This window comes from Mangrovibacter plantisponsor (genome assembly GCF_003182475.1).
GTDB lineage: Bacteria > Pseudomonadota > Gammaproteobacteria > Enterobacterales > Enterobacteriaceae > Mangrovibacter > Mangrovibacter plantisponsor.
Genome location: NZ_QGTS01000002.1, coordinates 57,672 through 115,342, shown reverse-complemented (window position 1 = coordinate 115,342; position 57,671 = coordinate 57,672). Strand labels below are relative to the sequence as shown.

General features: G+C 49.3%; 41 protein-coding genes, 1 pseudogene and 1 riboswitch (1 of these 43 only partly in view). Of the genes and pseudogenes, 27 read left to right on the top strand and 15 right to left on the bottom strand.

What is annotated here, in order from left to right:
- From DES37_RS03210 to yegS, 8 genes are all read left to right on the top strand, one after another.
- A protein-coding gene (locus tag DES37_RS03210) for an MdtB/MuxB family multidrug efflux RND transporter permease subunit (protein ID WP_110024815.1) crosses the window boundary here: on the top strand, positions 1 to 2,678 show its 3' portion. The gene continues 442 nt to the left of window position 1, outside the view; only the last 2,678 of its 3,120 coding nucleotides appear in the window; its start codon lies off the left edge, out of view; its stop codon occupies positions 2,676 to 2,678.
- Positions 2,679 to 5,759: a multidrug efflux RND transporter permease subunit MdtC gene (gene mdtC, locus DES37_RS03205; RefSeq protein ID WP_110024814.1), complete on the top strand. Its 3,081-nt coding sequence runs from the start codon at positions 2,679 to 2,681 to the stop codon at positions 5,757 to 5,759.
- 65 nt (positions 5,760 to 5,824) lie between these two features.
- Positions 5,825 to 7,414, top strand: coding sequence for an envelope stress sensor histidine kinase BaeS (gene baeS / locus DES37_RS03200; RefSeq protein WP_110024813.1), 1,590 nt, complete (start codon positions 5,825 to 5,827; stop codon positions 7,412 to 7,414).
- The gene (baeR, locus tag DES37_RS03195; protein WP_036114984.1) at positions 7,411 to 8,133 is read left to right on the top strand and encodes an envelope stress response regulator BaeR; all 723 of its coding nucleotides are present in this window, start codon (positions 7,411 to 7,413) and stop codon (positions 8,131 to 8,133) included. The genes baeS and baeR overlap by 4 nt, the downstream gene beginning before the upstream one ends.
- Before the next feature lie 143 nt (positions 8,134 to 8,276).
- Positions 8,277 to 9,638, top strand: coding sequence for a prephenate-dependent tRNA uridine(34) hydroxylase TrhP (gene trhP, locus DES37_RS03190; protein ID WP_110024812.1), 1,362 nt, complete (start codon positions 8,277 to 8,279; stop codon positions 9,636 to 9,638).
- A gap of 640 nt (positions 9,639 to 10,278) precedes the next feature.
- Positions 10,279 to 10,968, top strand: a complete 690-nt coding sequence (locus tag DES37_RS03185; RefSeq protein ID WP_110024811.1) for a VIT1/CCC1 transporter family protein — start codon at positions 10,279 to 10,281, stop codon at positions 10,966 to 10,968.
- Positions 10,969 to 11,578: 610 nt separating this feature from the next.
- Positions 11,579 to 12,688: an SDR family oxidoreductase gene (locus DES37_RS03180; RefSeq protein WP_110024810.1), complete on the top strand. Its 1,110-nt coding sequence runs from the start codon at positions 11,579 to 11,581 to the stop codon at positions 12,686 to 12,688.
- 289 nt (positions 12,689 to 12,977) lie between these two features.
- The gene (gene yegS / locus DES37_RS03175; RefSeq protein WP_036114972.1) at positions 12,978 to 13,877 is read left to right on the top strand and encodes a lipid kinase YegS; all 900 of its coding nucleotides are present in this window, start codon (positions 12,978 to 12,980) and stop codon (positions 13,875 to 13,877) included.
- 69 nt (positions 13,878 to 13,946) lie between these two features.
- Here the strand turns inward: yegS and fbaB are convergent, their stop codons facing one another.
- Positions 13,947 to 14,999 (bottom strand): class I fructose-bisphosphate aldolase, encoded by a 1,053-nt coding sequence (gene fbaB, locus DES37_RS03170; RefSeq protein WP_036114969.1) that lies wholly within the window; start codon positions 14,997 to 14,999, stop codon positions 13,947 to 13,949.
- A 427-nt stretch (positions 15,000 to 15,426) separates the two neighbouring features.
- Here fbaB and DES37_RS03165 point away from each other — a divergent pair, with 427 nt between their 5' ends.
- The 3 genes from DES37_RS03165 to DES37_RS03155 are packed head-to-tail and all read left to right on the top strand — an operon-like array spanning position 15,427 to position 18,658.
- Positions 15,427 to 16,704: a nucleoside permease gene (locus DES37_RS03165; protein ID WP_110024809.1), complete on the top strand. Its 1,278-nt coding sequence runs from the start codon at positions 15,427 to 15,429 to the stop codon at positions 16,702 to 16,704.
- Complete coding sequence (locus DES37_RS03160; protein WP_110024808.1) at positions 16,701 to 17,705, top strand: ADP-ribosylglycohydrolase family protein; 1,005 nt, start codon at positions 16,701 to 16,703, stop codon at positions 17,703 to 17,705. Before DES37_RS03165 ends, DES37_RS03160 begins: the two co-directional genes overlap by 4 nt.
- Positions 17,702 to 18,658: a PfkB family carbohydrate kinase gene (locus tag DES37_RS03155; RefSeq protein WP_110024807.1), complete on the top strand. Its 957-nt coding sequence runs from the start codon at positions 17,702 to 17,704 to the stop codon at positions 18,656 to 18,658. Before DES37_RS03160 ends, DES37_RS03155 begins: the two co-directional genes overlap by 4 nt.
- Here DES37_RS03155 and DES37_RS03150 read toward each other — a convergent pair.
- The 3 genes from DES37_RS03150 to thiM all read right to left on the bottom strand — a co-directional run bounded on the left by DES37_RS03150 (position 18,632) and on the right by thiM (position 21,128).
- Complete coding sequence (locus tag DES37_RS03150) at positions 18,632 to 19,378, bottom strand: GntR family transcriptional regulator (protein ID WP_036114956.1); 747 nt, start codon at positions 19,376 to 19,378, stop codon at positions 18,632 to 18,634. The genes DES37_RS03155 and DES37_RS03150 overlap by 27 nt on opposite strands.
- Before the next feature lie 164 nt (positions 19,379 to 19,542).
- On the bottom strand, positions 19,543 to 20,343 hold the full coding sequence (gene thiD / locus DES37_RS03140) for a bifunctional hydroxymethylpyrimidine kinase/phosphomethylpyrimidine kinase (RefSeq protein ID WP_036114953.1): 801 nt from the start codon (positions 20,341 to 20,343) through the stop codon (positions 19,543 to 19,545).
- The gene (gene thiM, locus DES37_RS03135; RefSeq protein ID WP_110024806.1) at positions 20,340 to 21,128 is read right to left on the bottom strand and encodes a hydroxyethylthiazole kinase; all 789 of its coding nucleotides are present in this window, start codon (positions 21,126 to 21,128) and stop codon (positions 20,340 to 20,342) included. The genes thiD and thiM overlap by 4 nt, the downstream gene beginning before the upstream one ends.
- Positions 21,129 to 21,161: 33 nt before the next feature.
- Positions 21,162 to 21,258: riboswitch (TPP riboswitch) on the bottom strand.
- Between the two features lie 270 nt (positions 21,259 to 21,528).
- Between thiM and DES37_RS03130 the strand changes: the two genes are divergently transcribed.
- The 15 genes from DES37_RS03130 to DES37_RS03065 all read left to right on the top strand — a co-directional run bounded on the left by DES37_RS03130 (position 21,529) and on the right by DES37_RS03065 (position 43,537).
- A complete protein-coding gene (locus tag DES37_RS03130; RefSeq protein WP_211320535.1) occupies positions 21,529 to 22,071 on the top strand; it encodes a Pvc16 family protein in 543 nt (180 codons plus the stop codon).
- Positions 22,072 to 22,878 carry a hypothetical protein gene (locus DES37_RS03125; protein WP_110024804.1) on the top strand — a complete coding sequence of 269 codons (807 nt, stop codon included), beginning with the start codon at positions 22,072 to 22,074 and terminating at the stop codon, positions 22,876 to 22,878.
- A gap of 674 nt (positions 22,879 to 23,552) precedes the next feature.
- Positions 23,553 to 24,950 (top strand): phage tail sheath family protein, encoded by a 1,398-nt coding sequence (locus DES37_RS03120; RefSeq protein WP_245929967.1) that lies wholly within the window; start codon positions 23,553 to 23,555, stop codon positions 24,948 to 24,950.
- A gap of 77 nt (positions 24,951 to 25,027) precedes the next feature.
- A complete protein-coding gene (locus tag DES37_RS03115) occupies positions 25,028 to 25,498 on the top strand; it encodes a phage tail protein (protein WP_036114928.1) in 471 nt (156 codons plus the stop codon).
- 87 nt (positions 25,499 to 25,585) lie between these two features.
- The gene (locus tag DES37_RS03110) at positions 25,586 to 26,044 is read left to right on the top strand and encodes a phage tail protein (protein WP_036114925.1); all 459 of its coding nucleotides are present in this window, start codon (positions 25,586 to 25,588) and stop codon (positions 26,042 to 26,044) included.
- A 2-nt stretch (positions 26,045 to 26,046) separates the two neighbouring features.
- Positions 26,047 to 26,217: a hypothetical protein gene (locus DES37_RS25565; RefSeq protein WP_170123719.1), complete on the top strand. Its 171-nt coding sequence runs from the start codon at positions 26,047 to 26,049 to the stop codon at positions 26,215 to 26,217.
- 25 nt (positions 26,218 to 26,242) lie between these two features.
- The gene (locus DES37_RS03105) at positions 26,243 to 26,896 is read left to right on the top strand and encodes a CIS tube protein (RefSeq protein ID WP_110024803.1); all 654 of its coding nucleotides are present in this window, start codon (positions 26,243 to 26,245) and stop codon (positions 26,894 to 26,896) included.
- 14 nt (positions 26,897 to 26,910) lie between these two features.
- The gene (gene vgrG / locus DES37_RS03100) at positions 26,911 to 28,701 is read left to right on the top strand and encodes a type VI secretion system tip protein VgrG (RefSeq protein WP_110024802.1); all 1,791 of its coding nucleotides are present in this window, start codon (positions 26,911 to 26,913) and stop codon (positions 28,699 to 28,701) included.
- A gap of 23 nt (positions 28,702 to 28,724) precedes the next feature.
- Positions 28,725 to 29,024, top strand: coding sequence for a PAAR domain-containing protein (locus DES37_RS03095; RefSeq protein WP_036114916.1), 300 nt, complete (start codon positions 28,725 to 28,727; stop codon positions 29,022 to 29,024).
- 25 nt (positions 29,025 to 29,049) lie between these two features.
- Positions 29,050 to 29,499, top strand: a complete 450-nt coding sequence (locus DES37_RS03090) for a GPW/gp25 family protein (RefSeq protein ID WP_036114914.1) — start codon at positions 29,050 to 29,052, stop codon at positions 29,497 to 29,499.
- Positions 29,499 to 33,464: a baseplate J/gp47 family protein gene (locus DES37_RS03085; RefSeq protein WP_110024801.1), complete on the top strand. Its 3,966-nt coding sequence runs from the start codon at positions 29,499 to 29,501 to the stop codon at positions 33,462 to 33,464. Before DES37_RS03090 ends, DES37_RS03085 begins: the two co-directional genes overlap by 1 nt.
- On the top strand, positions 33,464 to 34,294 hold the full coding sequence (locus DES37_RS03080) for a hypothetical protein (RefSeq protein ID WP_110024800.1): 831 nt from the start codon (positions 33,464 to 33,466) through the stop codon (positions 34,292 to 34,294). Before DES37_RS03085 ends, DES37_RS03080 begins: the two co-directional genes overlap by 1 nt.
- Positions 34,295 to 34,302: 8 nt before the next feature.
- Complete coding sequence (locus DES37_RS03075; RefSeq protein WP_110024799.1) at positions 34,303 to 36,681, top strand: hypothetical protein; 2,379 nt, start codon at positions 34,303 to 34,305, stop codon at positions 36,679 to 36,681.
- Positions 36,678 to 40,823, top strand: a complete 4,146-nt coding sequence (locus DES37_RS03070; protein WP_110024798.1) for a contractile injection system tape measure protein — start codon at positions 36,678 to 36,680, stop codon at positions 40,821 to 40,823. The genes DES37_RS03075 and DES37_RS03070 overlap by 4 nt, the downstream gene beginning before the upstream one ends.
- Positions 40,824 to 40,834: 11 nt before the next feature.
- Positions 40,835 to 43,537, top strand: a complete 2,703-nt coding sequence (locus DES37_RS03065; RefSeq protein ID WP_110024797.1) for a hypothetical protein — start codon at positions 40,835 to 40,837, stop codon at positions 43,535 to 43,537.
- A 107-nt stretch (positions 43,538 to 43,644) separates the two neighbouring features.
- Here the strand turns inward: DES37_RS03065 and DES37_RS03060 are convergent, their stop codons facing one another.
- The 5 genes and pseudogenes from DES37_RS03060 to DES37_RS03040 form a co-directional block, all read right to left on the bottom strand.
- Positions 43,645 to 44,859, bottom strand: coding sequence for a hypothetical protein (locus tag DES37_RS03060; protein ID WP_146211486.1), 1,215 nt, complete (start codon positions 44,857 to 44,859; stop codon positions 43,645 to 43,647).
- 41 nt (positions 44,860 to 44,900) lie between these two features.
- A complete protein-coding gene (locus DES37_RS03055) occupies positions 44,901 to 45,350 on the bottom strand; it encodes an eCIS core domain-containing protein (RefSeq protein ID WP_110024795.1) in 450 nt (149 codons plus the stop codon).
- Positions 45,351 to 45,435: 85 nt separating this feature from the next.
- Positions 45,436 to 46,809 carry an ATP-binding protein gene (locus DES37_RS03050; RefSeq protein WP_110024794.1) on the bottom strand — a complete coding sequence of 458 codons (1,374 nt, stop codon included), beginning with the start codon at positions 46,807 to 46,809 and terminating at the stop codon, positions 45,436 to 45,438.
- 258 nt (positions 46,810 to 47,067) lie between these two features.
- Positions 47,068 to 47,313 (bottom strand): bacteriocin immunity protein, encoded by a 246-nt coding sequence (locus DES37_RS03045; RefSeq protein ID WP_245929965.1) that lies wholly within the window; start codon positions 47,311 to 47,313, stop codon positions 47,068 to 47,070.
- 1 nt (position 47,314) lies between these two features.
- A pseudogene (locus DES37_RS03040) lies at positions 47,315 to 48,928 on the bottom strand (S-type pyocin domain-containing protein).
- Positions 48,929 to 49,433: 505 nt separating this feature from the next.
- Between DES37_RS03040 and DES37_RS03035 the strand changes: the two are divergent.
- Positions 49,434 to 49,982 carry a GNAT family N-acetyltransferase gene (locus DES37_RS03035; protein WP_110024792.1) on the top strand — a complete coding sequence of 183 codons (549 nt, stop codon included), beginning with the start codon at positions 49,434 to 49,436 and terminating at the stop codon, positions 49,980 to 49,982.
- Positions 49,983 to 49,998: 16 nt separating this feature from the next.
- On the opposite strand, the gene DES37_RS03030 is transcribed toward DES37_RS03035, so the two are convergent.
- From DES37_RS03030 to DES37_RS03005, 6 genes are all read right to left on the bottom strand, one after another.
- Positions 49,999 to 51,093, bottom strand: a complete 1,095-nt coding sequence (locus tag DES37_RS03030; protein ID WP_036114882.1) for an iron-containing alcohol dehydrogenase family protein — start codon at positions 51,091 to 51,093, stop codon at positions 49,999 to 50,001.
- 269 nt (positions 51,094 to 51,362) lie between these two features.
- Positions 51,363 to 52,916 (bottom strand): histidine ammonia-lyase, encoded by a 1,554-nt coding sequence (hutH, locus tag DES37_RS03025; protein WP_110024791.1) that lies wholly within the window; start codon positions 52,914 to 52,916, stop codon positions 51,363 to 51,365.
- Between the two features lie 125 nt (positions 52,917 to 53,041).
- A complete protein-coding gene (locus DES37_RS03020; RefSeq protein ID WP_036114876.1) occupies positions 53,042 to 53,821 on the bottom strand; it encodes an ABC transporter ATP-binding protein in 780 nt (259 codons plus the stop codon).
- Positions 53,821 to 54,702, bottom strand: coding sequence for an ABC transporter permease (locus DES37_RS03015; RefSeq protein WP_036114873.1), 882 nt, complete (start codon positions 54,700 to 54,702; stop codon positions 53,821 to 53,823). Before DES37_RS03015 ends, DES37_RS03020 begins: the two co-directional genes overlap by 1 nt.
- Positions 54,703 to 54,716: 14 nt before the next feature.
- Complete coding sequence (locus DES37_RS03010; protein WP_036114870.1) at positions 54,717 to 55,700, bottom strand: ABC transporter substrate-binding protein; 984 nt, start codon at positions 55,698 to 55,700, stop codon at positions 54,717 to 54,719.
- A gap of 299 nt (positions 55,701 to 55,999) precedes the next feature.
- Positions 56,000 to 57,646 carry a methyl-accepting chemotaxis protein gene (locus tag DES37_RS03005; protein ID WP_245929963.1) on the bottom strand — a complete coding sequence of 549 codons (1,647 nt, stop codon included), beginning with the start codon at positions 57,644 to 57,646 and terminating at the stop codon, positions 56,000 to 56,002.
- Positions 57,647 to 57,671 lie beyond the last annotated feature (25 nt).

Below are 57,671 nucleotides of genomic sequence, written 5' to 3'. Positions count from 1 at the left end.
TAATGACGCTGGCGGTAACCTCTTCCGCCCTGCCCCTGACCCAGGTGCAGGATTTAGTTGAAACCCGTATTGCCCAAAAAATTGCCCAGGTAAATGGCGTAGGTATGGTTGGGGTGTCTGGCGGGCAACGCCCGGCGGTGCGGGTTAAACTCAATGCCCAGGCGCTGGCCGGGCTGGGTATCAGCACAGAAACCGTGCGCAGTGCTATCAGCAACGCTAATGTGAATTCTGCTACTGGTAGTCTGGATGGCCCGGAGCGCGCAATTACTATTTCCGCCAACGACCAGATGAAAACGGTACAGGAATACCGCGACCTGATTATTGCATATGTTAACGGGGCTGCCGTGCGCCTTGGCGATGTCGCCACCGTTGAACAGGGGGCAGAAAATGCCTGGCTGGGTGCATGGTCTAACCATGAACCGGCTATTGTCATGAATGTTCAGCGCCAGCCTGGTGCCAATATTATTGAAACCGCCGACAGTATTCGCGCACTGCTACCCGGCCTGAAAGAAAGCCTGCCCAAATCTGTTCACCTGGCGCTGGTAGCCGACCGGACCAATAATATTCGGGCTTCAGTAGAAGATACCCAGTCTGAGCTGTTGCTGGCAATTGCGCTGGTAGTCATGATTATCTACCTTTTTTTGCGCAATGTTCCGGCCACAATTATTCCAGCAGTGGCCGTACCGCTTTCCCTTGTAGGGACTTTCGCGGTCATGGTGTTTCTCGATTTCTCCATCAACAACCTGACACTAATGGCTCTGACCATCGCTACCGGGTTTGTGGTGGACGACGCAATCGTGGTGATTGAAAACATCTCCCGGTATATCGAAAAAGGCGAAAAACCACTGGCGGCCGCACTGAAAGGTGCCGGGGAGATAGGCTTTACCATTATCTCGCTCACGGTGTCTCTGATTGCGGTACTCATTCCGTTGCTGTTTATGGGTGACATCGTGGGGCGGTTATTTCGGGAATTCGCCATCACCCTCGCTGTGGCAATTTTAATCTCGGCCGTGGTTTCGCTAACCTTAACGCCTATGATGTGCGCCCGTATGCTCAGCCATGAATCCCTGCGCAAACAAAACCGTTTTTCTCTGGCCTGCGAGCGTTTCTTTGAGTGGGTTATTGCCGGTTATGGCCGTGGGCTGAACCGGGTATTGCAACACCCGTGGCTCACGTTGAGTGTGGCATTTGGAACCCTGGCGCTGACTATTTTGCTGTGGGTCTGGATTCCTAAGGGATTTTTCCCGGTGCAGGATAACGGTATTATTCAGGGTACTTTGCAGGCTCCACAATCGGCTTCTTTTGCCAGTATGTCGCAGCGCCAGGCGCAGGTGGCCGAACTGCTTCTGAAAGACCCGGATGTAGCGAGCATGACCAGTTTTATTGGGGTGGATGGCACCAATCCGGCACTGAACAGCGCGCGCATCCAAATAAACCTGAAACCGCTCAGTGAGCGTGATGACAGGGTTTCTGAAGTAATTCAGCGCCTGCAGGATAAAGTAGCGACACTGCCCGGTGTCACGCTGTACCTGCAACCGGTACAGGACCTGACGATTGATACCACCGTCAGCCGCACGCAATACCAGTTTACCCTGCAGGCCAACACGCTGGATGCCCTGAGCACCTGGGTGCCCAGGCTGATGGCTCAACTAAAAACGCTGCCTGAACTGGCTGATGTCAGTAGTGACTGGCAGGACCAGGGCTTACAGGCCATGGTGACAGTGGATCGTGACAGCGCAAGCCGCCTGGGTATCTCAATGGCAGATGTAGACAATGCACTGTACAACGCCTTCGGCCAGCGCCTGATATCCACTATTTATACCCAGTCCAACCAGTATCGGGTGGTGCTTGAGCATGATACCCACAGCACACCAGGTCTGGATGCGCTCAGCGGTATCCGCCTGGTGAGCAGCAATGGCGGGATGGTGCCACTGAGCGCCATTGCCCAGGTTGAGCAGCGCCATATGCCGCTTACCATTAACCACCTGGACCAGTTCCCCTCTACCACCATTTCGTTCAATGTGGCAAAAGGATCCTCATTGGGCGAAGCCGTGGAAGCTATACTGGCCGCAGAAAAAGAGATGGATTTCCCGGCCGATATCATGACCGCCTTCCAGGGCAGTACACTGGCGTTCCAGGCGGCACTGAGCAGCACAGTGTGGCTGATTATTGCCGCCATTGCCGCAATGTATATTGTGCTGGGTATTTTGTACGAAAGCTTTATTCACCCAATAACCATACTGTCCACACTGCCTACCGCCGGGCTGGGCGCATTGCTGGCGTTTCTGGTTTCAGGCTATGAACTGGATGTGATTGCGATAATCGGCATTATTTTGCTGATTGGTATTGTGAAGAAAAACGCCATCATGATGATAGATTTCGCTCTGGCGGCAGAGCGCGAGCAAGGCATGCCACCACGCGAGGCGATTTACCAGGCCTGCCTGTTGCGTTTTCGCCCTATCCTCATGACTACCCTTGCCGCACTACTTGGCGCACTGCCACTGATGCTCAGTACCGGCGTGGGCGCAGAACTGCGTCGCCCGCTGGGAATAGGTATGGTGGGCGGTTTGCTGGTCAGCCAGGTGCTGACACTGTTTACCACCCCGGTTATCTATTTGCTGTTCGACCGCCTTTCTCATTGGCTGCGTAGCCGTTTGCCGCGCCACGAGGAGGCCTGAGTGCGCTTTTTTGCTCTGTTTATCTACCGCCCTGTTGCCACCATTCTGATTTCGGTGGCAATAACACTGTGTGGGGTTCTCGGGTTCAGGCTGTTGCCTGTCGCCCCTCTGCCCCAGGTGGATTTCCCGGTAATTATGGTAAGCGCGTCACTACCGGGGGCGTCGCCAGAAACCATGGCATCGTCGGTTGCCACACCGCTGGAACGCTCATTAGGCCGCATAGCCGGCATTAATGAAATGACGTCTACCAGCTCGCTGGGTAGCACCAGAATCATCCTGCAATTTGAACTCAGCCGGGATATTAACGGCGCGGCGCGGGATGTACAGGCAGCAATAAATGCCGCGCAAAGTTTGCTGCCAACCGGCATGCCTTCGCGGCCAACTTACCGTAAAGCTAACCCGTCAGATATGCCCATCATGATTCTGACGCTGACGTCCGACACGCTGTCGCAAGGGGAATTATATGATTTCGCCTCCACGCAACTGGCGCAAAATATTGCCCAGATAGATGGCGTTGGCGATGTGGATGTTGGTGGCAGCTCATTGCCTGCGGTTCGGGTGGATTTAAACCCACAGGCACTGTTTAACCAGGGTGTTTCGCTGGATGCCGTGCGAACTGCTATCAGTAACGCCAATGTGCGTAAACCTCAGGGCGCAATCGAAGACAACACCCATCGCTGGCAGTTACAAACCAATGATGAACTGAAAACAGCCGCTGAATACCGCCCGCTGGTTATTCATTACAACAATGGCGCAGCCGTGCGGTTAGGTGACGTAGCGAATGTCACTGACTCCGTGCAGGATGTACGCAATGCCGGGATGACCAACGCTCAGCCTGCTATATTGCTGATGATCCGTAAACTGCCTGAAGCCAATATTATTCAAACTGTTGACCGAATTCGTGCACGGCTGCCGGAGCTGGAGCAAACCATTCCGGCAGCCGTTAATGTTCACATAGCCCAGGACTCCTCTCCCACTATCCGTGCTTCACTTGCCGAAGTGGAGCAGGCACTGTGTATCTCGGTGGCGCTGGTTATCCTGGTGGTGTATCTGTTCCTGCGCTCCGGCCCGGCGACATTAATTCCGGCTGTGGCGGTGCCTGTCTCCCTGATAGGCACCTTTGCGGCCATGTATTTGTGCGGCTTCAGCCTGAACAACCTCTCGTTGATGGCGCTCACCATTGCCACCGGGTTTGTGGTGGATGATGCCATTGTGGTGCTGGAAAATATTTCCCGGCACCTGGAAGCCGGAGTAAAACCGTTACAGGCCGCGTTGCAGGGCGCCCGTGAAGTGGGCTTCACCGTGCTTTCTATGAGTGTTTCGCTGGTTGCTGTATTCCTGCCGTTATTGCTGATGGGCGGTTTGCCCGGCCGGTTATTCCGCGAATTTGCCGTCACACTTTCGGTGTCTATTGCAATTTCGATGGTGGTTTCCCTGACACTCACCCCCATGATGTGTGGCTGGCTGCTGAAAAACCCTAAACCCGGGGCTAAGCAACAAGGGGCGGGGCGTTTGATGCTGGCTGTGCAGGGTGGCTATGCCCGTTCGCTCGCCGTGGCACTGAAATACAAACGCCTCATAGGTGTGCTGCTTCTGGCGACAATCGGGCTCAATATCTGGCTGTATATCGCAGTACCCAAAACCCTGATGCCAGAACAGGATACCGGGCGAATCATGGGGAATATTCGCGCCGACCAGAGCATTTCATTCCAGGCAATGCGCGGCAAATTACAAGACTTCATGAAAATCATCCGTGAAGACCCGGCAGTAGATAACGTGACCGGTTTTACCGGGGGTTCCCGGGTTAACAGCGGCATGATGTTTATCTCGCTGAAGCCACGCAGTGAACGCAAAGAAACGGCGCAACAGGTGATAGACCGCCTGCGGGTAAAACTGGCAAAAGAGCCCGGCGCCACGCTGTTCTTAATGGCAATGCAGGATTTAAGAGTTGGTGGGCGGCAGGCAAATGCCAGCTACCAGTATACGCTTTTGTCAGACGACCTCAGCGCCCTGCGCATATGGGAGCCGAAGATTCGCCAGGCACTGGCCGCTCTGCCGGAACTCACTGATGTTAACTCAGACCAGCAGGACAAAGGCTCAGAACTGGCACTGACCTACGACCGTGCCACGTTATCGCGCCTGGGAATTAACGTGGCGGATGCCAATGGCCTGCTTAACAATGCCTTCGGGCAACGCCAGATTTCAACCATCTACCAGCCGATGAACCAGTACAAAGTGGTGATGGAAGTTGACCCCCGCTATACCCAGGATGCCAGCGCACTGGAGAAAATGTTTATTATCAACAGTGAAGGGAAACCCATTCCACTCTCGTGGTTCGCCAAATGGTTACCTGCCAATGCACCACTTTCGGTTAACCACCAGGGGCTTTCGGCTGCCTCAACCATTGCTTTTAACTTGCCTGATGGCGTGTCTTTATCGCAGGCCAGCGATGCCATTGACCGCACCATGACTGCACTGGGTGTACCGTCCAGTGTGCGTGGTACCTGGGCGGGTACTGCACAAATTTTCCAGCAAACAATGAACTCCCAGCTCATTTTGATTCTGGCCGCAATTGCCACAGTCTATATTGTGCTGGGTATGTTGTATGAAAGTTATATTCACCCGCTGACCATTCTTTCTACGCTGCCCTCTGCCGGGGTTGGTGCGTTACTGGCCCTGGAGATGTTCAGCACGCCTTTCAGCCTGATTGCGTTAATTGGCATTATGTTACTGATTGGTATCGTCAAGAAAAACGCCATTATGTTGGTTGATTTTGCCCTTGAAGCCATGCGTAGCAGCGATATTTCCGCGCAGGATGCCATTTTCCAGGCCTGCCTGCTGCGTTTCAGGCCCATTATGATGACAACGCTGGCGTCCATTTTCGGCGCACTGCCTCTGGTACTGGCAACCGGCGATGGCGCTGAATTACGCCAGCCGCTGGGGATTACTATTGTCGGTGGCCTGGTAGTAAGCCAACTGTTAACGCTGTATACCACCCCGGTGGTGTTTTTGTTTTTTGACCGTTTGCGGCCTGGCAGCCGGGCTCGGGAAAACCAACATGTACAACTGGCTGGTGAGTAACACTGGCTTTTTCACCCGCGAGGCTTATCACGCCGTAGCGGATATTGACTGAACTGGAGCCCTGTATGAAGTTCTGGCGCCTGGGTATTACTGGCAAATTATTTATTGCTATTCTGTCCACCTGCATTCTGTTGCTTATCACAATGCACTGGGCAGTACGTGTCAGCTTTGAACGGGGCTTTATTGATTACATTAAGCACGGTAACCAACAGCGGTTAGTACTGCTGCGGGACACCCTGGCGGAACAGTATGCCATCCATGGGAACTGGCGCTTCCTGCGCCACAATGAAAGGTTTATGTTCCAGCTTTTGCGCTCCTTTGACCGCGATCTGGCAGGTGCACCAATGCCCCCTCCACGTGCAGGGGAACGAAATATGGAACAATATACGCCTGCTTTAGGAGCCCAGGATGAAAACGATGTTGCCATGCCAGATGACGGCGGGCCTGGCAACATGGATCCTGGGCAGCCCGATCCCTTTGCGCCCAACAGCGAACCACCTCGCGAGGATAACGGCGATCCCCATGGCCCGGGGCCGGGAATGGATCCACTCCATGGCTGGCGCGCACAGTTTTGGGTTCTGGATCAAAAAAGCCGCCTGTTGGTTGGCCCTCCCTTCCCTATTCCGCCAGACAGCAACCGGGAACCGATTAAATTCAACGATACTACCGTTGGCTGGGTGGTGGCTTCCCCGGTTGAACGCCTGACCAGAACCACAGATATCAGCTTTGATCGCCAGCAACGGCGCACCAGTTGGCTGATAGTCGCACTGGCAACATTAATGGCTGCCGGAGCCACATTTCCGCTGGCCCGTGGGTTACTGGCACCGGTGAAGCGCCTGGTGGAAGGGACACACAAATTAGCTGCAGGTGACTTCAGTACCCGTGTAGAGCAAAGCAGCAACGATGAACTCGGCCGGCTTGCCAGTGACTTTAACCAACTTGCCAGCACGCTTGAGAAAAACCAGCAGATGCGCCAGGCCTTTATGGCGGATATTTCCCATGAACTGCGCACACCACTGGCAGTATTGCGTGGCGAACTGGAAGCGATTCAGGATGGCGTGCGGAAATTTACCCCTGAATCTGTTGCCTCGCTGCAGGCCGAAGTGGGTACGCTGACCAAACTGGTTAATGACCTGCACCAGTTATCGATGTCTGACCAGGGTGCTCTGGCCTACCAGCGCCGCCACATTGAGGTTATCTCTCTGGTGGAAATGGCCGCAGGTGCATTTCGTGAACGCTTTAACAGCCACGGCTTAAGCATCAGCCTGAGTTTGCCAGACAGCGCCACGTTGTTTGGCGACCCGGATCGTTTGATGCAATTATTCAACAACCTGCTGGAAAACAGCCTGCGCTATACTGACAGCGGTGGCGGGCTGTCCATTAATGGCCGTATACAGAATGGCACACTCAACCTGCAATTCGCTGACAGTGGCCCGGGGGTTACAGATGAACAGCTTGCACAATTATTTGAGCGGTTTTATCGTGCTGAAGGTTCGCGTAACCGGGCCAGTGGCGGCTCTGGTTTAGGTTTGGCCATTTGCCAGAATATTGTGGAAGCCCATGGTGGTAAAATTTCCGCCGGGCACGCCGCTGCCGGGGGCATCAGTATTGATGTCACCTTACCTTTAGAGAGTGAAACACAGAGAAGCGTATGAGCGAATTCCCGATTGATGAAAATGCACCACAGATCCTGATTGTGGAAGATGAGCCAAAACTGGGCCAGTTGCTTATCGATTATCTGCGGGCGGCAAGCTATGCTCCAACTCTGGTTAACCATGGGGATCTGGTGGTTCCTTATGTGCGCCAGACCCCGCCGGATCTTATCCTGTTAGATCTGATGTTACCGGGTACAGATGGCCTGACAATTTGCAAAGAGATCCGCCGTTTTTCCGATGTACCTATTATTATGGTCACCGCAAAAATTGAAGAGATAGACCGCCTGTTGGGGCTGGAAATTGGTGCGGATGATTATATCTGTAAGCCCTACAGCCCACGTGAGGTTGTTGCCCGGGTTAAAACCATTCTGCGCCGCTGCCAGCCCAAAGCTTTTCAGAGTGACACAGATACTGGCCCAACGCTGAAAATCGATGAAAGCCGTTTTCAGGCCAGTTGGAATAACAAAGCGCTGGATCTCACCCCGGCAGAGTTTCGCCTGCTAAAAACCCTTGCCCATGAACCAGGCAAAGTCTTCTCCCGTGAACAGTTGCTGAACCATCTTTATGATGATTACCGGGTGGTCACAGACCGTACCATAGACAGCCACATCAAAAACCTGCGCCGCAAACTGGAAGCACTGGATGAAGAACAGCCATTTATCCGTGCTGTTTACGGTGTGGGCTACCGCTGGGAAGCCGACCCCTGCCAGTTTCTGTAACACCCACCGGGCGTGCTGACGCCCGGGTTTATTTCCCCTGCAGCAAGCGCTACAATGCCCGCCCTGAAAGTGTGGCATTACGCCGCATACCTGCCGTTTCACCTGGTGAAGCGGTTCTGACCTGACATCAGAAAGAGCCCAACATGTTTAAACCGGAATTACTTTCTCCGGCGGGAACGCTGAAAAATATGCGTTACGCCTTCGCTTATGGCGCAGATGCCGTTTACGCGGGACAACCTCGTTACAGCCTGCGGGTGCGTAACAACGAATTCAACCACGAAAACCTTGCACTGGGGATTAATGAAGCCCATTCGCTTGGGAAAAAGTTTTATGTAGTGGTGAATATTGCCCCCCATAACGCCAAACTGAAAACCTTTATTCGCGACCTGAAACCCGTTGTGGATATGGGCCCGGATGCGCTTATCATGTCTGATCCTGGCTTAATCATGATGGTTCGTGAAGCCTTCCCGGAGATAGCCATTCACCTTTCCGTACAGGCGAATGCGGTGAACTGGGCGACGGTAAAATTCTGGAAACAGATGGGGCTGACCCGGGTCATTCTTTCCCGCGAGCTTTCTTTAGAAGAAATTGCAGAAATTCGTGAACAGGTTCCGGAAATGGAACTGGAAGTATTCGTACACGGTGCATTATGCATGGCTTATTCAGGCCGCTGCCTGCTTTCTGGTTATATCAATAAGCGCGACCCGAATCAGGGCACCTGTACTAATGCCTGCCGCTGGGAATACAAAGTACAGGAAGGCAAAGAAGACGATATCGGCAATATTGTACATGTGCATGAACCCATTCCGGTACAGAATGTAGACCCAACGCTCGGAGCTGGCGCGCCAACCGACAAAGTGTTCATGATTGAAGAAAGCCAGCGCCCGGGTGAATATATGACCGCGTTCGAAGACGAACACGGCACCTATATTATGAACTCCAAAGATTTGCGTGCCATTCAGCATGTTGAGCGCTTAACCCAGTTGGGTGTGCATTCGCTGAAAATTGAAGGGCGCACCAAATCGTTTTACTACTGCGCCCGTACCGCCCAGGTATACCGCCGGGCCATTGATGATGCCGCTGCAGGGAAACCTTTCGACCCGTCGTTACTGGAAACACTGGAAGGCCTGGCACACCGTGGCTATACCGAAGGTTTTCTGCGCCGCCACACCCACGATAGCTACCAGAACTATGAATACGGGTATTCGGTTTCCGACCGCCAGCAGTTTGTCGGGGAATTTACCGGCGAGCGTCACGGCGAGCTTGCTGCCGTGGCGGTAAAAAATAAATTCAGCAAAGGCGACAGCCTGGAATTAATGACGCCACAGGGCAACATCAGCTTCACACTGGAACATATGGAAAACGGTAAAGGCCAGCCAATGGACGTGGCTCCGGGCGATGGCTACACAGTCTGGCTGCCCGTTCCGGCAGACCTGGCGCTGGAATATGGCCTGTTGATGCGTAACCTGGCGGGGCAAACTACCCGTAATCCGCACGCAAAGTAACAGCCAACGGGTGTTCATGTATACCAGCGTGCTAACCTTAGAACTGGATCACATACGTGACGGTTTAATATGGATATTATTAGCACGCTGAAAAACATAACCCATAAATGCTAGTTGTACCAGGAACCACCTCCTTAGCCTGTGTAATCTCCCTTACGCAGGCTTATTTTTTTATGTGCTCCACTAAAAGCTAACGTCTGCGTATAACCCACCTGAATAGCCGGTATCAGGCTTGTTGTGTCTGGCATAACAACGCTGGTGTGCCTTTGTATTCCCTCCCCTGTGGCATCCTGATGCTGCTTCTGTCTGCTTTATAAATCGCCTGGCTATTCGGAACAATATTTGGCGAATGGTGATATTCCCTTCATACGCGCCATACCAAAGCGCCATATTTAAATCAGGGGGAAAATAAAATTAATTGTTTCCTGTTTAATATACTCTTTCTCTTTCATGCTCTGGTTGAATGAACATGATATTAATTATCACTTCATATTTTATGGCAATAAAGAAGTTATTGTGCCCATAACTATTCAGGCTTAATGTGCGGTTAATACGGAGGGAATAAATTATTTGCCAGCACAGCCTGTTATATATTAGTAATGTGTGGTGTTTAATCAGCGCTTAAAAGGGAAACTGCAACATGCATCTGGAACGACACAGTATCGAACGAGTGGGATGGCTAAGGGCTGCCGTATTAGGTGCAAATGATGGCATCGTGTCAACAGCAAGTCTTGTCCTTGGCATTGCTTCGGCAGGCAGTTCATCTTCAGGTATTTTACTGGCAGGAATTGCCGGGCTTGTTGCCGGTGCCATGTCGATGGCGACAGGGGAATATGTCTCAGTTTCATCCCAGACAGACACCGAGCGTGCCGCTCTCGCGCAGGAGAAGAAGGAGTTGCAGGCTGACTATGAAGGCGAGGTTCATGAACTCACTTCTTTGTATATACAGCGTGGTGTTGAGCCAGTTCTGGCTCACAAGGTGGCATTACAACTTATGGAAAAAGATGCTCTTGATGCTCATTCCCGTGAAGAGCTGGGGCTTACAGAAACGAATTCGGCACGTCCTCTGCAGGCAGCAATTTTTTCAGCGGCGAGTTTTTCTGCAGGTGCTCTGTTGCCTTTAATCGTTGCATGGCTGGCTCCATCCACACTGGTTTTTCCGTTTGTCATTCTTTCCACCCTCGTCGCACTGACTTTCCTTGGGTATATTTCATCCGTTGCGGGCAGGGCTTCTCCACTGAAAGCAATGCTCAGAATCACTTTCTGGAGCGCAATGGCAATGGCTTTATCCATGGGAGCAGGAACACTCGCAGGCCAGGTTCTGGCTTAGCTCAGTATTTAATATGCTGAAGATGTATGGCTGAAAGTATGCGCACATCTGAGAGAAAACGTATTACGTGAATACTACCCCTGATTTGGGTTATTTCAACAGTGAGTTAGCTCTGGCGCAAGAAAACAAGTGTGTACACCGAAAATACTTTGTAACTTATTGAGATGAACAGCATGTTCCCGCCACATCAACCTGGCACGCGGCCATTCATCATTATATTAAATTGCAATACTTTTCCTCTTGCATTCTGTTGGCATCCATTTTTTAAAAGAAAAATCGTTTTGTTAAGCTGCCGTTTAACTTTCCCCAACTGTTATTTGTTGCGAATAACCTGATGGGCGAGTAATTTATTTTGGTATGAACAATTCGTGCTTTTCACAGGAGATAAGTTTCTTTCTTCTAACAGACAGTCTTATTGTTTTCTACTTTTCTGAATGTGAGCTGGCAGAACAGTTTTCTGGGTGTTTAAAGTGTTGCATCTGGCCACAGCCAGTTAAAAAACCTTTAATATCCTGTGGATAGCATGTCCACGGCAGTGTGTCCATATTACTGACAATTACATTTCGTAATGGGCAGTGTGTTAATTTATTAATCAAAGCGATAGCAAAAAATGGGTAAATTATTGATAACGGGTTGCACCGGGTTTCTTGGTGGCTGTGTTTTAAGTTATGCGCTAAAAAAATATAATATTAAGGATATTTTAATATTAGCCAGAACAGCAGAAAACTACCCGGCATTAACACGAGTACAAGATAACCTTGCTCGTTTTGGGCTTTCTCCTGAGATAACCGGCCAACTCACTGGTAGTAATATTATTGAAGGTGATTTAGCTCAACCTGAGCTGTTTCTGAACAACCCGTATCTGAATGAAGTCACGCATGTAATTAACTGCGCAGCAGTTGCATCGTTTGGTAAGAACCCATTGATCTGGAAAGTGAATGTAGAAGGTACTTTTGCTTTCGCAAAAAGAATGTCAGAAATTGCTTCATTGCAGCGCTTTGTGCATGTTGGCACCGCCATGTCCTGTTTGCCAACACCGGGGCACAATATTAAAGAATCACTCATCATAGCCGACGATTCTCAACATATTGTTGACTATACTCGCGCCAAGGCAGCAATTGAACGGAAAATGCGTGAAGAGTTACCAGAACTTCCGTTAGTAATTGCCCGACCGTCAATTATTGTTGGTCATTCAGAGTTAGGTTGCCAGCCATCAAGCAGTATTTTTTGGGTGTTTAAAATGGCACTTACTCTGGGTAAGTTTATGTGTAATTTGCAAGACAGAATTGATGTAGTGCCGGTTGATTTTTGTGCTGAAGCGTTACTGGCATTAACAGAAAATGAAAATGTCAAAAACGAAATATACCATATTTCAGCAGGGCCGGAATACAGTGTAAATTTTGCTGAAATAGACCAGGCGATGGCCCAGGCCGGGGGGACGGAACCGGTAGCAGATAATTATCGTATGGTGGATATGGGGTATTTTATGGGGATTCGTAAATCCTTCCCATTACTTTTCGGCGAGTGCAATGAAAGGATTATACTCAGAGCGATTAATCTCTATGGCCAGTTCTCCCGCCTGAATGTTACTTTTGACAATACTCAACTGCTCCACCTGGGTGTTTCAGCTCCGCGCAAGTTTACGTCTTACATTGATAAGTGTGTGGATTCAACTCGCGGGCAAAGCGTGACGGAAATGATGGCCTGCGACTTTAAATAACAAAAATTTGTTAAATGGCAATAGATTGACCGGGCTTTAAGGATGCGGTTTGCTGAATGTACAGCATAAACCATTACCCGGGATCTAATACCTGTATGGTGCGGTGAAAGCGGTTGTAGCAGACCACGCAATGGCGGGCATCGCACCATTTCCGGTGGTGTATAGCAGAAATAACTAAAACCCTTACACAGGCTTATTTTTCCCTCCAGTTTTCAGGCTGTTCTGACGATAACAATCTCTATATAGCACTACACTTTGGGTGTGGAGCACTTTACAGGGAATACAAGCCATGAAAACACTTGCCTCTTCCATGCTAATTCTTAATGGCAAACTTGCTAATGATCCCATTTTACGGGATACCATTCATCAGTTTCGTGAACGGGGGTTTGATCTCCACGTCCGTGTGACCTGGGAGTTTGGTGATGCAGAGCGGTTTGTTAATGAAGCTCACCACCTGAAAATCGAAAACGTCATTGCCGGGGGCGGTGACGGTACGCTGAACGAAGTGGTCAATGGTATTTACAAGCTGGAAGAAAAATCACGCCCAATCCTGGGAATTTTGCCGCTGGGAACCGCTAATGATTTTGCCACGGCGGCCGGGATCCCGGATGCCCTGAATAATGCACTGATGCTGGCAATCAATGGCCGCCCGCGCCAGATTGACCTGGTCCAGGTTAACCGTGGCCGCTGCTTTATTAATATGGCATCTGGTGGGTTCGGTACCAAAGTGACCAACGATACCCCGGAAACCATGAAAGCAACCTTCGGTGGGGTTTCCTACCTGATCCATGGGATCCTGCGCCTGGATAAACTGGCTCCGGATCATTGCGAAATTCGCAGTGGCGATTTTCTCTGGGAAGGTGATGCTCTGATTATGGGGATAGGTAATGGCCGCCAGGCCGGTGGCGGGCAGTTACTTTGCCCGGGAGCGTTAATTAACGACGGTATGCTGAACCTGCGTATTTTTACCGGGGAGTCTCTGGTTCCCACCCTGCTCAGCACTCTGGCACGCAGTGAAGATGAAGAACATATGATAGAAGCCAGCGGCAGCTGGTTTGAAATCCGGGCTGAACACACCATGACGTTTAACCTGGATGGTGAGCCAATCAGCGGTAACCAGTTTTCCCTGGTGGTGAAACCAGGCGCTGTTTTCTGCCGCCTGCCCCCGGACTGCCCGTTACTGAAATAATACCAGCGCGCCCCGGCATCTTACCGGGGCGCTTTCAATAAAAGTTATCTTGTTTTGAATGTAAACGGCTCAGGCAATAGTGACCTGTTTACTGAGGTACACGTCCTGCACGGCATTAATCAGTTTTACCCCGTCGGCCATGGATTTTTTAAACGCTTTACGCCCCAGAATTAACCCCATACCACCAGCACGCTTGTTAATAACGGCGGTGCGCACCGCATCAGCGAAATCTGTTTCGCCACCCGCGGCGCCACCTGAGTTAATTAACCCGGCACGGCCCATGTAGCAATTCGCCAGTTGGTAACGTACCAGGTCTATGGGGTTTTCCGTGGTGAGTTTGCTGTAGACGCGTTCGTCGGTGTAACCAAAATTAACAGCTTTGTAGCCGCCATTATTTTCAGCCATTTTCTGCTTAACTATATCAGCCCCAATAGTGGCTGCGATGTGGTTCGCCTGGCCGGTAAGGTCGGCGCTGGCATGGTAATCCACGCCATCTTTTTTGAATGCCGGGTTACGCAAATAAGCCCACAGCACCGTCACCAGCCCCAGTTCATGGGCACGCTCAAATGCCGCAGAGATTTCTTCTATCTGGCGGCGGGACTCTTCTGAACCAAAGTAAATCGTAGCCCCTACCGCTACCGCCCCCAGATTAAATGCCTGCTCTACGCTTGCGTACAGCGTCTGGTCATAAGTCGTTGGGTAGCTCAGGGTTTCGTTATGGTTCAGCTTCATCAGAAATGGAATGCGGTGAGCATAACGGCGGGAAACCGAAGCCAGCACACCATAAGTGGAAGCCACACAGTTGCAACCGGCTTCAATCGCCAGTTCCACAATGTTTTTGGGATCGAAATAGAGAGGGTTGGCAGCAAATGACGCACCGGCCGAATGCTCAATACCCTGGTCAACCGGCAGTATCGACAAGTAGCCGGTGCCGGCCAGGCGGCCTGTGTTATAGAGCGTCTGCATGTTACGCAGTACAGCCGGTGGGCGGTTGTTGTCCACCATAACCCGGTCCACATAATCCGGGCCGGGCAGGTAAAGTTGTTCGGCGGAAATCGTCATACAACGGTGTTGCAGCAGGTTATCGGCGTCATTTCCAAGAAACTGAATAATATCGGTCATCATAAACTCCATTATTTGTCTCTGTTTGCCAGCGAACAATGCCTGAAACAAGCCGCCTTACCGCAGAAGAATTCACTGCCAGGAGCAGCCTGAACCCGGCTCATCATTCGCTGAGAAATATAACCGTAGCAGATTTTCAGGGGAGCCCCTTGTGTAAAAATGACATCCTGTAACTTCCCGTTAGCCCTGGTTTCAGGGGGAAGTGCTGGTTTACCTCTCTCGTGTTCCTCTCTCACAAAACCAATATGGGTGCACACCGAATGGAACAGCTTCTCCAGCGTGCAGCCTTGCTTTCGACACACACCACCGGCCGATTTGTGTACAACAAAACTGTTACACTGATCAAGTAATCATCACAAAGGTATTTCAAAGGTATTATTGAATGGTATTTTAAAGGAGTACCCTATCTGACATGAAGGATTAAACAATGAAAACCAAAGTCCAACTGTCATTCATGATGTTTGTTGAATGGTTTATCTGGGGCGCGTGGTTTGTGCCACTGTGGTTATGGCTCAGTAAAAGCGGCTTTACCGCAGGTGAAATTGGCTGGTCATATGCCTGCACTGCTATTGCTGCAATCCTCTCGCCTATCCTGGTCGGTTCACTGACCGACCGCTTCTTCGCAGCGCAGAAAGTGCTGGCGTTATTGATGTTTGCTGGTGCCGTACTGATGTACTTCGCCGCACAGCAAACCCAGTTCAGTAGCTTCTTCCCGTTACTGCTGGCTTACTCGCTGACGTATATGCCTACCATCGCACTAACCAACAGCATCGCTTTTGCCAACGTGGATGACGTGGAGGCCGACTTCCCACGCATTCGTGTGATGGGAACCATAGGCTGGATAGCCTCCGGGCTGGCATGCGGCTTCCTGCCGCAGATGTTGGGCTATAACGACATTTCGGATACCAATGTCCCCTTGCTGATGACCGCAGGAAGCTCCGCGTTGCTTGGTGTTTTTGCCCTGTTCCTGCCGAATACGCCACCAAAGAGCACCGGCAAGCTGGATTTCAAAGTGATGCTCGGGCTGGATGCACTGATCCTTCTGCGTGACAAAAACTTCCTGGTGTTCTTCTTCTGCTCGTTCCTGTTCGCAATGCCGCTGGCGTTTTACTACATCTTTGCCAACGGTTATCTCACAGAAGTAGGCATGAAAAACGCCACCGGCTGGATGACGCTTGGCCAGTTCTCAGAAATCTTCTTTATGCTGGCGCTGCCATTCTTCACCAATCGCTTTGGTATTAAGAAGGTCTTACTGCTGGGCCTTATCACTGCGGCTATTCGCTATGGTTTCTTTGTCTACGGTGGCGCAGAGCAATACTTCACCTATGCACTGCTGTTCCTCGGCATCTTGTTACACGGCGTGAGTTATGACTTCTACTACGTAACGGCGTACATCTATGTGGATAAAAAAGCGCCGGTACATATGCGAACTGCCGCACAGGGTTTGATTACGCTGTGTTGCCAGGGCTTTGGCAGCCTGCTGGGTTACCGACTGGGTGGTGTGATGATGGAGAAAATGTTCGCATACCACGAGCCAGTGAATGGGTTGACCTTCAACTGGGCCGGGATGTGGACATTCGGCGCAGTCATGATTGCCGTGATAGCCATACTATTTATGCTGTTTTTCCGCGAATCGGATAAAGAGATCACCGCAATTGAGGTGGTTGATAGCGATAACGCGCTGACACAAGGGGAAGTTAAATGAAACAAGAACGTGTTCTCGGTGCTCTTTATGGGCAGGCGTTAGGGGATGCGATGGGCATGCCGTCTGAGCTGTGGCCAAGAAAGCGTGTCAAAGCGCACTTTGGCTGGATCGACCGCTTTTTACCTGGCCCCGCAGAGAACAATGCAGCCTGCTATTTTAACCAGGCTGAGTTTACTGACGACACCTCCATGGCGCTTTGCCTGGCTGATGCCATTATTGAATGTGACGGGCAGATCAACGCCGATGTCATCGGCAAGCATATTTTGCGCTGGGCAGAATCATTCGACGCCTTTAACAAAAATGTATTAGGCCCAACCTCTAAAATTGCACTGAACGCCATTCGTGACGGGAAACCAGTGAGCGAGCTGGAAAACAACGGTGTGACCAACGGCGCAGCGATGCGTGCTTCACCATTGGGTTGCCTGTTACCGGCCACCCATCTGGCACAGTTTGTTGACCAGGTGGCTCTGGCCTCCAGCCCAACGCATAAATCCGACCTGGCGATTGCCGGTGCTGTAGTAGTTGCCTGGGCGGTTTCCCGCGCTATTGACGGTGAAAGCTGGCAAAGCATTGCTGATGCTCTGCCCGGTATCGCCCGTTATGCGCAGGAAGCCAAACCAACTACTTTCAGCCCATCACTGGCGGCCCGCCTGGAACTGGCACTCAAAACCGTCCGCGAAGCAAACGGTACTGAATCCGCCAGCGAACAGGTTTATCAGTTGGTTGGTGCCGGTACCAACACCATCGAATCCGTTCCGGCAGCCATTGCAATGGTGGAGCTGGCCGGAACCGACCCGAACCGCTGCGCAGTTTTATGCGCCAACCTGGGCGGCGATACAGACACCATTGGCGCAATGGCAACCGCCATTTGCGGCGCGTTGCACGGGGTACAGGCGATTAACCCGTCCCTTAAATCTGAACTCGACGCTGTTAATCAGCTCGATTTCACCAGGTATTGCGCTGCACTGTTGCGCTATCGGGAGCAAAGGGAGGATGTATGAATTCAGGTTTTGCCCACCAGCTTGAAACACTGCACGCCACACGCCCGCTTACTGTGCTGGGTGCCGCAGTCATTGACGTGATTGCGGACGCCTGGGCTTTACCGTGGAGCGGTTGCGATATCGAGCTAAAACAACAAGGGGTTAATATTGGTGGCTGTGCACTGAATATCGCCATCGCCCTGAAACGGCTGGGTATTGCCGCGCAAAATGCCCTGCCCGTGGGGCACGGCGTGTGGGCCGATATCATTCGCAACGCAATGGCAAAGCAGAGTCTTCATAGCGTGGTAGAAGCTGAAACGGGTGATAACGGTTGGTGCCTGGCACTTGTTGAGCCGGACGGCGAACGCACATTTATGTCCTTCAGTGGCGTAGAAAACCAGTGGCAACCAGCGTGGCTGGCTCAACTCGATGTGCCCCCAGGCAGCCTGGTTTATCTTTCCGGATATCAACTGGTATCGCCGTGCGGTGAACTGTTGACGAGCTGGCTGGAAGGATTGCCGGATGTAACCGCGTTTATTGATTTCGGCCCGCGTCTTGCCGATATCTCTGATGCGCTGATGGCACGGATTATGGCCTGCCGCCCCATAGTTTCGCTGAACCGCCAGGAAGCGCAGATTGCCGCCGGGCGCCTGGGTGTGGCGGAGGAACAACTGGGAGAGGCATGGCAGCAACGGTTTGCCTCTGCACTGATTGTTCGCCATGACAAAGAAGGCGCCACCTGGTACGACGGCACTGAATCAGGCTATGTTCCGGCATTTCAGGCAACCGTTGTGGATACTATCGGCGCAGGCGACAGCCATGCAGGAGGAACGCTGGCGGGCCTTGCCGCGGGTTGGACTCTGGCTGATTCAGTAAGGCTTGGCAACGCAGTGGCAGCCTGGGTTGTCAGCCATCGTGGCGGAGACTGCGCCCCAACGCGTGAGGAGTTACTCCTCGCACACAAAGACGTATAGATCGCTGCGGCAGTAGCTGATGCTGTACTCAACCGGCCGGTGTTGCTGGTCAAGCGCCACTTGCTTAATCACCAGCACCGGTATTTTGTCATCCATACTGATATGTTCCTGAAATTCGCTGTCCGGCATGCGGGCGCTGACGCGTGAGCGGGTGCGCTGAGGGAATATATTCTGGCTGCGAAAGTAGTCGTACAACGAGATACCAATCGCATCGGGATCATGGATTAACCCCGCCGGCACCCAGGACTCCTCAATTGAAACAGCGTCTTCATCGACATAGCGAATACGCTTAAGCAAAAAAACATCGCTTTGCGGCGCAACCGACAACTGGCTGGCTACCTCTTCCGGGCATTTCACCACCCGTTTATTGACCCACAGAGTATTCGGTTTTTTACCACGCAACACCACCTGCTGAGAAAAACCGCGCGCCTCTTTCAGGGAATATTCAAAGATATTGTTGATTTGCGTGCCGTAACCACGAGCGCGGGTTACCACACCCTCTTCTTCCAGCGCCTGCATCGCTTTGCGTACCGTGATCCGCGACACCCCGGTCAGCTGGCTCAGGTCTCGCTCACCTGGCAGGATATTCCCATGCTCCAGCAGGCCACTGCGCACCGCGTTTTTTACCGTTTCGGCAAATTTAAGGTACAGCGGCGTGTTGTCGGGCGCGGCAATCCGTTCATTAAGGTGAGCAATTAACCGGGTATGCGCTTGTTCCATCTCTGTTTTTCTCTGGCCGGGGTTTCATGCCAGTATACCCTAAATAATTCGAATTGCAGGAAGGTGGCAAGGAGTAACCCCCAGGTGCCTTACAACATACACAACGGGGGTGAAAGAGCACAACCAACGCACCTGCAACCTGAAATATGGCAGGTATTTACGGCTTACCACCACTCGTGAAAATGGTGAACCGGACCAATCCCGTGCCCCACTTCCAGCGTGTCGGCTTGCGCCAGCGCGGCAGAGAGCCAGCTTTTAGCCTGCTGCACCGTATCTGCCCAGGTGCTATGCCGTGGGCGTAACGCTGCAAGGGCTGCAGAGAGCGTGCAGCCTGTGCCATGGGTGTTTTTGGTCAGCACGCGCGGTGTACTAAAACGCCATTCGCCGTCACGGGTAAAGAGCCAGTCCGGGCTTTCCGCATCATCCAGATGCCCCCCTTTCATTAGCACTGCGCCGCACCCCATTGCCAGTAGCGCCTGCCCCTGTGCTTTCATTTCACCTTCAGTTTGCGCAGATGGCGCATTTAACAGTGCAGCGGCTTCTGGCAGGTTTGGGGTGATAAGCGCCACCTGCGGCAGCAATTTTTTACGCAGCGTCTCGACGGCAGAGGCAGAAAGAAGCGGGTCGCCGCTTTTGGCCAGCATCACCGTATCAAGAACCACGTTGTGGCTCTGATAGCGGCGCAGTTGCTCTGCAACCGCCTCCACGATGTCGGCCTCTGCCAGCATGCCGATTTTAGTGGAGTCAATACGCACATCACTGAGCACTGAATCCAGTTGCGCCGCGACAAAATCCGGCTCAATGCGGTAGACCGACTGCACACCACGTGTATTTTGCGCCACCAGTGCGGTTATCACCGAACACCCGTAAGCACCCAGCGCTGAGAACGTCTTCAAATCGGCCTGAATACCCGCGCCACCACTGGGATCTGTTCCAGCTATTGTCAGAGCATTAATTCTTTTCATGCCAGAGCCTCTTCACTGAGGTTCCACAAAGCATCCAGCATGGCCGGGACAAAACTGCCCGGGCCGTGGCTTGCTGCAACTGCACGCTCCCCGGCGCAAGACATAATCCGGCACGCGCCCGCCACATTGACCAGCCTGTCCCCCGGTAATGCGCAACTGGCAGCAACCACGGCAGAAAGCGCACACCCGGTGCCCACAACATATGTCATCAGTACATCGCCCCCGGGAACAGCCAGAGTGCGTTCACCATCGGTGACATAATCCACCTCGCCAGTCACAGCAACCACCGCCCCGGTGATACGAGCAAGGCGCATGGCTGCATCTATTGCCTGCTCTGCAGGCTGCAACGAATCCACCCCGCGCCCGCCTCTACCAGTACCTGCCAGCGCCATAATTTCTGAAGCATTGCCCCGTATAGCCGCCGGGTGTAATTCGCATGCCTGATGGGCAAAGGTGGTACGCAACTGCAACGCGCCCACCGCAACCGGGTCCAGCGCCCAGGGTTTACCCGCGTTATTGGCTGCATGAATCGCTGCCATCATGCCTGCCGCACGCGGTGTGGTGAGTGTGCCAACATTAATCAGTAAGGCATCAGCCAGCGCCGCGAATTGTGCGGCTTCCTGCTCGTCCGGCACCATCGCGGGGGACGCACGCAAAGCAAGCAAGGTATTGGCAGTAAAAGTTTGTACCACGTCATTGGTCAGGCAATGGACCAGTGGGCGGTGAGTATGGAAGTGTTGTAAAACGTTGGCGGCTTGATTGCCGCTAAGCAGGTCAGGTTGCATTACAGGCTCCTGTCCGGCGTGAAGAAGCGATACCGGACAGGTATCTGACTTCCCTACGCTGGCATTATCCAGATCAGGTATTACGGGTATTTCTCAGCCCATCAGTGATGGGGCACCCCGAGTCATTTAGCATAAATATCTATGCTGGTGCCAGATTAGAGGAAGAGGCTTGCCAACACAAGCGTATGTAGCTGGTGTTGCTTCTTCATGAGCAGTAGCAGCTCACATGCCACGAGGCGGATTGTCGCCTGCTGCCAGAAACAGGTACAAAGTCATTTGATGTAGTAAAATAATCTGTAAATCAGTTATAGCTCTATTATCCCCATGCGTATGGTCACTTTCTATTGTTAATTAGGAACATATCATGCTAGACCTCTGCTTAGGATACTTAAAAGAAAGGATGAACCAGTCAATAAAAAATGTTTTTGATTTATCAAATGATTTAGTAATTGTCTCACCACCCACAGACCTGGATGGTTCAAAATCACACGAAATACAAAACAAGATCCTCATTTTCATTGGCAATATCGAAAAAGACGCATTTTCTAAAAGTTACCGGCCAGACAACAATAGCAACAGAACAACTCTCTCTTCGAGACCACTTTTTATCACGTTGACCGTGACTATCGCCGCGAACTTTAGCACGAACCATTATTCAGATGGGTTAAAAGTACTGTCGCACTTACTGGCATTCTTCAACCGCAACAGCAATTTCACTCACCAGAACTCCCCCGATTTACCTGAAAGTATTGAACAAATTAACATGGAACTGGAATCCATACCGGGTGAGCAATTAAACCATATGTGGGGAGTATTCGGCTCGCACTACCTGCCATCGTGCGTTTACCGGGTGAGAGCACTGGTGCCAGACAGTGAAGCCATTCTTTCCCAGGTGGGCAACATTCATATTTCCGATACAGATATCACCAAAAGGGATAGCTAAATGGCGAACTATCAATCTATTTTGTCCATTAAGGTACAGCATGAGTATTACAATTCATTTAAAGATGAGCTGGCACCTTTTGATATCATTGCAGATGAAAATACAGAAAATTTATTCAGGCAATACAGTATTCTGGCGAAGTCGAAACCAGGAACCATACAACTTGTGGTGGAAACAGAACTATTTAACGATTTAGCTGCTTTAACGGAAGAATTTAATCTGACATTTTATCTCGTAAGTACCGACTCCGTTGTCAGGAGCATTACCGAGATGCCGAATGCATTTGATATTGCTAATATAAATGCTGAATTTACTCAGAGCAACACTATGAAGATCAGCGTTGAGAATTGGATTAACAGCAGCCAATTCCATGAAATCACACAGCATGATGGAACAACCATTTATAATAAAAACCTGATGGGGATACTTAGTATTCACATCCCCAAACAATTATTCAACTTAGATAAAAAATCTATCACCTTGCAATTCAACACCGTTTCCACTTACTGGAAATACTATTTCTGCTCATTAAATACCAAATCCAGCATCAACATATCTGGAACATCTGGCATAGAAAGTGCATTTACTGAACAAGACAATGAACGGATCCTGAATCAAACGGCACGGGTTTTTATTTCAGACAAAAGCATGCCATTAATGAAATCAGGTGCAGAATCATTTTCATTGTTAAGCGACAAGAAAACGATTATTAAGTCACTCCCTATTCCAGATGCAAATAATATCTCAACATTACTTGTTGACGGTAGCATGCGTTTAACTTCTCATATCTATGTAGTCTGTAACTAACATTTTTTATAACCAAAAATCATATAACACACACCAGAGAAAGCTGGCATTGAGGCAGTTCACACCATTGACACCAAATGGGCTCAACGCAGGGGCAACAACCATTTAACACAAAAATTATTATAAATGATTGTTTTTATTGATAATAAAATTACTGATTTGGTGTTATGGCTACAGAGAATTAACTGCAATAGTCCCCCACAGGTAAAGTTCTGGCTGGAGCATGTAAATCTCGCCGCCAGCTAACATCCCCCAGTAAAACCCGGGCAATATTGCCTGCCAGATAACAAAAGATGAATCTCAAGGAATATTGAAAAATACCAACATCGTGCTTAGATTTAATTGTCAATCGGAGTTGACAGAAAACTGAGCAGACGCTATACCAAGATTGTCAATAGTAAAATAGTCTTAACTTGCCTGAATGCCTCTCTTAACAGTGTATTTCACAGTGTGTATTCCTGTGTGTTAATCGTTGGGCATGGTTGCCAATCAATTACATGAAGGTCCAAACTATGGCCGTAATGAAAACACCTGGCGTATATATTGTTGAGAAGAATGCATTTCCAAACTCCGTTGTGGAAGTTGCAACTGCGGTACCAGCATTTATTGGATATACAGAAAAGGCTGACAACGGTGGTAAATCCCTAAGTAACCAAGGATGGCGTATTACTTCGATGTCGGAATATCGCCAATATTTTGGCGGAGAACCCCAGCATACATTCGAAATAGCCGAGGTTCCCGAAAAACCTGACGCCGATACCCAGGAAGCATTTAAACAGGCAGGAAAAGCATACCAAATAACTCAGTCGAATACCCGCCATCACCTTTACTACAACATGTTACTTTTCTTTCAAAATGGTGGTGGCCCTTGTTATATCGTTTCAGTGGGTAGTTACGCCGATGATATTGATGCAGATGTATTAAAAGGCGGTATTTTACCTCTTATTAAAGAGGCTGAACCCACCATGCTGCTTATCCCTGAAGCAATCCAGTTGAAAGAAGACGACTGTATTAACGTCGAGCAAGCCATGCTGGGGCATTGTGGCGGAAAAATGAAAAACCGTGTTGCTATTTTAGATATCTGGAACGGTTACAAAGACCGCCAGCACCCTGATGGCGACTGTGTTGAAAATTTCCGTTCCAAACTTGGCATTAACTACCTCGATTATGCTTCTGCCTATTACCCCTGGCTCAATACGTCAATTGTGCAAGACAGCGATGTGAGTTTTCGTAATGTCAGCAATATAGATAAACTGGTCGAACTACTGAATGCCGAAGTTGCTGCCATGTTCAGTGATTTGGATGGCCTTTCTCCGGAAGACCTCAGTACGGGAAGCAACAAATTAAGAGCAACACGCAAACAAGGCATGCTGGATGAAATAACTAAGCTGAGCGGTGCAATATCCAGCGCAGATGCCGTTCTGCTGCATAAAACTCTTTCAAACATGAGCCCGCTATACCAAACCATTATGGCGGACATTAAATTCCAGCAAAATATTCTGCCGCCTTCCGCTGCCATGGCGGGTATCTATACCATGGTCGATAATTCGCGTGGAGTATGGAAAGCCCCGGCGAATGTCAGCGTGAATGCCGTCGTCTCGCCAACCGTAAATATCAGTGACGATGAACAAGAAGATTTAAATGTGACAACCCAGGGGAAATCGATTAATGCCATCAGGCCATTCATTGGCGAAGGTACATTAGTCTGGGGTGCAAGAACGCTGGATGGCAATAGCCTGGACTGGCGTTATATCAACGTCCGGCGCACGATGATCATGCTGGAAGAGTCAATTAAGCTCGCTTCAAAAGCCTATGTATTTGAACCCAACGTCGCCAACACCTGGGTGTCAATGGAAAGTATGCTGGGTAACTTCCTGTATGGTATCTGGAAACGTGGTGGTCTGGCCGGGGCAATTCCGGGTGATGCTTATAATGTGAGTGTCGGCCTGGGTAAGACAATGACTTCCAACGACATTTTGGAGGGTATTCTGCGGATTACCGTGCTGGTTGCGATTGTCCGGCCTGCGGAATTTATCGAAATAACCTTCCAGCAAAAAATGCAAGAATCGTAGATGCGCACCTGATGTCTGTATTTGGTTAGCATTCAATATCGGCGAATATGACGTGGTTAGTTATTTAGGAGAGCCCCATGGCAGACGATGGTTCAGCACAATCCCAAACCGTATGGCCCATGCCCAAATTTCATTTTGAAGTGAAATGGGACGGTGGTGCCGGCGCAGGAATGGTTTCCGCATTTCAGGAAGTTTCAGGGCTTGATTCGGAAGCACAACCCATCGAATATCGCGCGGGTAATAGCCCGGTATTCTCAACCATAAAAATGCCCGGTTTGATAAAAAGCGGAAACGTCACACTTAAGAAAGGCATTTTTAAAAGTGATAATAAGTTCTACGAGTGGTATGCGAAGATCAAAATGAATACCATCGCGCGAACTGCCGTCACAATAAATTTGTTAGATGAAGGCGGCAAGCCGGTAATGAGTTGGAAATTAAAAAATGCCTGGCCAACAAAAGTTACTGGTACTGACTTAAAATCCGATGGCAATGAAGTTGCGGTGGAAACCATTGAGCTCGCCCATGAGGGATTAGAAATCTCCGTGTAATTTTTATAACTAAGCAGGGGCTTACTCGTCATTCAGAGGCCGGCTTATTTTCCCTAACCAGTGAATAGTGACATTATGGAACAAGCCATGGGTGAGACTCAGGGTAATGGCGAATGGCCTCTTCCTGCTTTCTACTTTAGTGTTTCTATCAGTGGATGTGCTGGTGATACTGCTTTTCAGGAGGTTTCCGGTTTAGAATTCAGGATAGATACTGAAGAGTATTTTGAAGGTGGGAATAACTTAGTCTACCACTTACCAAAATCGATTAAAAACAGTAACCTGACATTAAAAAGAGCGGTAACTGATAAGACATCTAAGTTACTAACCTGGTGTCTGGGTATTTTAGATGATCAATTTTCCAAACCGATCCCAACGAAAAGCGTGTCGATCAATTTACTGAATGAAAATGGCGTCACCTGTAAAAGCTGGACGGCATCAAATGCGTACCCGGTAAAATTGAAGATGGAACCATTTAATTCAACAAAAAATGACATTGCAATAGAGGAAATTGAAATCTGTTTTAACCATCTGAAAAGGAACTTATAACTGTGCCATTAGAAATAAGACAGCTGGTCATCAAATCAAAAACACTAAGCGACAATAGTGAAGATGAGCATGCAGATACTGATTATCCGGATCAGGCTCCAGACCAGGGCCCGGTGGAGAAAAGTATCGTTTATCAGCTTATTGGTTCTTCTGACGAATTAAGAGAAAGGTGAGTGAATTACGTTGAGGGCATAGCGAATGGAAAGAATTATAATAAAATCAATCACATCAAAAGGAAGTATCGCGCAGACATTCTCAGCCACGCTAAACCCTAATAGTGTTAAACATGTTTATGGTATTTCTTATACAAATACAGGGCTACAGCAACAGGGTGATATCTCGCCCAAAACGGCTTTTAAAGGATATCAAAGCGAAAAACTGGATTTCCAACTGTTACTGGATGGAACCGGGGTTACGGGAAAGACAACGACCGCCACCGTACAGAAGCAACTTGCGACACTCAAGAAAGTAATTTACGCATATAATGGCGAACAGCATGAGCCCTACCCGGTAGTAATAACATGGGGATCATCGGTAAACTTTCGAGGCCGCTTAACATCTATAAATGTAGATTACTCACTTTTCGACTCCTCTGGTAATCCGTTACGTGCCACTGTAGCGCTGAGCTTTACTAAATTTTTAACTCAAAAAGAAAAACAGGCATTAAAGAAGCAATCATCGCCTGACTTGACACATATTATTGAATTTAAAGCCGGGGATACACTCCCCATGCTGTGTTATAAAATTTATAATGACAGCAGTTATTACCTTGAGGTTGCGCGCGCCAATCACTTAATCAGTAGCAGGCAGATAGAGCCGGGCACCAAACTGTACTTTCCACCACTTGTGTAGCTATCAGGCTTATTATGGCAACGTCTCCTTCATCCAATAGCACTGGCGTAACAACCTATACCATTAAGGTTAATGGTAATGCAATTGACAGCTCCATCGGGATTATATCAATTCATATCCATTACCAAATCAATCATATTGCCTCCGCCGAGATAACTATTAGCGATGGTGATATCGCTTCACAGAAGTTTGAAATTAGCGATGCAGACACCTTTAAACCCGGCGCAACAATTTCTATTTCAGCAGGATACGCTTCTGTTGAAAATAATATTTTCGACGGGATTATTATCGGCCATGGTATAGAAATAGGCGCTGATAACAGCACATGCCTTAATATTGTGTGTAAAGACAAGGCCATTGCGATGACGATTGCCAAACATAGCCAATGTTTTCTCGCTAAATCGGACAGCAATATCATCAGCAGCCTGATTGCCAATTACTCCGGTCTGACAAGTTCTGTGGGAAGTATTACAGATACACATGCTGAACTGGTTCAGTTCAACAGCACTGACTGGGATTTTATTCTCACTCGCGCTGAGGCAAACGGCTTTGTTGTCACCAGCCAATCCAATAAAGTTACTGTCGATAAACCTTCGGTAAGTGGTTCCGCTGCGCTCGTGGTCACGTATGGAACTGATTTAATGTCATTTTCGGCAAAAGTAGACGCACGAAACCAATTGAGTTCCGTTACCGCAACCGCATGGGATTCAACCAAACAAGATATGGTTACAGGCAAAGGGCCGGTTCAGGCTATCGCAGGCCAGGGCAATTTTACCAGCCAGGATTTAGCTAACGTATTGGGCATTAGCGATTATACGTTGCAAACCGCATCAACCATCAGTTCAGACTCGCTCGCGAACTGGGCTAAGGGCCAGCAAGTGAAAGCAATGCTGAGCAAAGTACGGGGTAATGTCACTTTTCAGGGAAACGCCAGTGCCAAAATTGACAGCTTAATCGAACTTGCCGGGGTTGGAGAACGTTATAATGGAGCACATTATATTGGCGGCATTCACCACAATATTGAAAAGGGCCAGTGGATTACCACGGCAGAACTGGGGTTGTCACCCATGTGGTCTGCAGAGCACCGTGATATTGGTGCGCCTCCAGCCTCGGGGTATTTACCTCCGGTTGATGGCCTGCAAATTGGGGTGGTAACCAAATTAGATAAAGACCCGGATTCAAATTACCGTATTCAAATAAAAATACCCATATTAAATAGTGAAGCTAATTTAATTTGGGCTCGCTTAGCCACTTACTATGCTTCTTCTGGCTTCGGTAATTTTTTCATACCTGAAGTGGGCGACGAGGTTATTGTTGGCTGTATCAATCAGGACCCGGGCAACCCGATTATTATTGGCTCGCTATACAGTAGTAAAAATAAGATGCCCGAGGAGCTTACAGCTGAAAACTATATCAAGAGCATCGTAACCAAAAGCAAGCTGAAAGTTATATTTGATGATGAAAATATAGTTATGACGCTACAAACACCAAATGGCAATTCCATCGTATTAAGCGATAAAGCTAAGTCAATCACGCTTACGGACCAGAACAGTAACTCGATAAGCTTAGGTGAAGGTGGTATCAGTATCACCAGTAGTAAGGATATCACTATTTCAGCCAAGAATTCTGTCAGCATTGAATCCACCAGTGACACGACTATCAAGGCCACTGGCGACGCAAAAATATCAGGCCTGAATGTTTCAGCGCAGGCCAATACCGGATTAACTTTAAAAGGGAATGCAACGGCTGAACTGTCCTGCTCAGGGATAACAACCATTAAAGGTGCGCTGGTTAAAATTAATTAACTATCTCTTATCGGAGTTCACTTATGCCTTTTGCAGCGAGAATTACCGACTTACAAATCTGCCCCATGGCAACCCCCGGGCTTCCTCCAGTGCCTCATGTTGGAGGCCCCATTATAGGCCCCGGAGTGCCAACCGTATTAATTGCCAACCTTCCGGCGGCAGTGCTGGGTGATAACTGCACCTGCGTGGGGCCACCATCTACCATTATTAAAGGTTCAGCCACCGTAATGATTGGCGGTAAACCTGCTGCACGCATGGGAGACACAACAGACCATGGGGGAACCATCACGTTAGGGTGCCCCACTGTCATTATTGGCGGTTAACCCCCCAAAAGGATGCATGTAATTTATGGCAAACGACAATGCGTTTTTAGGGACTGGCTGGGCATTTCCACCCAGATTCGATGGTCCGAATCATGACGTGGTCATGAGCTCTGATATTGAGGATATTGAACAGAGCTTAACAATTTTACTCTCCACAACTCCCGGAGAGCGGCCGATGGTGCCCGATTTTGGCTGCCGAATTAACCAGTTTGTATTTGAAGAGCTCACGCAGACGGTCCTGACCCAGATGGAGTCTGAAATTCGTCTGGCAATTTTATTTTTCGAATCACGTATCAATGTAGAAGACATCTATATTTTACCAGAACAGATTTCGGGTAAATTACTCATTCAAATAGATTTCAGTGTTATCACCACCAATACGCGCAGCAACATGGTTTATCCATTCTATTTAAACGAAGGCACGTTGATATCATCTCAATTACTGCCGCTACCTGATGAATGGGATAAAGCATAATGACATCCCGACAGCAACGGCTGGATGATGCGATTAATTCATCTATCGTTAAACCACACGAGCTCAGTTTTGAACAGTTAATTTCCTGGGCGCAACAATTTGCTCAGCAGTTACCCTTTCGGAACTTGCAGGATCAGATTGAGGGTGACTGGGGAAGCTTATTTCAAAAAAATGAAATTGTAGTGTGTGCAGCGATATCAACCAGCAGTACCCGGCAGATTCAGGCGCAGTTTAAAGAAGCTATGGGCCAGAGTGAAGTCGTTACCGCTGAATTTTTGTTTCTCCTGCTAAAACGGCTACAGGCATGGTATCAGCACCTGCCTTCAACCCCAGAGACAGCTTACCAGTTCAGGTACTATTTACTGCATGAATATCAATATCACCTTTCATTGCCACTCAGCCTGATGATTAGCCGGTTGCCAGAGCAATTCAGGCACAATGTGCAGGAGCTGGATGAGCTATGGAAGCTTGACCAACAAAAGTTAGCCACCGCATCGCGCGCATTACAACACGATAGTTTTATTGACCACATGCGGCATTGTTTTGCAAAAATAGTCTATGTCATTAAACAAATAAAAAAGCACAGCCAGAAGGTATTACAAACCGCATTAATGCATCAAGAGAATGACCCACAACAGGCACTCTACTTTTCTTTCCTGAAACTATTTAAACTGGCTCAGCAAAAACTCAATACTTTCACTGAAAGGCATCTTCAGTTCTATTACCAACGTGTTCTGCAACAAGAAAAAAAACCTGCAGAAGATAACTCTATATATCTAAAGCTGTCATTAAACAACCAAACTAAAAATACGATTAAGTTTGATCGCGGTGCCGAATTCAGCCCTGGTGATGCACCGGACTTTAGCCCAATCATTTATCGCAGTAGCTACCCGATTGAGATTACCAATGCAGAAGTATCGCATATTTTCAACCTCACATTACAGCGTGACCCACTGGTTTCGCCAGAGAAAGAAACTGGTTTAGTATGCGGAGTCAGTGGGCAAAAGCTGCAGATAACGGCTAATGCAACAGGTGAAAACTTCCCCGGAGAGCAACTTTTTAATATTTTTAACAATAAGCACAAACAAGAGAACAGTACCCAACTGATGGGGCTTATTATCACTGACCCAATATTATCAATGCAACAAGGGAACCGAACTATTAATATCGTAGTTCATCTCAAAGAGGTGCGTTCAAACATTGTTGCGCAAGAATTACTGGCAGTTAGTGATAACGTCACTGGAGCATTAACGAGAGCGTTTAGTCTGTTACTCACCGTACATGCCCATTTATTCGAGGACTGGGCAACCCGGGTAAACGCCAGTGACCTGGCAAAACAGGTTTCAGCAGAACAACTCAATGAATTGCAAAAATTAAAACCACCGCAACGAATTTGGCTGGCATATAAATTATTTTACTTACAATTAGTGCAATTTATTTGCTCAACTCCTGATAAAGGCGAGCAATATGGCTTAGCTAAAATTGATTTCCTGTTTCGTGTTATTGGTCAGATAACCAGCCGGCGCTGCCTTTACAATGTTCGCTGGTTAACTGAAGCTGATATCAACGGGATCCTCACTACTATAGAGCCGCAGTTTACCGAAGATCCCACTGCTTATACTACGATAAAAGAGCTGCTCAGTTACTCCACCATTGCCGCTTTTTATCAACTCTTTCAGGGTGTTTTTCAGATTGAAGTTACCACCGAAAATGGTTGGAAAATGCTCACTGACGTTGAGATTCACCCTTGTGAATCACATGAATGCAAAATCGGGCTAAAGATAAAATGCAATATTGATTCTGGCTTCACGCCCATCATTCCTGTGGATGCCCACCGGCCACACAGTGCATCGCTCAAAATAACACTAAAACGGCAAAGTAATTGTTTCCCCTACGCGATATTCCGTGATTTTGAGTTATCAAAACTCGCGATGACAACTCAAGTGAAAGGCGTCACGCAGATGCAACTGTTTAACCCCGAGGGGCAAGTTGACTCCGCTCAGCCCTTTTTCTTGTTTGGGTCACTCCCGTATATTGATGCTTATGCGGTCATTGCTAATGAGGAGATTGCCAGAAAAACTGTCAACCAATTATCTCTGCACCTTAACTGGGGAGACCTGCCGCGCGGTTCAGATGGCTTTCAGCAGTACTATGCTCAGTACCCTTACCACTACACCAATGCAAGTTTCCAGGTAACCCCGGAAGTGCTCAAAAATGGGCAATGGACTGAGTTCGGCCCCACTCAACTGCCATTATTTACGCCCGTGAGTGGTGTGCTTCAACACGGCAGAGTGTTTCGGTTTACTAACATGGATAACTGTTACACACCCGTTACCCATAGCTGGCCAAAAACGCCCTATAGTAATCAGTCTGGCTTACGTAACGGGCTATTTAAATTAAGGCTGACTGGCCCAGAACCCGCATTTGGCCATAAAGATTATGCTCCTTTGTTGAGTGACACGCTGACTTACAATGTCACAAAGAAGCGTAAAAAATTAATACCCAACCCACCTTACGCGCCATTAGTCACCCATATATCTGTCGACTATTCGGCAGAGTCAACAATTGACTTAATCAGTGCCAGCGACGATAACTCAATGCAAAGTAAAGTTGTCCACTTGCATCCTTTTGGCGAAAGGGTCATTTACCCGCGAGCACAAACTCACCAGCTCATGTGGCCACGATTCTTTCCCAATTATCAGGAAGACAGTCATTGCTTTATTGGCATCACTGCTACAGAACTGTCTGGCTATTTAAATCTGTTCTTTGTATTTGACGGGAGCTCAAAATTACTGATGCCTTATCCGTCAACTGCCTATATTTGGTATTACCTGGTTGATAATGAATGGCATGCATTTAACCCCAACCAGATTATTCACGATACTACTCTCAATTTTCTTACTACAGGTATTGTTACCTTAGATATCCCGGGCGAAATTAACACCGAGCACACCGTAATGCCATCAGGCCTGTTTTGGTTACGTGTGAGTACTAATAAAGGGGTTGACCATTACCCTGACTGCCTGCATGTTGCAACGCATGTGGTGACCGTGACAGGCAAAGGCGCACCGCTGTCTGCCGACGGTGCCACTGTCTTACCTTTTTCTGCATGGCGCAGCACACCACGCAAGGCCAATTTGGCAACCATTGCCCAATTGAATGCGCTGACAAAAATTCCCGAAACAGAAAGTGACTACGCATTTCAGGTACGCGTAAGTGAAAGTTTGCGCCACAAAGGGAAAGCCTTAACGCCATGGGATTACGAACATCTGGTTCTGGAAAACTTCCCGGAAGTAGGTTCCGTACACTGTTTTCCCACCCGAACTTTTTCTTCCCAGGAACCGGTCCCCGGACACGTACTCATCATCGTCACCCCGTTACATACCACGTGCGACCACTCGCCTTGTATACCAAAGCAGCTGGATTCTTCTTATCTTCTGAATATCCGGCGTTTCCTGCTCGCCATCTCACGCCCGCAAGTGCAAATAGAAGTTCGTAATCCTGGTTACGAAAAAATCCAGATTAGATGCAAAGTCGCCTTAAAAGACGGTGTGAATCATGGCCCCGTATTGCGGCAGCTGGAATATGCCATAAAAACGCAATTATGCCCCTGGGAGCCGAATACACTTAATACTGGTTTAGGATTCAGCTTATCGCTTGAAAAGCTGAGTGCTTTTATTCGCAGGCAAGAAGATGTTGTTGAAGTTAGCGCATTATCGGCGCTGAAGATCAGTGTGGATGACGACGCTGACTATACGTTGCTGGACAGTGCAGTAAATAGCCACCCCATCAGCGCGGCTTATCCCTGGTATTTACTGATTCCCGTGGAGCATCACTTCATTCAAATTTCCCCCGATAACCTTATTCACGACCCCGTGGCCGTTGGCATTGGGGAGTTGGTAATCGGCGAGCAGTTTATTGTCAGTACATCAACGGCTGCGAATCAAAAAGGGACGAAAAAATAATGTCAAAACGTAATCGAAGTACGCTTAAGAACTATTTTCGTCATGGGACAATGCCGTCAGCGGAGCATTTTTCTGATCTGATTGATTCCTGTGTTAACCAAATTGATGAAGGGTTTATCAAGCCCCCTGAAACGGGACTTCAGCTCAGAGCATTAGACCAGGAACATCTGCTGAGCTTCTATCAGCAAAATAGCCCTGACACACCGCTATGGCATGTTGGGTTTGCCCCTCAGGATATTAATCTGCAGATTTTCGCCAACCCACAGGCAGATATAACAGACGATAACCCGGACAATACTGCGCCTGTGCAGGCTATCAACCTGGCTTTAACACCCAAAGGCAATGTGGGAGTCAATACAGCTACGCCGAAACAAACGCTCGATGTCAATGGCACAGTGGCCTCTCAAGGGAGGATGGGCGCCACGTTTATTGAAACCCCCGTGCCTGCCGATGGCGAATGGCACGATATCACCCCTGAGCTGGAAGGGTGCCATATGTTAGAAGTGGTGGCGGGCATTGGTATCCGCCACAGTGGGCGTTATGCCCTGGCGCATGCTGTCGCCATTAATACCTGTGCGCCTAACAAGCACTGGTGGCAATTTCGGGATAAAAACCCCATTCATATGACTCAGGCTTACTTCCACTCTTCTGCAGATAAGATTCAATTGCGCTGGCGGCAAAAGAACCATAAAGGCACTGTGCGCCCCTATTTTTTACAAATCCGCACCAATACCTCTTTTGGTGAGAACCAAATTATCCAGTACCACATTACGCACTTATGGAATGACCCATTTATGCAGCACTGCCAACAAACGGCTGTGGAGGAATAATCTGACGCATGTCTAAGACTATTTCGAAAAAACGCCATGGTGATAACACGAATAGTTTTGAACATCTGTATCAACTTGGCCTAACGTATATTCAGCAGCTGAGTGGTCATATTTGGACTGACTACAATACGCATGATCCAGGTATGACTATCCTGGAGCAGGTCTGCTATACCCTGACGGACCTGATTTACCGATGCGAATTTGATGTCGCGGACTACCTGAGCGACACATCCGGAAATATTGATTACCCGGCGCATGGGTTAGCGTTAGCGCAAGACATCATTCCGGCCTGCCCGCAGCAGCCTGATGAGTATGAAGCTTGGTTATTAACCCGGCTTCCCGAACTCGACAAAGTGTGGTTTCGCTGGTGTGAAAACGCCCCGGGGCTGGGTATTTACACGATTAACGCCCAACTTAACCACTTTTACGCGTTAAGTCAGTTCCGTTCAGATTCCGGCAGCCATTCGGTTTATACCCAGCAGCATGCCGCCATCAGCCATATTCGCCGGGAGTTCTACCGTGTTCGCGCGCCGGGTGAAGACCTTGCCGATATTGAGTTAACCGGGCAGCGCCCCCTGGCACTCACTGCGACCATTCATATTAGTGACGATGTTACCGATGTCACCTGGCTTACTGCCAACCTCTACCACCGCATCAGCCTGTGGCTGGAATCGACTGCCCAGAACACACCCGTATATGTAATTAAAGAAGCGCTTCTCGCTGAAGATGGTATTCAACAAATCGGGCAACTGCAATTTACCCAATACAATGATAATACGGGCCGGGGTGCGCCTGTTCCTGTTGATAATATTGCACCCTTTTCTTATTTGAAACTGCCGGAATCTTCGGCCGATTCTGGCATTGAAATAATCCAGTTTCAGCACCCGGTTGACATCGATTACGCTGATCTGGCTATTCAAATCGAGCAGATCCAATACCTGCAGCGAGCAGAACGGCTCAACACCACCAACGCGCCCACTTTGCCGGAGGGCCGCTATTTTGATTTCAGCCGTTATGAATCAGTCCAAACCCTCTTCCCCAGAAACTACCACCTGGCACCGGGGATACCGAATCATTACAATGCGCAACAACAAGCTCAACGCCATCAGTTACGCAGTTTTTTACTGCTGTTTGACCAACTCATGGCCAATTTTTGTGACGACATAGCGGGATTAAATACACTGTTTTCGTTGTCATTAGATTCAGAAGCAACCTACCACACGCATCTGTTACAAGATGATGAATTTCATAATATTGACCAGCATTATCCGCCAAATGCCAGTGCCAGGCTGGAGCGCCTGCGCGCAAAATTTGATGATTACCCGGAAAGAAAAAACCGCATTTTTAATTATTTTCTTGCTCTTTATAGTGAGCGCTTTCCGGATTTTTTACACCGCCAGTTTAACCCTTATTTTTCTGCCGAAGCGGTGGAAAAACAGCTGCTGAAATATAAACAAGCTTTTATCCTGAATATAACCACGATGACTAATGGCCGGGGCCTTGGTGATAATTTGCTCCAGCCTGAACACCAGGGGGGTTACAGCCAACGCCTGTCATTACTCCTTGGGCTGTTTCCCCACACGCTTTCACCTCTGGGTTACACCCATGCCATTACTCAGCATGCACTGAATCTGGTACCCAATGAACCCTGGTTCCAGAGCGATATTGGCAAAAAAGTCATGCCATTGCTCACCCCCGAAATACTGGCAAACCTGCAACCTGTAGCGGATAACCACACAGAAGAAGGTGTGGATGAGGAGCAGGCCCGGAAAATTAAGTTATCCATGACCCTGTTCAGTGCGCAGACACTGCCCGAAGTATTGCTGCAATTGGGTATTGATAACCGCAGGTACCGCCTGCTTCACCGCGAAGAGCACGACGATTACCAACTGTTTTTTAATGCCAACAGTGAAGAACCGCGGCAGTGGTTATATATTGCCAGCCATAATAACAAACAACAGCTCACTCAGTTTTGCCACCAACTACAACGCTGGCTGATTCAGTTAAACCAAAACAGTGAAGGGCTGTATGTTGTCGAACCTATTTTGCTGCGTACACAGGAAAATAACGCGTCATGGAGCGATTATGCCAACCGGATAACAATTGTATTTCCCGGTTACACCGCTCGCTTTACTAACCCGAAGTTTCGGGAACAGGTTGGGCAATTAGTTATTGAAAATACCCCGGCACACCTGCTGGTTCAATGCCAGTGGCTTGATTTTTCTGCGTTCAGCCAATTTGAAACCCTGTATACCAAATGGCGGCAAGCTAAATCCAATGCATTGCAACGCCGAGACAACCAGCCAGAATGTGATGCCATTGCTACACAGTTATACCCGCTGATTCAACCCCCTCAAGCTGCAACAAATGAGGCGTTGAAAACATGAACCAATTACACAAGATTAACCAGGCCAGTATCGAATTCGACTTCACTGAATTTTCTGATGCGGAGACTTTTGAGTTGCGCGCCGCTCAGTGGGTCACTCAACAATTACTTCCAGTAATGGAAACTACCTTCGACGATATGTGCCCTGAGCACCAAACCCTGGTTATCGACACATTAACACTCGACCTCGGTGAATTTAACTCAACAACGTTTTACACACAGGCGCCAGAAAAACTCAAATATGTGCTGCAAGAAAAGCTGCGTGATCTGTTGCAAACAGCCACACAGCTTCACTCCGGGCCATGGGTCACTGGTGCCAACGCCGTAAATGAACAGGCTCACCGTGAGCCCAATAAGATGGTGGTGTTAAGCCAGCAGCAACAGCGCTGGAGTGTACTCTGGCAGTTTCTCACCACAGGCATTCTGCCGTGGACAGCTCAGGGTGAACAGCCGCAGGAGTATCCTGGTTTAGCTAATGAATTGACGGGCCATATCGCACAATTAATTCATGCACTCAATAATACGCCCCAGCCTGAACAGATATTACGCCGGGTGGTACTGCAATTTTCCGACGCCTGCATTGCAGCCTTATTTGCGTCGTTAACCACTGCGTATCAGTGGGAAGTAATGACGCTTTTATTAACACACCCCAAAAGCCAGTCAGGTGAATTACACACTCGCCTGGCGCAGGCCTGGTACGCTCAATTTATCCGGTTATTAGCACAGCACAATTTAGCGCCTCTTCGCCCCCACTGGGCAAAAATTATTCGCCAGTTTGCCCCACAACTGATTAACGCCCTCTGGCAACGCCACACAGACAGCCAACTGCCCGGCAACCTGGTGCGCGATTTGAATGAAACCGAGCGCCTGCTGCTGCTTAGTGTGCTGACACCGCAAGAATACCCATTTCTGGCCGCAATATTGCGAACGCCTGATTTGTGGAAGCAAACAAACCAGCCCGCAGGCAGGCAGGCACTGCCCACGGTAACGCAGGCAACAGACTCAGATGAGCCCATTGCCACATTACCCCCATCACAAATTCACCAGCAGGTGTGGCTTTTTACGCTGCACTACCTGCTGGTTGACCGTGGCAGTGCATTCAATCGCCAAAGCTATATGTCCGGGCTGATTATTCATATGGCAAACAGACAAAATCAAACCGCAGACACCCTGCTGGCGTCGTTGATTGCTGCAATAAACAACACCACCACAGGCAGCACACTGCAAGGGCAATTACTGGATTTACTCCTGACCATTCAGCCGACGATTACTTCCCAAAGCATGTTAAAAACGCCGGAACCCGCCGAAGCGGTTTTGCCCATTGCCGGGTTTAATGAGACCGCCACTGAGCACGCAAACCCGCCAATACCCGCTGACCAGTTGCACCATATAAACGAACTGGTGGTTGCACTCTGCTCAGGTACTGAAAACCAACTTATGCAATTTTGGCCAGGTAATTCGCAGGCATTTGCCGCCTTACTACGCTGGTGCGGCCAACTTGATAATGTGCGCCGCCACTGGTCTGAAACGTACCCGGATAAAATCTTACTGGCGTTAGTGGACGTGCTGGATCCCCTTGCAACTCTGGCGATACGCATTCTGGTCGTGGAAAAACGCCTGTTGGCGGTGAGTAAACCAACCGCCGCGCCAGAGCGTGCTGCAGATGTTCGTTTATGGCGCTATACCTTCGCGTTTCTTATTGTGGACAAAGGTGGCGCGTTTAACCACAAGAGTTATCTCCAGTACGTAATACAGCGGTTGGCAGCCCGGCTGAATGCTTCTTATACCAGCCTGTTAGATGCAATGCTGGCAAACACCGCCACTGCCGGTGATTTCTTTCTGCCGGGTACCACAATGCGCAGCGCCCTGGAAGAGCTTGCTGTGGCAGCGCACCCGCAAACAACAGATAACAGTGGCGAGTATTCCCTTCCCCTGCTTTCTCAGCCGTACACATCAGTGTGGCCAGGTGCACTCTCTGTTACACAGCTGGCTGAAATTGAAGACATCATCGCTACGCTGCAACAAAGCGGGCAACCCTTGTCGGGTAGCCGTATTGACCAGTGGCGGCATGATTATGGCCAGCACCTGCCGCAGATTATTCGCCAGCAAGGGCGCTCCCTGCCATTGTTGAAACACTGGGTCACTCATTTTGCTGATTCAGCCTTATTCACCATTACCGCCCTCCTCAACCCGCGTGCCACCGGGGCAGTGCGCAGGCTTATTGATGAGAGCCAAACAATAGGCACTGCCGTTCATCTGGCGTCAGGCCAGGCTGGCTCAACCAATGCCCGCAACGCACTATGGGAGTTAACGCTACATTATTTAATTAGCCGCCGCGGCAGTGAATTTAATCAGTACCAATTTTTACTCAGCATCACTGAGCAGCTTGCAACCCGTTACCAAATTAATGCTGAGGTATTAATTCAACAATGGCTGCACCTGAGTGGTAGTGGTTTCTTGTGGCGCCAACAGTTGATTGCGCTTACCACTCATCACAAGCCCCCTTCTGCAACTGCCCCCCAGTTGCTTGGTGAGATTCAGGCTGCCACTCAAACGGTATTAAGTGAGCAACAAAAAACCCTGTTACAACACTATGCCGCCATTAACGCCACTGGGCTGGCAACACAATTGCAAACCTGGAATACAGCACAGCTGGCGCGCATGGTAAGCCTCATGCAACCCCAGTTAAGTGAGCGTGTCATTGTTCTGCTGCCTTTGCTGCTGTCCATCGTTCATGAATTTAAACTGGCCCCCCACTGGTTTTATCAACTGCTGTTGAGTACCGACAGCCCCACAACACCAGAGCAATGGTTGCAACGGTTATGGCACCAGATAAACAAATACAAGACATCACAAGACCTGGCGCATTATCACCACCTGGTACAGTGCGTGCTCAGCAGCAATGACATTCATCATGGCCTGGTTGAACGCCGGCGCTGGTTATACAGCATTGCTCCCGAACAAGACATTTTGGATAAGCTACAACAGTGGCTGGATGGTAAAGCGGCAGTTCCTGAACAGGCTTTGCTGGCCTGCCTGGCGTCTGCTGCTGCACGGCAGCAGCCTTTAATACCCTGGTTACAGCGCATGCTTACCAACCCGCGTGCGCTTCAACGCTGGCTTGATGCGTTGTCACCTGAAACACACCAGGCGCTGTTGTTACCCACGGTAACCAGTACCACGCTCTCATTACTGGCGCTACGCCATGCATTTGGCCAACTTTTTGAATCCCCCAAACAGGGAGAACGGCTGTTCTGGCAAACGCTTTATCGCCAGTTGTGGTTTAAAGGTGTTGCATTGTCCGGCAGCGCATTAATGAACCACTTACTCAGCGAGTTAAACCAATTATGGCTCGCTCACACGGCACAGGGGAAAGCATCACCGGGCCCCAACGTTGCTGTTCTGGTTGAGCGTTTATTGCCGTTGGTATCGTCTGCATCTTTACGAAAGGCATTAACGCAAATTGCGCACCAGAGTGAGCCGCACCAACCAGAAACACGCCCTTTTCTGGCACAATTAAATCACCAGCAACCTGAGATAAAACAGCTGGTTGATTCTCTGGAAATACCCGGCAACGAGGTGAAGGAAGTAAGCCCGGGCCTTCCCTGGGAAAAGCCGCAGGAAGACGCACAGGCGAGCCTGGAGCCGGTTACCATACACAATGCGGGGTTAGTGATTGCATCAACCTGGATCCCGATTTTATTTCAGCGCTTAGCGCTTACTGACGGGAATAAATTTGTTGATATGCAGGCCCAATACCAGGGGCTGTTCTGCCTGCAATGGATGGCAAACCATACCAACAGCGCGCCTGAATACCAGTTACTGCTGAATAAAGTTTTGTGTGGTATTGCGCCTTCCTGGCCTGTACCGCAACAAGTCCCTTTACCGGATGGGGCTGAAACCGTGATCGACGGCTTGCTCACCGCCATCATTGCCCACTGGAAAGCTTTAGGAAACACCTCGATAAGTGGGTTGCAATCCACCTTTATTCAACGTGAAGGCCTGCTCACTTTCACCCCCAAACACTGGCAACTGAATATCATACCAGGCACGTTCGACATGCTGCTCGACCACCTGCCCTGGCGTTTTCAGACCATTAAATACCCCTGGATGAACAAACCTCTGTTTGTTTCATGGCGTTAAGGACGAAAACAATGATAAACCCTGAATTCAGTCTGTTATCACTTATTCGTAAACCGGTACAACAGTTCTCCAGGCGTGTTCCTTTCTGGTTATTGTGCTTCGGGTTGTATGTCGGGCTGCCCGGTGGCCTCCCCATGCCCGGTTACTCCGCCCAAAGCAACCTGCTCGAGCCGATAAAGGCATATAAAACATGTAGCCAGCAGTTAACACCGAGTGACGACCGCTACCTGGGAAGAGTGATCCAAACCCAGCTTGCGTCGCTTTATCAAAATAATGAGGACTTTCAGGCGCAACTGAAAAAGAACAGCAGGCCGCTCACTGATGGCATTGTTGGCCCTACAACCCGCTACTGGCTGGATTATTTCTGTGGTGAATTTGCGTTCAGCGCGCCTGCTTCATCTACCAACCAGCACCAGTATTTTATTGAATCATTGCTGATTGACTTAAGCCGTGCAGCCCAACTAAATACGTTATTCCCAACATGGCGCACGGCAATAAAACCGCCGGAGCTGCTCCATTTAACATCTGCCGAAATAGTAAAAAGGCTCTCACTGAGCACATCAAACACCGATAACGGCAGCGGGACATCCACCCCCGCAACTTCACCGGGTACGGACAGACCAGACAGTGATACCGAAGCCTATTATTATCAACTGACAGAAAATGATTTTGCCAGCCTGGCGTTACGCCAGACCGTGCTGGAAGAATTTGCAAAATTAGAAAAGCAACAGTTTGACCAGCGCAGCCAGCTTTATAATCAACTCAGCGGGTTATTTACTCAGCTGAATATTCCCATCACCCCACAACTGAATCTCGATAACTTAATTGATTCTTACACCATAGAGATCCATCAACCCAGTACCACGGCAACAACCAGTACCAGCACCAGCCAAATTACGAGCAGTGTTAATAATGATGCCAGCACCGGCAATAATGACACCAACGCCGGGACTACGGGTGCCAGTACAGATAATAAGAACACCAGTGAAAACAACGCTGCCAGTAATCCAGATAGTGTAAATACAGATAACAGCCAGACCAGTCCAGATAACCAGGACAGCACCACACCTAATACATCAAATCAGGTGGTGGAAACCAGCACGCAAAGTAATACCGAAACAACAGCGCAACAGTTAGTGTGGCAGGTCAATGCGGATGAGCTCAGTAAAACCATTAAACAGGCAGGTATTACCACATTATCTAAAGATGAATTAAAAGCACTGGCACCACTGCAGGATGAAGTCTTCCCCAGCCTTTACTTAATGCAAATGGCAGTAAAAGAATCTGGTATCTCACCTGCTATTTTGCAGGATAAAGGCGTCTTTACCCTGGCAAGGAAAACCGGCCTTAGCCCTGTTCATGCAGTTCCTGTGCAGTGGGTGGCTCCCCCGGACTGCGATTGCCAGGACAGTGTCCGGTCGGTATTTAACGTGGGTACCTTTTACGGTTTTTACCCGTACTGGCAACATTTAGGTAAAGGGCAAACTCTTGATTTCAGCCGGTTAGACCGCATTGGTTATATTGGTGCAGTGATGAAACCTGAATTGAATGGCAACACGTTAGTTTTGCCACAAAACTGGTTAGCCGACCCGAGGTTTAGTCAATTTATTCAGACGTCCCACCGCTATCGCACTAAACTCGACCTGGTGGTGACCACGCCACGGAACCTGTCCACTAAACAACTGACCGGGCTGTTTACGGATGACATGGTGAAACGACTGGTCGAATCCGTCACCACCCCAATGGATAAATATTTAATTAATAATGTACAACCCTGGATAAGTTTTGGCGCCGAATCTGTTCCTGCTATGGCAGATGGTATAACTTTGGATATCGACCTTTCTGTGTTAAACACTCCGGAAAGCCAGCAGGCCTTCTTTTCGTTCATGAATAAGCTTAAGATTGCGTTACGCCAGAGTTACCAGCCTAAATCTGTCGCCAGTGACTTAGATGGCCCCGCCCAAAGCAGCGATGAATATTATTTAAATATTGTTGTTCCCATTAGTGATATGGTGGCATCAAATAATGGTTTTTACAGCTTTCAAAACATCGATACCTTATCACAACTGACCAATCTCCTGATTGCCAGGCCGGGTTCACCGGTAACCAGTGACGACGCTTACAATGGGATAAAGCAAATCAAGGAACTGCAGCGCTGGTTGAGTGACCAGAAAAACCAGTCAGAAGTTCAGCAGGTTTATAAACGGCTGGTTCCGATGTTGATAACTGAAGATAACCGCAACCAAACACCAGAGCTGACTCAGCTGGTTAATCTTTCAAGCTGGAGCTTCCTGGGCGCAGCTTACTGGCCACTGCCATTAAGCGAAACCAATGAGAAACTGATTGAAAAAACCTTCTTCCCGGCGGCCAAACAATACCCGAAACCCATTAACCAACTGCTCAATGGCATTAACAGCCTGTTAAACTGGTTTTGTATTTATCGCCTGGAGCTGCGGGCAGGTTTATTTGTGTCGTTTATGTTTATTCTGGGTTTCCTGGTTGCCTGTATTTGGTGTTTCCCACTGAGGAAACACCTGAGCCGCGTGCCATTTGTTGCACTGACATCAATATCTATCAGTGGGTTAATGCTGGTATTCGTGGCCGACCCGGCATTCCAAAATTACCAGGGGCCAATTATGTTAGTTTCTATTGTGGTGATTGGCTGGATATTATTCGCGGTGCGGATGGTACGGAAAGAGGGGGATAAGCCTTAGTTTTTTTGGTCACGATAGGTGCTGTTCAGTTTTCTGGTACTGAACAGCACCATACGTACACTTAGAATAATCATCTGGGCAATTTTTCCATTTTCAGCGGTTTTTTGTTAAGCATCAGTGTGGGCATAAAGCCCTTCTCTCATCCCAGATTTACATATATCATCTTCCTTCCACCCATATGTACTATTAACCCTGTTCGCAGCTTTCCCTGGGGGAGAAGCGTAATGAACATCAACAACAAGTCCGTTATATTTTAATATTTCGATAAATTTTTCCTTTAGCAATTCCAACCGTCTTTTACACCCATCACATGGCCCCATATTACTCATAATTCTGATATATACTCTTGCCTTATATTTTGATAATTTTTTTGCCATCCCTTCATTTGCAAATAATTCATTATGAATCGACTGAAACAGCCCAACCTCACTATCATTTTGTGACTGATCAATATCCTTTGAGATTCTTTTACTCGCACTTACCGGAAAAGCATATATACTATTACCTACTCTTCGACTTCCGCTTAACGTTGTTTTAATCACTGGCCCATTTATCATATCAACAATTATAATCGCATTTGCAAAATTAGAAGACGAATCACCTTTTCTGGCGGTAAAAACTTCCTCACTCTGATCTCTCAATGAATCTGTTGGAACGCCATCTTTGCTCAAGGCAGCAATGAGTGCTTTAATATTTTTGAATTGTTTTCTGTCTTCTTCATACTCTTTTAACTTGAGTAATAATCGACTTGTTCTGGGTAATCCATGCTGAGTGATCAATGTATTGAATTGAGCGAAGCATTTATTTTGTGGCTCCTTATGATCAGTTTTTTTCTCATGTTCATGAGACTCCTCAACGCCCACACTACTATTAGGCAATGGCGTTACACCATCATCAGACATAAAGACTGGTTTGAATCCTTTAGGCGCCATTCCAGGATAGGGCCCTTTTAACGCTACCAGCTCATCAATAGCATCTTTAAGATTTTCATGTTTATGGCAGAGAGTCCTATGCAGCTCAAAGTTCACCATCCCATATTTTTGGTGAATCATAAACAATTCAAAAGCCATCTGACCATTTAACTTCAACTGAATTGGTTGACTACCGATTGTTCTGATTACTTTTCTTTGCACATGTTGTTGATTAGACGGAGTGTTGTTTCCACCATTAGCCCGTAACTCCCGCGCCAATAAATTTGAGCGGTTATCCACTAATGTAATACCTTTTTTCGAGCCTGCGCCAGCAATTACGCGTTCTTTATTTTCTTTGTTTTTATAAAGTTGTACATACATATATTCACCTGTTTTAGAATATCTATTCATATACCATTGCAACGTCCTTTAAATACCTGGAGCGGCTCTCTTTATGGCAAGTGCCGCAGCGCCTTAGCACCCATTACATCCGCCTCATGCTCTAACGCAGGGTTATCATTCACCGCCATGCCTGCAACAGAGGTGGTTGGGGCAACACGCCCCTGAGCCTGCTGCACTACATGGCCAAGTTCATGGGGTAAATGTTTTTCCTGGCCGGACGCAAGGTGGATATCACTGCCCTGGGCATAAGCATGGGCCTGCACAGCAGCGGGTTTTGCCGAGTTGTAATGCACTCTGACGTGGTCCAGGCTCATACCGCTGATATTTTCCATGCCGCTTTTTAAATTATCGGGTAGCCCGGTTTGATTGGCCTGCCGTTGCACGGTTTCAACCCGGTTATCTTCCAGTGCAGCGGCCTGATTCTCTTTACGCTGCGGTACCGCCGCCTGGGAAACTGCCTGCCGGGTGGATTGCTGTTGTTCTGTCTGTCTGGAAAACATAAGCAGCCGTCCTCGTTCTCAATCGCGTTGTATCAAACAGAAAAATGCCCTGTTCCGCTTTCTCGCGCCAACAGTGCTGACTTATTCACTCAAAAAACATTTTGTTATCTTTTCTGAATTCCTGGCGAATGCTGGCAATAATGTCGCTCTGGGTCACTGTGCGCTCATCACGCTGAATAGCGGTTAATGCGCACTGGCGCAATACGTTAATAATCTGCCCACCGGAAACTTCATAGCGGTCGGCAATGGTGGGCAAATTGACATCCCCGGCGAGTTCGCACACGCCATTAAAAGCGTTCTTCCATAGCTGTAAACGCTCCTGCGGGCCAGGAATAGTAAATTGCACCATACTCTGGAAACGCCGGGTAAAGGCTTCATCCATATTAGTTTTTAAGTTGGTGGCAATAATAACCGTACCGGGGAAGTCCTCTATTTTTTGCAGTAAATAACCTGTCAGTTGGTTGGCATGCCTGTCGTTGGAGGAACTGACTTCAGAGCGCTTGCCAAACAAGGCGTCGCCTTCATCAAAAAACAGGATCCACTCTTTGTAGCTGGCGGCATCAAACACCCGTGATAAGTTTTTCTCGGTTTCACCAATGTATTTCGACACCACCATGGATAAATCGACGCGGTAGACTTCCCGCCCGGTGGCTTTACCCAGTAATGCAGCAGTCAGGGTTTTCCCCGTTCCCGGTGGGCCAAAAAATACAGCGCGGTAACCCGCTTTTACCTTTTTCGCCAGTTGCCATTCATCCATCAACTTATGGCCATAATTGAGCCAGGCATGGAGCTCTTCAACTTGCGCCATAACTTCGGAGTCGAGCACTAGATCGTGCCATTCCAGGGGTGATTCCAGTATATGAGCCGGGAAGCTGGCGCTTAATTCCGGGCGCAACCGCTGCCCGGTAATAAAATAGTGCAGCCACTCTTCGTTTAGCCGATAAACACCCGCCCATTTAGGTACGCCGTCATCAACAGATAACAGTTGCGTGACCTGCTCGGCCATCAGGCGGTGTTTATTTGAAAAGATTTCCTGTGTGTAAATACGCCAGTCGGGGTTATTGGCGCTGATCAGAAAATTGAGCGTTTGCCCGGTCGGAATAAAACCACTGAAGGCTTTGTCACTGACACCGCCAAATTCAGTAAAAGGGCGGTCTATCAGGCTGTTAAGACCAAAGAAAATATCAAGGGTATCGGGTTTTATACTGGGTGCCATAGCAAGCGCCAGCCCCAGGCGTTCAAAAATGGATAATTGCCAGTCGGTAACCAGATCCGCATAGGGCGCCCCTTTTACTAATTCCGGAGGCGGAATATCCAGCCAGTGACGTTCATGCCCTTCTTGTTTGAGGTAACTGCATATAACCTGATTGATAACCCGTGACAACCACGCCATTTCGCGCCAGAGCACAATGACATTGGCTGTTTGTTGGTTATCTTCGACATCTGCTGGTTTGAGCATGGCACATCCTTGAAAAGAGGTGCATCAGGCCGGTTACTGCTGTTTGCCAGCAGCGTACACAACGAAACAATTATAGCACGCAACTCATTTTGGCTATTTTTTAAACACCTTTATTCACGATATGCCATTGGGCGTTCATTCCAACATTGGACCGGAATACCCAGGCAGCACAACAAGTATGTGCACTGCTTACATTTGGCTTGTAATTGAAAACTGCTTTATAAAACAATAAGTAAATCCATTACCACTGTCAGTAGACTAATTTTTAAAGCCCAGCTTCCCATTAGCCTGACGCCATTGTTGGATCTTTTCTGCTATGGCTTCTGGCGTAGGCTGTTCGCCCGGCTCTGGATAATAAATCAAATCCGATCCTGCTGGATGTTCTGACAACTCGATGAAACGCTCCAAAAGCTCGTCCTGATACGCTTCTGAACCTACATCGCTAATGATCTCTGCAATCAATGCAATGAAATCACTTTTTGAGTAATCACTGATAGTTCTCAAATTACTTACCTCTGTGAATATCTATATGTCTTTTTGGGGTTGTTATAGCCATATTATCAACATTATAAACTTCTCCACCCTGACTTATAAGTTTGATATGGTGAATCTCAAAAGCTCTTCTTTTCCCTACGGTATCAATGAATCTTGCGCGAGGCGCTCTGCCGTTCTTCATACGATTTATATTATTAGGGATGAATTGACTTGATAAGTCGGGGGTTTTTGATATTTCCAACCAAAATGCCTTACGGAACTGGTCAAAGTTACCAAAGGTTCGCCCTAGTAGCTTGTCTGCTATCTGACTTGGAACCGGAGAACCATTCCCCGTGTTAGCATCAGACAACCAAATACCGCTAACTTTCTGGCCTTTCCCCGTGACCTGTCCAGCACTGTTTCGCAGATATATATAAATCGGTGGAATATCCGATATTGGCAGGATAAGAATATAATCCGCAAATGTCTTTTCTTCCGGTGCCGGAGTGGTTGTCGCCTCAATACGGGTTTCTTCCGGCAACGGATCAACAATAACTGGGTTCGGTATCCTTACCGGGTTCTGGTTGCCTGTATTTGACGGAACATTGACTCCTGAACTGTCTGGCGTCCAGATGATGGTGATACGCGGCTTTTCCTCTGTGGTGAACGTATACGCTTTTCAGCTGCTGTCCCACTCCATTTTGCGCACACGCACCCTGTCTTTACCCGGTGGTGTATGCCAGCCATGAGGAACAGGATTACCTTTATCATCCTGTTCCCATGTATAACGCACCCGGCTTGGCGCTTCACGCATTTGCTCCAGACGCATGCGGTCAATAAAATCCTGTTCACCGTCATTGAGCCTGCCGGGCATCATGCCCATAACAACTGTTGCTATGGGCACACCGGGGCCGCTGGCAGCAATCCTTCCAAGTCCTGTAGCCATCTCACCAAGTTTTACTGCCCACGTTCCTGACGTAATGGCATTTCCGCCTACCAACCCAAGAACGCTGGCACCTTCAATAGCCATTTGAGCATTAGCAGCACTTGTCGCTGCAGCCGTTGCCCGCTGATATTCGATTTCTTCGTGATCACCGTTCAGCCATTTATACAGAGCACTTCGCTTTTTCGGTTTCGGTATATCGTCTGCAGGTTTCTTTTTCCTGGCGGTCTGAGCATGTTGGGGAACAGCAGTATCGGAAGCTGGATCAGTAGGTGGAACTGCCTGATAAAATGCCATTACCGCAAAATTAGTATGAGGTTCCGGCTCTTCCCCGGCATCATTACAACCTTCACCCCGAAGGCTGGATTTGGCAAAGACACGATTACGATCACGTTCTTCTGCCAGTCGTTTTTCCCCGGTCTCCTGCTGTTCTTGCTTTGCCCGCAGAGTGACAAGAGCAGGCAATCGTGCCTTTTCTGCCTGCTCTTCGGGCGTATCATCTCTGATATAACAACAATCCGGTATTGTGTGTATAAACCGTGCATGGCACGGACAGGAGCTTACACTGTCCAGTGTTCCTGCCAGCCTTCTGCCGTCGTTCCATGAATCAGGTGTACCACCCAGAATTCTGTACACTCCCGGATGCTGGCCGCACGATACAAGGTCACCTTCCCGTGCCCCCGCCACACCATACCAGCTCATCGTTTCATCCCCGGTCAGTATCTTTCCCCCGCAGGTAGTCGAATCGCCTGACCGCAGGTAAAACCCCATCGCTCCCATTAGTCCGTTCTCCTGCCGTTAAAAACATGACCTGACGAAATACCGGGAGGAAGTTCACTGGTATATTGACGACGCATTCCTTTTCCTTGTCATTTTTGTGGTTAAACTGGTGCAATACTAACCGATTCGTAATTTGACTTAAAATCACTTTATCTTTATGTGATTACAAAAAAATTTGTTATTTATTTAATATAAAAGCACCAAATAAACACGCATGAATGGCACATGACATGAGCTGATACCACAGCATACTATTTAGATTATTTAACAAAGTTTGTTCCTGAAACACTCAAAACAAAAAGTGCAGGGCACGAGTTTACCTCGGGGATGAAGGTAGACATCATCCCGGAAAATCAACTATTCTGCGCAAAGAAGAGCCCCTGATATTCCCCGTGCTGTACTTGATTTATCTGCAAAAAGGCAAAGTATGCACTTCACTTCATCCCGCTTACTGCTGCGCCCCGTCATCCCCGGTGATGCTGATTGCCTGTTTCGTATCTATGGCGACCCACAAACCCAGCAATTCAACCCTGCCGGGCCTTACCCTTCCCTGGATTATGCTCGGGAAACGTTGCGTTCCTGGCTGGAACACAGCAACCAACCCGGGTTTGGGCACTGGGCAATTATTCTTCAGGAAAACCCGCAAGAAATTATTGGCTTTGGTGGGTTAACACCGCGTGTTGTCTGCGGTTACCACATCAATAATCTGGGCTACCGCTTTGCCACTCAGTGGTGGGGAAAAGGCCTGGCAACAGAATTTGCCCGGGCAGTGGTGGCATGGGGTTTTGAGCAAGGTAAGCTTAATGAAATTTCAGCGGTGATACGCCCGGGGCACAGTGCGTCACAGCATGTGCTGGAAAAAACAGGTTTTCATTTTGAACGGAAAGTAGCAGACCCGGAATACCATTCTGCGCGCCTGTTCTTCACGCTAACACAAGCGCAATGGCGCGCCAGCCACCTGGCTGACGCGAAATGATGAAGCGGTGGGCGGTCTATGCAGCCAGGAAAGCATCGGCAAGGTGGGTAACCCGGTCAATCGCCTGGTAAAGCGCCTGCGGTGTTACTTTCCCTGGCATATTTTGCATATCTGGCGCGATAACCGATTCCTGAACAATGGCGTCCAGTTCATCCGGGTTAAGGTCGGCAATTTCAGCAAGGCGTAGTGGCACCGCGCAGGCATGGGCCAGGGCGATGGCCTCCAGCATCTCCTCGTCACTACGGTTTTCCAGCGCCAGCAGGCACAGGTTGCCAAAGCCCACTAATAAACCATGGCCGAATTCCCGGGTTTTGTCGCAAACAGTAAAGCCTTCATAAATTGCGTGTGCGGCAGCAGCGTGTGCGCCACTGCTCATTAGCGATGTCAGCCCGGCGAACATAAAAATGGCATCCAGCACTTGTTCCAGTGCTGCGTTCGATTGCCCGGCACGGGCAGCTTCACAGGCTTCACCGCCAAAAGTGGCAATCAGGTCATAACAAATACGGCTGTTGGCGCTGGATGCGCTGGCAATCCCGCTCAGTTGGGTATGTTGTTCGCCAATAGCACGGAATTCGTACCATTTTGCCAGCGTGTCGCCCAGGCCTGCCGCCAGCCAGCGCAGAGGTGCCCGCGCCAGTAATTCGCTGTCGATAATTACAGCATGGGGAGCCTGGGGCAGCGGGTAGAGATCACGGAAATGCCCGTCATCATGGTAACGGATGGTGAGTGGGGTTACCGCCGCACAAGTGGCGGCAATAGTAGGAACGGTAATCACAGGCACATGGGCTGCCACGCCCACTGCTTTACAGGTATCCAGAGACTTGCCGCCGCCAACACCAATAATAACATCTGCACCCAGTGTTTCTACACAACCCGCAAGGCGGGTGATATTGCTTTCGCTGGACTGCCCACCAAACCATTCACAGCCCACCAGAGTTACGCCACTTGAACTAAGTTGTTCACGGATGGTGGATTCGGTGGCCGCAAGGGCCTGATGCCCGCCAATCACTAATGCCCGCTCCCCTGCCTTAGCACATATTTCGCCAAGCTGAGCAATCACTCCCGGCCCCCGCAGTATCTGTGCCGGAAAAATGATGTTTTGAGCGCTCATAGTACTTCTCCCTAATTTGTATGCTTGTGTATGACAATAAAAGTAATCGCTCACCGGCCCGTATGCACCACTCTGATGCACAAAACGCACTACTAACGAACAGCTCCCCTGGCGGGCAACCATGCGTAGATACAGCGCAGGCAGGTAAGCAGGCAGCGAATCACTTCACAAGAGGGGTGACTGAGCAGGCGGTAACCTCATAAATAAGCAAGGGTTGTGCCATAACCGGCACAACCCCTTCAGGAAACAAACAATGCTCTTACAGGCGATCAGGAACTATAGCCTGGCAACAACGCAGTAATGGCTTCCGGCCACTGTTCACGGGAAGCCCACAGGCGCATATTTTCGATATCTGGCGCCATCAGGCGGTCTTTTTCCAGGAACGGCACAACAGCGCGAATGGCTGCCAGTTCTGCTTCCAGGTAGCTGGCGCTTTGTAATGGGCGGTGGAACTCAATCCCTTGTGCGGCAGCCATAGCTTCAATGCCCACAACCACGCTGGTGTTAAAGCACATATCTCGCAGGCGGCGGGCAGCACCGGTTGCCATCGAAACGTGGTCTTCCTGGTTTGCCGAAGTAGGCAGGCTGTCCACACTGCCCGGGTGAGCCAGTGATTTGTTTTCTGAAGCCAGTGCAGCTGCGGTCACCTGAGCAATCATAAAGCCGGAGTTAACCCCGCCATCTTTCACCAGGAATGGTGGCAGGCCAGACAAACCGCTATCGAGCAGCAATGCCATACGCCGCTCAGAAATCGCTCCAATTTCCGCTACCGCCAGCGCAATAATATCTGCAGCAAATGCAACCGGCTCCGCATGGAAGTTACCACCAGAAATCACATCACCGTTATCAGCAAACACCAGCGGGTTATCGGATGCGGCATTAGCTTCAATGCGTAAAATGCGCGCAGCGTGCGTCAGGTTGTCCAGGCATGCGCCCATTACCTGCGGAACACAGCGAATGGAATACGGGTCCTGGACCCGGCCACAGTGAACATGAGAAGCGACGATCTCGCTGTCGGCCAGCACCTCACGCAGTGCCGCCGCCACTGCGATTTGCCCGGCCTGGCCACGCGCTTCGTGAATACGCGCATCCAGCGGTTTCACGGAACCTTTAATCGCCTCCAGTGAAAGTGCGCCAGCCATCAACCCGGCAGCAAACACCCGTTCCGCTTCAAATAACCCGGACAACGCCAGTGAAGTGGAAACCTGAGTACCGTTCAGTAATGCCAGCCCTTCTTTCGGCCCTAATTCGAAAGGCACCAGCCCGGCCAGCGCCAGCCCGTCAACGGCCGGGATCTTTTCACCATTAACCCGCACCTGGCCTTCGCCAATCAGCATCAGAGATAAATGCGCCAGAGGCGCCAGGTCACCAGAAGCGCCAACCGAGCCTTTTTCCGGAATACAGGGCATAACACCGGTATTAAACAGGGCAACCAGTGCGTCGACTATCTCCGGGCGAATACCAGAATGCCCGCGCGATAAGCTCAGCACCTTGGTTGCCATCACCAACCTGACTACGTTATCCGGTAAATCATTGCCCACACCAACGCTGTGAGACAACACCAGGTTGCGTTGCAATTCAGCCAGGCGGTCTGCCGGAATTCGGGTTTGCGCCAGTTTGCCAAACCCGGTGTTAATGCCGTAAACCACCTCGCCGGTATCAACAATATCCAGCACTCGTTGTTGGGCAGCCTCAATACTGGCCCGGGCTTCTTCTGCCAGTGCCAGTTGTACATTACCCTGGTAAATCTGGCGTAATTCTGCCAGCCCTACCTGGCCTGGGTGAAGTTCACAACGGGTTAAGTGCGGGGTAGTTGCAGCCATAGTCTATTCCTGTATATACAAGTGTGGCGAAAAAAATCGTTTAGTTAAGACGCCCTGCGAGCACCCGCTCTCAGGCAACCTGTGCTACCGGCCACCTGGCATGCAGGTGAGCCGGTACCACTCCGTTAGTGTGCCAGCATGGTTTCTGCCCGAATTTCTTCAGTTACGCGGGCCTTGAGTGCCATAAACTCTGGCGATGTTTTCAGCCGGTAATCCCGTGGATGCGGGAAATCAACCGGCACTTCTGTCTTAATGCGGCCTGGACGGGCGCTGAAGATAGCTACTTTATTTGCCATAAAGATGGCTTCGTCAATATCGTGCGTAACAAAGAGTACGGTTTTGCGCGACGCCTCCCAAATTGATAACAACAGCTCTTGCATCATGACCCGGGTTTGGTTATCAAGCGCGCCGAAGGGTTCATCCATCAATAGCACTTTTGGGTCGTTTGCCAGTGCGCGGGCAATTGCAGTGCGTTGTTGCATACCACCAGATAACTGGCGCGGGAAGTGCTGTTCAAAGCCACGCAGCCCTACTTTATGAATAAAATAATCACTGCGGGCTTTCTGTTCCGCCTTGCTGATACCGCGCTCTTGCAAGCCGAAACGGATGTTTTGCTCAACTGTCAGCCAGGGAAACAGCGTGTAGCTTTGAAAGACCATTCCGCGGTCTGCCCCCGGGCCTTCCACCCGTTCGCCATCCAGCCACACTTCCCCCTTTGTTGGGGTATCCAGCCCGGCAACAATGCGCAATAAAGTCGATTTGCCACAGCCAGACGGGCCAAGAATGGTAATAAAATCGTTTTCATTCACCTGGTAATCTACCGGCAACAGAGCCTGGGTTTGCTCCCCGTTTGGCCCCCGGAATACCCGTTCCACCTGGCGAATGCTGAGTTTGGGATAGTGCATTACAATGAACTCCACATAAACAGGCGGCGGTTAACCGCTTTGAACACCAGGTCAGACAGCAAGCCAATAACCCCAATAACAATAATCCCGAAGATCATTTGCCCGGTGTTGAGCAATGCCTGGCTGTCAACAATCATATGGCCAATCCCGCTGGATGAACCAATCAGTTCAGCAACAATAACGTAGGTCCATGCCCAGCCAAGCACCAGGCGCAATAACTCGGCAATTTCCGGCGCGGCTCCGGGAATAATCACCCGGCGCACCACACTTTTATTGGTGGCACCCAGGGTATACGCCGCTTCAACCAGGTCACGGCGGGCCGCACCTACCGTAACCGCCACCATCAGGGTTATCTGGAAAAATGACCCAATGAAAATAACCAGTACTTTTTGTAATTCCCCTACCCCGGCCCACAGAATCAGCAGTGGAACGAAGGCCGATGCGGGAAGGTAACGGCAAAATGAAATAAAGGGCTCGAAGAACGCTTCCACCATCTTCCAGGAACCCATCATAATGCCCAGAGGAACCCCCAGGGCTGCCGCCAGGATAAAGCCTGCCAGTACCCGGAAAATAGTCATGCCCACATCACCGGCAAAACCATAATCCCGAAACAGGTAGAACCCTTCTTCCAGCATGGTGGCCGGATTGGCGAGGAATGTGGGTGAAATCAGGCCGGTAAAAGTCGCCAGTGCCCACACGGCGAAAAAGAGAATAAAAAAGCAAATGCCCAGCAAAATACGGTGGCGAATATTCACCGGGCGCAACGGCACCATCAGTGGGTTATGCCACACCTTTTTACTGGCCGGCAACGGAGCCGGCTCAGCAAAATGGGATGTGCTATTGACGTTAGTTTCTGCGACCTGGCTTGCAGGACTTGTCATATCACGGTCCTTCATTACTTGTTCACATACTGCGCATCGTACAGAGTGCTGATATCCGGCGTTTTACGCAGGATTTTCATTTCAGTCAGCAGGTGAGCTGCTTCATTACTGAAGGTGGTAATCTCGCCACTGAAGAATTTTTTATTCGCGGCACGGTCCTGCCAGCGCAGGTAACTGGCTTCCTCAGCAAACTGTTTGCCGGTTTCTTTTACTGCAGCGCCCATAATTTCATTCGCTTTATCCGGGTTGCTTTTGATCATATCCAGCGCGTCGAAATAACTGTCCACCAGCCCCTGAGCCGCTTTCGGGTTATCTTTCAGCCAGTCTGGCGTACAACCCAGGGTATCCATAACAACCGGGTAATCCAGCGTAGTGGCAAGGATTTTGCCTTTTTCCGGGTTCTGGCGAATTGAGGATAAATAAGGCTCATAACTGACTGCGGCATCGTTCTGGCCGGCAATAAATGCACGGGCTGCGGCATCCGGGCCCAGTGTTGCCAGTTTGACATCTTTCATACTCATGCCGTTTTTATCGAGGATCCATGCCAGCAGGAAGTAAGACGATGTCCCGGGCGCATCCACGCTAATCGTTTTGCCCTTCAGATCTGTGATTTTACTGATGCCGTTACGCACAGCGATGCCATCCGCACCGTAAGATTTATCTAACTGGACAATTTGCTTAATCGGTACGCCACTGGCGTTCCAGGTCAGGTAGGTTTCAACAGTAGTGGCAGCGCATTGCAGTGAACCAGAAGCAATCGCCAGGTGGCGGGATTGCTGCGGCACCATTTTCAGTGTCACATCCAGGCCGTGCTTTTTAAAAATGCCGGTTTTCTGCGCCAGAGTCAGTGGTGCAAACCCTGTCCAGCCAGAAATACCGATGACAACAGGCGTATCGGCAGCCTGCGCAAGACCACCCGTTACCGCACTTATTGCCAGCGCCACGCCACATACAGACAAGACGCGCTTCAATCTGTTTTTTGCATTTTTTTTGTTCATCGACCACTCCTGAAAAAGCAACCTGTTAATGGAAAGTGATAACCCCAAATGCTGTGCTGTACGCCCAGTGTTACAACCCGCAAATGCGATAAAGGCGGACGCGTATAGTCTTGTCTATACAAGCGACAGTCATAAAGTTGCAATGCCTGTGCCAGCTTTTTTCAAACCCGGTACAGGCGGGACAGATGGCAGGAGCGAAGAAAGAAGTGCGCATGAAAACAGGGCGGACGCCCTAATACGGTGCATGCCCTGCGCAAAGCCAGGGCATGGGGGAACTGAATAGTCTCAGCGGTTGCTTATCAGGCAGGGGGCGCTTCCAGTGCCGGAAGAGCATTTTCGCCGTACCCGCGGGCTGTATCACTGGATTTGAGGGTAAAGCTGTTAACGCTTTCCAGTAAAGCAGCCGCGTGGTGATGCAACTGGCTGGCAGCATCGCTGGACTGCTGAGACAGCGTCGCGTTCTGCTGCGTGGCGGAATCCATATGCGTTACCGCAAGGCTTACCTGCTCGATGCCTGCACTTTGCTGGTTACAGGCTACCGAGATAGTTTCAACCAGTTGCGATACCTGGCGAATATTATTCAGCATCTGTTTCATCGCCACACCCGCTTCCCCGGCAAGGTCGTTCCCTTGAGCAATGCGGCTGGAGGTGCGGCTTATCAGGGAATTAATCTCTTTCGCAGCATTAGATGAACGCTGCGCCAGCGCCCTAACCTCACTGGCAACAACCGCAAAGCCGCGCCCTTCGGCCCCCGCTCTTGCCGCCTCAACGGCGGCGTTGAGCGCCAGAATGTTGGTCTGGAAGGCAATGCTTTCAATCACTGTTACGATGCTGTTTATCTCTGTAGAGAAGCGGTTGATATCGCCCATTGCTTCCACCAGGCGCTCAACGGAGTGGTTACCGTCCTGAGCCATGGCGTCGGTATTCTGGCTGAGTTTATTCGCTTCAGCCGCGTTGTCTGCCGTATGTTTAACGGCGGAAGTCACTTCTTCCATTGATGCAGCCGTTTCAATCAGTGCACTGGCCTGCGCTTCATTACGGGTAGACAGCGCCTGGCTGCCATCAGCAATACTTGCGGATGCATCGGCAATATTCTCCGCACCATCTATCACTTCACTCACAATACGCGCCAGGCTGTTGTTCATGGTTTGCAGCGCGCCCATCAGGCCGGCAATTTCATCTTTCCCGGAGACTTCGATTGTGGCCCGCAAGTCACCAGAAGCTACCTGGCGGGCAACCTGCACCGCCTGAGCAACCGGGCGGGTAATGCTGCGGATAATCAGCCAGGTCACCACCCCACCCGTCAACACTGCCAGAACGATTACCAGAACAATAATGGTCTGAATTTGTTGGTAATGGCGGGTATTCTCTGCATTAATTTCCTGGTGCAGCATTTGGGCATGTTGCAGCGTTTTCTCTACCACATCGTCAATCATTTTGGTGGGAGCACGGTCAATACCGCGTACCTGTTTATCGACCCTGGCAGGGCTGTTGATGTCAGCAATATCGTATGATGCCAGTGCGCTGAGGTACTGGTGAAGTAACTGCGAGTGTGCCTCACGGGCCGCCAGAACATCCTGGTTGCTCATGCCAAGCGCAGGTAATTGCTGGCTCAGGGTATTCAGTAGCGCCTGGGTTTTGTCATTCTGCTCCAGAAACGCCGCTTTATATTTAGTGAACAAATCACCGCCCTGGACACCGCGCAGCAAGGTATCTTTCCACTCCTGGACCTGGATTTTGAATTGCACCTGTGCATTGCGTGCAGTATCAATGGATTGTTCAATCAGCATTTCACGGGCAATAAATTTTTGGCTGCTCTTGGTCCAGTGGTAATTCACGTAACCGCCAATTGCGCCAGCGCACAATGTCAGGACTAATAGCAGGACAGATAACAGCCATAAACGCGGCCCAATACGAAATTGATTTAATCTCAGAGCAGAAAGCATAACGGTGTTCCTTAACGACAATACC

Bases quoted from the DNA above. Each gene is read 5' to 3' on its own strand.
- baeS (WP_110024813.1), top strand. From the start codon at position 5,825: ATGAAGTTCTGGCGCCTGGGTATTACTGGCAAATTATTTATTGCTATT.
- baeR (WP_036114984.1), top strand. From the start codon at position 7,411: ATGAGCGAATTCCCGATTGATGAAAATGCACCACAGATCCTGATTGTG.
- trhP (WP_110024812.1), top strand. From the start codon at position 8,277: ATGTTTAAACCGGAATTACTTTCTCCGGCGGGAACGCTGAAAAATATG.
- DES37_RS03185 (WP_110024811.1), top strand. From the start codon at position 10,279: ATGCATCTGGAACGACACAGTATCGAACGAGTGGGATGGCTAAGGGCT.
- DES37_RS03180 (WP_110024810.1), top strand. From the start codon at position 11,579: ATGGGTAAATTATTGATAACGGGTTGCACCGGGTTTCTTGGTGGCTGT.
- yegS (WP_036114972.1), top strand. From the start codon at position 12,978: ATGAAAACACTTGCCTCTTCCATGCTAATTCTTAATGGCAAACTTGCT.
- fbaB (WP_036114969.1), bottom strand. From the start codon at position 14,999: ATGACCGATATTATTCAGTTTCTTGGAAATGACGCCGATAACCTGCTG.
- DES37_RS03165 (WP_110024809.1), top strand. From the start codon at position 15,427: ATGAAAACCAAAGTCCAACTGTCATTCATGATGTTTGTTGAATGGTTT.
- DES37_RS03160 (WP_110024808.1), top strand. From the start codon at position 16,701: ATGAAACAAGAACGTGTTCTCGGTGCTCTTTATGGGCAGGCGTTAGGG.
- DES37_RS03155 (WP_110024807.1), top strand. From the start codon at position 17,702: ATGAATTCAGGTTTTGCCCACCAGCTTGAAACACTGCACGCCACACGC.
- DES37_RS03150 (WP_036114956.1), bottom strand. From the start codon at position 19,378: ATGGAACAAGCGCATACCCGGTTAATTGCTCACCTTAATGAACGGATT.
- thiD (WP_036114953.1), bottom strand. From the start codon at position 20,343: ATGAAAAGAATTAATGCTCTGACAATAGCTGGAACAGATCCCAGTGGT.
- thiM (WP_110024806.1), bottom strand. From the start codon at position 21,128: ATGCAACCTGACCTGCTTAGCGGCAATCAAGCCGCCAACGTTTTACAA.
- DES37_RS03130 (WP_211320535.1), top strand. From the start codon at position 21,529: ATGAACCAGTCAATAAAAAATGTTTTTGATTTATCAAATGATTTAGTA.
- DES37_RS03125 (WP_110024804.1), top strand. From the start codon at position 22,072: ATGGCGAACTATCAATCTATTTTGTCCATTAAGGTACAGCATGAGTAT.
- DES37_RS03120 (WP_245929967.1), top strand. From the start codon at position 23,553: ATGTCGGAATATCGCCAATATTTTGGCGGAGAACCCCAGCATACATTC.
- DES37_RS03115 (WP_036114928.1), top strand. From the start codon at position 25,028: ATGGCAGACGATGGTTCAGCACAATCCCAAACCGTATGGCCCATGCCC.
- DES37_RS03110 (WP_036114925.1), top strand. From the start codon at position 25,586: ATGGGTGAGACTCAGGGTAATGGCGAATGGCCTCTTCCTGCTTTCTAC.
- DES37_RS03105 (WP_110024803.1), top strand. From the start codon at position 26,243: ATGGAAAGAATTATAATAAAATCAATCACATCAAAAGGAAGTATCGCG.
- vgrG (WP_110024802.1), top strand. From the start codon at position 26,911: ATGGCAACGTCTCCTTCATCCAATAGCACTGGCGTAACAACCTATACC.
- DES37_RS03095 (WP_036114916.1), top strand. From the start codon at position 28,725: ATGCCTTTTGCAGCGAGAATTACCGACTTACAAATCTGCCCCATGGCA.
- DES37_RS03090 (WP_036114914.1), top strand. From the start codon at position 29,050: ATGGCAAACGACAATGCGTTTTTAGGGACTGGCTGGGCATTTCCACCC.
- DES37_RS03085 (WP_110024801.1), top strand. From the start codon at position 29,499: ATGACATCCCGACAGCAACGGCTGGATGATGCGATTAATTCATCTATC.
- DES37_RS03080 (WP_110024800.1), top strand. From the start codon at position 33,464: ATGTCAAAACGTAATCGAAGTACGCTTAAGAACTATTTTCGTCATGGG.
- DES37_RS03075 (WP_110024799.1), top strand. From the start codon at position 34,303: ATGTCTAAGACTATTTCGAAAAAACGCCATGGTGATAACACGAATAGT.
- DES37_RS03070 (WP_110024798.1), top strand. From the start codon at position 36,678: ATGAACCAATTACACAAGATTAACCAGGCCAGTATCGAATTCGACTTC.
- DES37_RS03065 (WP_110024797.1), top strand. From the start codon at position 40,835: ATGATAAACCCTGAATTCAGTCTGTTATCACTTATTCGTAAACCGGTA.
- DES37_RS03060 (WP_146211486.1), bottom strand. From the start codon at position 44,859: ATGAATAGATATTCTAAAACAGGTGAATATATGTATGTACAACTTTAT.
- DES37_RS03055 (WP_110024795.1), bottom strand. From the start codon at position 45,350: ATGTTTTCCAGACAGACAGAACAACAGCAATCCACCCGGCAGGCAGTT.
- DES37_RS03050 (WP_110024794.1), bottom strand. From the start codon at position 46,809: ATGCTCAAACCAGCAGATGTCGAAGATAACCAACAAACAGCCAATGTC.
- DES37_RS03035 (WP_110024792.1), top strand. From the start codon at position 49,434: ATGCACTTCACTTCATCCCGCTTACTGCTGCGCCCCGTCATCCCCGGT.
- DES37_RS03030 (WP_036114882.1), bottom strand. From the start codon at position 51,093: ATGAGCGCTCAAAACATCATTTTTCCGGCACAGATACTGCGGGGGCCG.
- hutH (WP_110024791.1), bottom strand. From the start codon at position 52,916: ATGGCTGCAACTACCCCGCACTTAACCCGTTGTGAACTTCACCCAGGC.
- DES37_RS03020 (WP_036114876.1), bottom strand. From the start codon at position 53,821: ATGCACTATCCCAAACTCAGCATTCGCCAGGTGGAACGGGTATTCCGG.
- DES37_RS03015 (WP_036114873.1), bottom strand. From the start codon at position 54,702: ATGACAAGTCCTGCAAGCCAGGTCGCAGAAACTAACGTCAATAGCACA.
- DES37_RS03010 (WP_036114870.1), bottom strand. From the start codon at position 55,700: ATGAACAAAAAAAATGCAAAAAACAGATTGAAGCGCGTCTTGTCTGTA.
- DES37_RS03005 (WP_245929963.1), bottom strand. From the start codon at position 57,646: ATGCTTTCTGCTCTGAGATTAAATCAATTTCGTATTGGGCCGCGTTTA.